Raw genomic sequence first — 57,671 nt, forward strand, 5'->3', positions numbered from 1 at the left:
TGAACCCCACAAACGTCCCCGGCGTCGCCATCACCGTCACACCACCCGCAAGCGCAAGCGAGCAGTCGCCCTGGCGCAGTGCCTGCGCGGCCAGGTGCAGGGCGACAAGCGACGACGAGCACGCCGTATCCACCGTCACCGCGGGGCCTTCGAGGCCGAAGGTGTAGGAGACGCGTCCCGACGCGATGCTGCCGGTGCCGCCCGAGCCGACGGAGCCTTCGACGTGGTCGCGGGTGTTCTCCAGCAGCGCGGCGTAGTCGTGGTACATGACGCCAGCGAAGACGCCGGTGCGGCTTCCGCGCACGGTCTCGGGGTCGATCCCGGCGCGTTCGAACGCCTCCCACGACGCTTCGAGCAGCAGCCGCTGCTGAGGGTCGATCGCCATGGCCTCGCGGGGCGAGATCCCAAAGAACGCCGGGTCGAACTCCCCCGCGTCATGCAGGAATCCGCCCTCGCGCGTGTAGCTGGTGCCCGGGTGGTCGGGGTCGGGGTGATACAGCCGCTCAACGTCCCAGCCGCGGTCGGCCGGGAACTCGGAGATGGCGTCGCCTCCGTCGGTGAGGAGCCGCCATAGGTCCTCGGGGGACCGGACGCCGCCGGGGAAGCGGCAGGCCATGCCGACGATGGCGATGGGCTCGTCCGTGGGCGCGGTCGCGGTGGTGGCGGGGAGCGCGGGGGCGTCGGTGCCGGTGAGCTCGTCGCGGAGGTGGCGGGCCAGCGCGGTGGGCGTGGGGTAGTCGAAGACGAGCGTGGCAGGCAGCCGGATTCCCGCGGCGGCCGAGACGCGGTTGCGGAGCTCGACGGCGGTGAGCGAGTCGAAGCCGAGGTCGCCGAAGGCGCGGCCAGGCTCCACGTCGTCGGGTGAGGCGTAGGCCAGCACGGCGGCGACCTGGGCGCGGACGAGGGCGATGAGCTCCTTGAGCTGGTCGGCCGGGGAGAGCCCGGCGAGCCCCGAGACGCCGACGGCGCCGGTGACATCGGTGACGACGCGGCGGACGCGGGTGCGGACCAGGCCGCGGAACAGCGGCGAGAGCGGGGCGCCTGAGGCGGCCTCGGCGCGGAGCCTGGCCAGGTCGAGGGCCATGGGGACGAGGACGGCGTCGTCCCTGCCCAGGGCGGTGTCGAGGAGGGCAAGGCCCTCGGCCTGGGTGAGCGCGCCGACGCCCGAGCGGGTGATGCGGCCGAGGTCGCCGCCGTCAAGGGCGTCGGACATCCCGGCCCCGCCCCACAGCCCCCACGCCAACGACTGGGCAGGCAGGCCGAGTTCGCGGCGGTGGCGGGCGAACGCGTCGAGGAAGGCGTTGGCGGCCGTGTAGTTGGCCTGGCCCGCGTTGCCGAAGATGCCCGCGGCCGAGGAGAAGACGACGAACGCGGACAGGTCGCGGTCGAGGGTCAGCTCGTGGAGGTTCCAGACGGCGTCGGCCTTGGGGCGCAGGACGGCGCTGACGCGTTCGGGTGTCAACGACGCCACCACGCCGTCGTCCAGGACGCCAGCAGTGTGGACGATGGCGTCCACGGGGTGGGCGTCGAGCAGGGTGGCGACGGCGTCGCGGTCGGCCAGATCGCAGGCGGCGACGGTGACGCGTTGGGCGCCGAGCGCGGCCAGCTCGTCCTTGAGTCCTTCGGCGACGGTGCCGCGCCTGCTGACCAGCAGCAGGTCGGTGACGCCGTGGGCGGTGACCAGGTGGCGGGCCACGAGGCCGCCGAGAGCGCCCGAGGCGCCGGTGACCAGGACGGTACCGGTGAACGTAGTCCGGTTGAACGTAGTCCGGTTGACCGCAGTCCGGTTGAACGCAGTCCGGTTGACCGCGGCCCGGTTGACCGCGGTCCCGGTGGACGACGTGCCGTTCGGGTCGGCCGTGTCGCGGGCGCGGATCAGGCGGGGGGCGAGGATCTGGCCGTCGCGGAGGACGACATGGGGCTCGCCCGAGGCCAGGACCGCGGCGAGCAGCGCGGGCGTCGCCTCGTCCGCGGTGCCCTCGATCACGGTGAAGCGGCCCGGCTCCTCGGCCTGGGCGGCGCGGACGAGGCCAGAGACGGCGGCGCCCGTGAGGTCGCCGGGGGCGACGAGGAAGACCAGGCGGGTGGCGTTGAACCGTTCGGACGTCAGGAGGCCCAGGGCGCGGGCGGTCTCGGCGTGGGCGCCCGAGACGGGCGCGTCATGTGGGGGGACGGGGATCAGGATCGCGTCGGCGGCGTCCGCCGCCTCGGCGGGCTCGGCCGCGCCGGGCGCGAGGGTGTGCCAGGTGCCGGGGGTGCCGGAGGCATCGTAGGCAGTTGGCTGGACGGGGACGGGGACGGGGACGAGGTCGAGGGCGAACAGGGCGTCGGTGCCCTGGAGTTGCCCCGTCTGGTCCGTCAGGGGGCGCAGGACGAGCGCGTCGACCGTGGCCAGCGGGGCGCCGGTGGCGTCGGCGAGGGTCAGGGCGACGGCGCCGTTCCTGGCCGGGGCGAGGCGGACGCGGGCGGCGGTGGCGCCGGTGGCGGCCAGGGAGACGCCGGACCACGAGAACGGCAGGTGGGCGCCGTCGCCGAGGAACGCGCCGAGGCCGATGCCGTGCAGCGCGGAGTCAAGCAGCGCGGGGTGCAGGCCGAAGCCCGCGGTGGGGAGGTCGATGGCGATGTCGGCGAACACCTCGTCGCCGCGCCGCCAGGCCGCGCGCAGGCCGCGGAAGGAGGGGCCGTAGCCGAACCCGCCGTCGGCGAGGGCGTCGTAGTGGCCTTCGATGTCGATGGCCTCGGCGCCGGGGGGCGGCCACTCGGTGAGGTGGTCGCCGGTGGGCGCGCCGGTGGCCAGGGTGCCCGAGGCATGCCGGGTCCAGGCGCCGTCGGTGCCCTCGGGACGTGAGTGCAGGGTCAGCGGGCGGCGCCCGGCCGGGTCGGGCGGGCCGACCGCGACCTGCACGACGACCGCGCCCGACGCGGGCAGCGCCAGGGGCGTTTCGAGGGTGAGCTCTTCGACGAGGTCGCAGCCGACCTGGTCGCCCGCGCGGATGGCCAGCTCCACCATGGCGGCGCCGGGCAGCAGGGCGGTGCCGCCGATGGTGTGGTCGGCGAGCCAGGGGTGGGTCAGCAGCGAGAGGCGGCCCGTGAGGAGGGAGCCCTCGGCGTCGGCGAGCGCGACGGTGGCGCCGAGCAGCGGGTGGTCGGCGGCGGTCAGGCCAGCGGCGCCGATGTCGCCGACCCAGGTGGCGGGCGGTTCGAGCCAGTAGCGCGTGCGCTGGAACGGGTAGAGCGGCAGGTCGACGCGCTCGGGCGGGTGGGCGGCCGTGCCGAGGAACGCGGGCCAGTCGACGGGCGCGCCCTCGGCGTGGACGCGAGCGAGGGCGGCCACGGGCGAGCGGTCGTCGCGCAGGGCGGCGGTGAACCTGCCCTCGGTGACGCACTCCTGGCCCAGGGCGGAGAGCACGCCGCCCGGGCCGAGTTCGAGGTAGGAGGTGACGCCGCGCTCCTCAAGCCAGCGCAGGCCGTCGAGGAAGCGGACGGCCTCGCGGACGTGGCGCACCCAGTAGTCGGCGTCGGCGGTGACGGGCTGTCCGGTGACGTTGGAGATCACCGGGATGCGCGGGGCGGCGTAGGTGAGGCTTTCGGCGACCCCGCGGAACTCCTCGAGCATGGGGTCCATCAGGTGCGAGTGGAACGCGTGGCTCACCCGCAGCCGCTTGTGCTCCCAGCGCTGCGCCAGGGCCAGCACGGCCTGTTCGTCGCCGGAGAGGACGAGGGACCTGGGGCCGTTGACGGAGGCGATGTCCACCCCGTCGGTCAGCAGCGGCAGCACCTCGGCCTCGCTGGCCGTGACGGCCACCATCGCGCCGCCATCGGGCAGGGCGCCCATCAGGCGGCCGCGCGCGGCGACCAGCGTGCACGCGTCGTCGAGCGAGAGCACCCCGGCGACGTGGGCCGCGGCGACCTCGCCGACCGAGTGGCCCGTGACGAAGTGAGGGCGCACTCCCCAGGAGGCGAAGAGGCGGTAGAGCGCCACCTCGACGGCGAAGAGGGCGGGCTGGGCGTACTCGGTGCGTTCGAGCAGCGCGGCGTCGGTGCCGAACACGACGTCGCGCACGGGGAGTTCGAACCGCTCGCACACCGCGTCGAACGCCTCGGCGTAGACGGGGTGGGCGTCGTACAGGTCGCGGCCCATGCCGAGGCGTTGGCTGCCCTGGCCCGTGAAGAGGAACGCCAGCTTGCCGCCGGTGACGGCGGTGTCGAGCGCGTCGAGTCCCGCGGTGAGGTCGGCGAGGGTGCGGCCCGAGAGCACCGCGCGGTGTTCGAGGGCCGCGCGGGTGGTGGCGAGGGCGTGGGCGAGGTCGACGGGGTCGATGCCGGGGTGGTCGGCGACGAACGAGCGCAGCTGGTCGGCCTTGGCGCGCAGGGCGGCGGCGTCCCGCGCGGACAGGGGCCACACCACCTCGTCGGGGCGGTGGCCCGAAGCGCCCCGGGTCGCGTCGGCGTCCTCCACGGGGGCTGGCTCGGGGGCCTGCTCCAGGATGGTGTGCACATTGGTGCCGCTGATCCCGAACGAGGAGACGGCGGCGAGGCGGGGTCTGCCGGTCACGGGCCAGGGGCGTTCCCGGTCGAGCAGCTTGACGTTGCCCGCGGACCAGTCGATGTGCGGGGACGGGTCGTCGCTGTGGAGGGTGCGGGGCATGATGCCGTGGCGCATGGCCATGACCATCTTGATGACGCCGCCGACGCCGGCCGCGGCCTGCGTGTGGCCGACGTTGGACTTGAACGAGCCGAGCCACAGCGGCTCGTCGCGGTCCTGGCCATAGGTGGCGAGCAGCGCCTGGGCCTCGATGGGGTCGCCGAGGGTCGTTCCCGTGCCATGGGCCTCGACGATGTCGATCTGGCCCGTGGTGAGGCGGGCGGCCTCGAGGGCCTGGCGGATGACGCGCTGCTGCGAGGGGCCGTTGGGGGCGGTGAGGCCGTTGGACGCGCCGTCCTGGTTGACGGCCGAGCCGCGGACGACGGCGAGGACGCGGTGGCCGTTCGCCCGGGCGTCGGAAAGGCGCTCCACCAGCAGCATCCCCGCGCCCTCGCCCCAGCCGACGCCGTCAGCCTCGGCGGAGAACGACTTGCAGCGGCCGTCGCGCGCCAGGCCGCGCTGCTGGCCGAAGTCGAGGAACGGGCCCGGCGTGGCCATGACGGTGACGCCGCCCGCGAGGGCGAGGTCGCACTCGCGCTTGCGGAGCGCCGCCGCGGCCAGGTGCAGGGCGACGAGCGACGACGAGCAGGCCGTGTCGATCGTGACGGCGGGGCCTTCGAGGCCCATGGTGTAGGCGACGCGCCCCGAGGCGACGCTGTAGGCGTTGCCGTTGCCGAGGTGCTGCCCGACGCCCTCGGGGACGTCGACCAGGCGGGCCAGGTAGTCGTGGTACATGACGCCAGCGAAGACGCCGGTGCGGCTGCCGCGCGCGGTGGTGGGGTCGATCCCTGCCTGCTCGAACGCCTCCCAGGAGACCTCCAGGAGGAGCCGCTGCTGCGGGTCCATCGCCAGGGCCTCGCGCGGGGAGATCCCGAAGAACGCCGGGTCGAAGTCGGCGGCGTCGTAGAGGAATCCGCCCTCGCCGGTGTAGCCCTCGTCGGTGAGCGCCCTGGTGTCCCAGCCGCGGTCGGTCGGGAACGCGGACACGCCGTCGCCCCCGGCCGACACCAGCTCCCACAGGTCATCCGGGGTGCGGATGCCGCCGGGGTAGCGGCAACTCATCCCGACGATCGCGATGGGCTCGTTGTCCCTGGCGTCGGCTTCCTCGAGGCGCCGGCGCGCCTGCCGCAGATCAGCCGTGACCCGCTTGAGGTAGTCGAGCAACTTGCCCTCGTCCGCCACCAACCCACTCCTCAACCACAGTTCTGGCCCGTCGCCGGGTCAGGAAAGTCCCAGTTCTTTGTCGATCAGGTCGAACAGCTCGTCCGCGTCGGCGGACTCCACCTCGACGTCGGTGTGCTCCCTGGCCTGGGCGGCGTTCCACCGGCCGAGGAAGTCCCGCAGCCTGGCGTCGATGGCGGAGCGGGCCTCGTCGTCGAGGGTCGCTCCCGCCAGGGCCGCCTCCAGGCGGTCCAGCTCGGACAGCCCCGGCACCACCTTCGGCACGCCGTCGAGCAGGATCTCGCCGCGCAGATGGGTGGCGAGGGCCCGGGGCGTGGGGTAGTCGAAGACGAGGGTGGCGGGCAGCCGCAGGCCCGTGCCCGCGCTGAGCTGGTTGCGGAGCTCGACCGCGGTGAGCGAGTCGAGCCCGAGGTCGGTGAACGGCTGCGCCTCGTCGATCGCGTCGGCCCCGCCGTGCCCGAGGATCCCGGCGGCGCACGCGCACACCAGGTCGAGCAGGGCCTGTTCGCGCTCGGACTCGGGCAGCCCGGCGATGCGCTGCTTGAGCGAGTCGGCGGCGCCCGCGTCGGCCTCGCGGGCCCTGCGCGCCCGTGGCTTGACCAGGCCGCGCAGCAGGGGCGCGACATGGCCGTGGGCGCGCAGCGCGGCGAGGTCGAGCCGCATCGGCATCAGCACGGGGGCGCCGTCGGCCAGTGCGACGTCGAACAGCGCGAGGCCCTCGTCGGGCGACAGGGCCGCGACCCCGGCGCGCGTCATGCGGTCGAGGTCGGCGCTGTCGAGTCCGCTGCCCATGCCGCCGCCCGCCCACAGGCCCCAGGCGAGGGAGAGCGCGGGCAGCCCGTCGGCGCGGCGCCGCGAGGCTAGGGCGTCGAGGTGGGCGTTGGCCGCGGCGTAGCTGCCCTGGCCCGCGCCGCCGAACGTTCCGGCGACGGAGGAGAACACGACGAACGCCGTGAGGTCCAGGTGCGCGGTCAGCTCGTGCAGGTGGGTGACCGCGTCGGCCTTGGGGCGCAGGACGGTGTCGAGCCGCTCGGGGGTGAGGGCGGTGATGACGCCGTCGTCGAGCACGCCCGCGGTGTGCAGGACCGCGGTGGGCGGCAGCTCGGCGATGAGGGCCGCGGTGGCGTCCCGGTCGGCGACGTCGCAGGCGCGCACGGTCACGGTGGCGCCCGACGCGGCCAGCTCGTCGGCGAGTTGGGCCATGCCGGGGGCCTCGGGGCCGCGGCGGCTGACCAGCACGAGGTCGCGGGCGCCGTGCCGGGTGACCAGGTGGCGGGCCAGCAGGCCGCCGAGTGAGCCCGAGGCGCCGGTGACCAGGACGCGCCCGCCGAAGTCGGGGGTGTGGTCGGCGTGGTCGTCCCCCGCCTCGGCGACGCGGGCGAAGCGCGGCGCGTGGGCGGTGCCGTCGCGCAGCGCGAGCTGGGGCTCGGCGGCGGTCAGCGGCAGGGCGGCGCGCAGCGCGGTCGCCGCGTCCTCGTCGCCGATGTCGACCAGGGCGATGCGGCCCGGGTGCTCGGACTGGGCGCTGCGCACCAGGCCCCAGGCGGCGGCCTGGGCGAGGTCGGTCGGGCCACCGTCGCGCGGCTCGACCGCGCCTCGGGTGACGATGACGAGGCGGCGGTCGGCGAAGCGCTCGTCGGCCAGCCACTCCTGAACGACGGCCAGGGCGCGGTGCGTTGCCTCGCGTGGGGTGCCGCCGACGCAGGGGACGAGCACGGCCTCGGGCACGGTGGCCAGGGACGCCAGGTCGGGCGCGGTGGGGCCGAGGCCGAGCCCGTCTGAGCCCAGCCCTTCGGTGCCCAGCCCTTCGGTGCCGATGACGGCGCAGCCGACGGGGGCGGCAGCGGCGGGCGGCAGCGGCGTCCAGTCGAGGCGGAAAAGCGACTCGTGGTAGGAGGCGCGGGCGGCGCGCAGCGCCTCGGGCGCTACGGGCCGCATCACCAGGGAGTCGACGGAGGCGACGGGCTGCCCCGCGCCGTCGGTGACGGCCAGGCGCACGGTGTCGGGCCCGGCGGGCGAGAGCCTGACGCGCAGGGTGCGGGCGCCCGCGGTGTGCAGGGTGACGCCGCTCCAGGAGAACGGGAGCCTGCCCTGGCCTGTGTTCTCGAGCAGGGTGCCCAGGCTGAGGGCGTGCAGCGCGGCGTCGAGGAGCGCGGGGTGCAGGCCGAATCTGGCGGCGTCGCCCTGGGCGCGCTGCTCCAGGGCGACCTCGGCGAACACCTCGTCGTCGCGGCGCCATGCGGCGCGCAGCCCCTGGAAGACGGGGCCATAGCCGAAGCCCGCGGCGGCGAGCCCCGGATAGACCCCTTCGACGTCGACGGGCTCGGCGGCGGGCGGCGGCCAGGTCCCGGTGTCGGGGGCGGCGGCCGTGGCGCCCATGGCGCTCGTGGCGCTTGCGGTGAGGAAGCCGCTGGCGTTGCGGGTCCACTCCTCGTCGGCCCAACCGCCGCGGTCCGTCTGGGAGTAGAGCGCGATGGGGCGTCTGCCGTCCATGGGCGCGCCGACGGAGACCTGGAGGGCGACGCCGCCGCGCTCGGGCAGCACGAGCGGCGCCTCGAGGGTGAGCTCGTCGACCCGGTCGCAGCCGACGTGTTCCCCAGCGCGCAGGGCGAGTTCGAGCATGGCCGTGCCGGGCAGCAGGACCGTGTCGGAGACGGCGTGGTCGGCCAGCCAGGGGTGGGTGCGCAGCGAGAGGCGCCCGGTGAGGAGGCACCCGTCGTCGTCGGCCACGGGGACGGCGGCGCCGAGCAGCGGGTGGTCGGCCGGTTCGAGGCCCACGGTCGTCACGTCGCCGCCCGCCGCGGGGAGCGGCTGGGGCCAGTAGCGCTGGCGCTGGAACGGGTAGGTCGGCAGGTCGACGCGGCGGGCGCCCGGGGTGAGCGAGGCCCAGTCAACGGCGACGCCGCGGGTGTGGACGCGGGCGAGTCCGGCCAGTAGGGCGCGGGCCTCGGGCCTGCCGGAGCGCAGGGTGGGCACGAAGTCCTCGCCCATGGCGGTCAGGGCCGCGTCGGGGCCGAGTTCCAGGAAGTCGGTGGCGCCCAGGTCGCGCAGGGACTCGACGGCGTCGTGGAAGCGGACGGCGTCGCGCACGTGCCGCACCCAGTAGGCGGCGTCCACGGTCTCGGGCGCTCCCGCGACGGGGATGCGGGCGCGGTGGTAGGTCAGGGCCTCGGCGACCTTGCGGAAGTCTTCGAGCATGGGGTCCATGCGGTGGGAGTGGAACGCGTGGCTCACCGTGAGCCGCTTGTGCTTCCACAGCGTGGCCAGGGTCAGCACGGCCTCCTCGTCGCCCGAGAGCACCACGGACTCGGGGCCGTTGACCGCCGCCACGTCAACCCCGTCGGCCAGCAGGGGCAGCACCTCCGACTCGGCCGCGCGGACGGCGACCATCGCCCCGCCCGGCGGCAGGGCCTGCATCAGGCGGCCGCGCGCGGCGACCAGCGTGCAGGCGTCGTCGAGGGAGAGCACCCCGGCGATGTGCGAGGCGGCGATCTCGCCAATCGAGTGACCGGCCAGGAACTCCGGTGTGACGCCCCAGGATTCGACCAGCCGGAAGAGCGCCACCTCGACCGCGAACAGCGCGGCCTGCGTGTACTCGGTGCGGTCGAGTGTCGCGGCGTCCTCGCCGAACACCACGTCGCGCAGGGGTAGTTCGAAGCGGCCGCACACCGCGTCGAACGCCTCCGCGTACGCCGGGAACGCGTCGTACAACTCACGTCCCATGCCCAGGCGTTGGCTGCCCTGCCCCGAGAACAGCAGGGCGAGCCGCGCCTCCTGCCCGGCCTCGCCGCTGATCACACCGGGCGCGCCGGGCGCACCATCGGCCAACGCCCGCAGCCCGTCGAGGAGTTCGGATCGGTCGGCGCCGAGCACGACGGCGCGGTGCGCCATGCGCCCGCGGGTGGTCACCAGCGAGGAGGCGATGTCGGCGGGGTCGTGCTCGCCCGCGTGCTCGGCCAGCAGCCGCGCCTGGTCGGCGAGCGCCCTGGGCGAGCGGGCGGAGAGGACCCAGGGCAGCACGGGAGGCGCGGCGGGCCGCGGCGCGCCGTGCGCCGCGGTCGCCTCATCAGGCACATCCTCGGGGACGTACTCGATGATGGTGTGCGCGTTGGTGCCACTGACGCCGAACGACGACACGCCCGCGCGGCGCGGCCCCTCGCCCCATGGCCTGGCCTCGGTCAGGAGCCTGACCGCGCCCGCCGACCAGTCCACGTGCGGGGACGGCTCGTCGACGTGCAGGGTGGGCGGCAGGACGCCATGGCGCATGGCCATGACCATCTTGATGACGCCAGCGACGCCAGCGGCGGCCTGGGTGTGACCGATGTTGGACTTCACCGAGCCCAGCCACAGCGGGTTCTCGGGGTCGCGGCCCTGGCCGTAGGTGGCGAGGAGGGCTTGGGCCTCGATGGGGTCGCCGAGCGTCGTTCCCGTGCCATGGGCCTCGACCGCGGCCACATCGGCGGCGGCGAGGCCCGCGTTGGCCAGCGCCTGGCGGATGACGCGCTGCTGGGACGGGCCATGGGGGGCGGTCAGGCCGTTGGACGCGCCGTCCTGGTTGACGGCCGAGCCGCGCAGGATCGCGAGGACCGGGTGGCCGTTGCGGCGCGCGTCGGAGAGGCGTTCGAGCAGCACGACGCCCGCGCCCTCGCCCCAGCCCGTGCCGTCGGCGGCCGCGGCGAACGCCTTGCAGCGGCCGTCGGGCGCGAGGCCGCGCTGGTGGCTGAACTCGACGAACGCGCCGGGCGTCGACATCACGGTGACGCCGCCGGCGACGGCCAGCGTGCACTCGCCCTGGCGGAGCGCGTGGGCGGCCCAGTGCATGGCCACGAGCGACGAGGAGCACGCGGTGTCGACGGTGACCGCGGGCCCTTCGAGGCCGAAGGTGTAGGCGACGCGGCCCGAGAGCACGGCGGCGGCGTTGCCGGTGCCGAGGTAGCCCTCGATGCCCTCGGTGGGCGAGCTCCACAGCAGCGGGGCGTAGTGCTGCCCGTTGGTCCCCGCGAAGACGCCGGTGCGGCTGCCGCGCAGGGTCTCGGGGTCGATCCCGGCGCGTTCGAACGCCTCCCACGTGGTCTCCAGCAGCAGTCGCTGCTGGGGGTCGGTGGCCAGCGCCTCGCGCGGGGAGATCCCGAAGAACGCGGGGTCGAACTCCGTGGCGTCGTAGAGGAATCCACCGGCTCGCACATAGCTGGTGCCCGCCCGTTCGGCGTCCGGGTCGTAGAGGGAGTCGATGTCCCAGGCGCGGTCGTCGGGGAAGTCGCCGACCGCGTCCTTGCCCGCGGCCAGCAGGTCCCAGAAGTCCTCGGGGTCGTGGACGCCACCGGGGAAGCGGCAGCTCATGGCCACGATCGCGATCGGGTCGTCGTCCACGGGCGCGACGGCGGCGGCCCCACGGCCGTGCTCGCGGTCCGGGTGGTCGTCCGCGCCCATGATCCGCGTGCGCAGGTACTCGGCGAGGGCGACCGGCGTCGGGTGGTCGTAGATCAGGGTGGCGGGCAGCCGAAGGCCCGTGGCGGCGGTGATCTGGTTGCGCAGCTCGACGGCGGTCAGCGAGTCGAACCCGAGGTCGCTGAACGCCCGGCGCGGGGAGACCGCGTCGGGGCCCGCGTAGGAGAGGACCCCGGCGACGCGGGTGCGGACCAGGTCGACGAGCACGCGGTCGGCCTCGGCGGGCGAGAGCCCGTCGAGCGCCAGCCCGGAGGAGCGGTCGGCGGCGACGCGGCGTGCGGTGCCGGTGACGAGGGTGCGCAGCAGCGGGGCGACGGATCCCGCGGTGAGGCGGTGGGTGTCGAGGCGCATGGGCAGCAGCACGGGGGCGTCGACGCCGATGGCCGCGTCGAACAGCGCAAGGCCATCGGCGACCGGCAGGGCGTCGACCCCGGCGCGGGCCATGCGGGCGATGTCGGTCTCGTCGAGGCCGCTGGCCATGCCGCCCCGCTCCCACAGGCCCCAGGCCAGCGACTGCCCTGGCAGGCCGAGTTGACGGCGGTGGGTCATGAGCGCGTCGAGGAAGGAGTTGGCGGCGGCATAGCCTGCCTGGCCCGCGCCGCCGAAGACGCCCGCGGCCGATGAGAACACGACGAACGCCGACAGGTCGAGGTCCGCGGTCAGCTCGTGCAGGTGCCAGGCGGCGTCCACCTTGGGGCGCAGCACGGCGCTGACGCGCTCGGGCGTCAACGACGCGACCACGCCGTCGTCGAGGACGCCCGCGACATGCGCGACGGCGTCGACGCGGACCTCGGCGAGCAGCCTGGCGAGCGCGGCGCGGTCGGCGACGTCGCACGCGGCGGCGTGGACGGTGACGCCGAGCTCGGCCAGCTCCGTTTCGAGCCCTTCGGGGAGGGTGCCGCGGCGGCTGGCGAGGACGAGCGCGCGGGTGCCGTGGTGGCGGGCGAGGTGCGCGGCGAGCAGGCCGCCGAGCCGCCCCGAGGCGCCGGTGAGCAGGACGGTGCCGTCGAGCGCGGGCGGCCGCGGGGCGGCGGCGGGGACGCGGGTGAGCCGGGGGACCTCGACGCGGCCTTCGCGCAGGGCGAGGTGGGGCTCGCCGCTGGCCAGCGCCCCGGCGGGCAGCGCCGCGCCTGGCTCGGCCTCGACCAGGACATGGCGGCCCGGGTCCTCGGTCTGGGCGGAGCGGACCAGGCCCGCGACGGCCGCCCCCGCGAGGTCGCCGGGGGTGAGGCGGAAGACGACGCGGTCGGCGTCCTGGTCCTTCAGCACGGCCAGCGCGCGGGCCACCTCGGCGTGGACATGGGCCACCACATCGGCGCCCGTGCCACCGGGGGGCGCGGGGGCGACCTCCACGACCGTGGCCGCGGCGTCGTCGGCGGCGTCGGCGTTCACCGCGGCGTCGCGTGGCAGGGCGAGGGGCGCCCACTCGACCCGGAACAGCGAGGGGTGGTGGCCGGTCGGCAGGGCCGTGGCGTCGAGGTGGCGGAGGGTCAGCCGCTCGACGGAGGCGACGGGCGCGCCCTCGGCGTCGGCGACGGCCAGCGCCACGGCGTTGTCGGCGAGCGCGGTGACGCGGACGCGAACCGAGGTGGCGCCCGTGGCGAAGACGGAGGCGCCCGACCACGACCAGGCGGCGCGCTCGTCGCGGAGCGCGGCGGGCAGCAGCGCCGGGTGCAGCAGGAAGTCGTCGGCGGCGTGCCCGTCGGGCAGCTCGGCCTCGGCGTAGGCGTGGACGCCGTCGCGCCAACGCCCTGGCCCGTCGGGGCGGGCGCCGGGCGGGGGCCATGCGGTGAGGGCCACGGGCTCGCCCGCGGCGGGGGCCAGGGTGCCGGTGGCGTTGCGGGTCCACTCGTCGCCGCTGTTCTCGCGGCGTGAGTGGATGCTCAGCGGGCGGGTGCCCGCCTCGCCCGGGGCGCCGACGGTGACCTGGAGGGCGACGCCGCCGCCCTCGGGGAGGACGAGGGGCGCGGTGAGGGTGAGGTCGTCGACGCGGGCGCAGCCGACCTCGTCCCCGGCGCGGACGGCGAGTTCGACGAAGGCGCTGCCCGGCAGCACGGCGTGGTCACCGGCGCGGTGCCCCGCGGCCCAGGGCAGGTTCTCGGCGGCCAGGCGCCCGGTGAAGAGGTAGCCGTCGGCGTCCGGCAGCTCGACGGCGGCGCCGAGCAGCGGGTGGTTGGGGTGGGTGAGGCCGATGGCGGCGGGGTCTCCGGGCGGCAGCGCGTCGGCGCTCAGCCAGTAGTGCTCGTGCTGGAACGCGTAGGTCGGCAGGTCCGCGGGGCGGGCCCCGGTCCCGGCGAGGACGGCGCGCCAGTCGGGGGCGAAGCCGAGGGTGGCCAGGGCACCGACGCCGAGGAGCGCGGTGGTGACCTCGTGGTGGCCCGAGCGCAGCAGGGGGGTGCCGTCGGCGAGGGTGGCGAGGGCGGAGTCGGGGCCGATCTCCAGGAACGCGGTGGCGCCCTCGGCGCGCAGCCAGGTGAGGGAGTCGTGGAAGCGGACGGCGTCGCGGACGTGTCCGACCCAGTGCGCGGCGTCGACCCGTTCGGGCAGCCCGGCGACGGGAATCAGGGCCCTGTGGTAGGTCAACGACTCGGCGACCGCGCGGAACTCGTCGAGCATCGGGTCCATCAGGCGCGAGTGGAACGCGTGGCTGACGCGCAGCCGCTTGTGCTTCCACCGCTGGGCGAGGGCGAGGACGGCCGCCTCGTCGCCCGAGATGACGACCGAGGCGGGGCCGTTGACCGCGGCGATGTCGACGTCGCCCGCGCCTTCGGCGAGCAGCTGCGCGACCTCGGACTCGGGAGCGCGCACGGCGACCATCGCGCCGCCCGGCGGCAGCTCGCCCATGAGCCGGCCGCGCGCGGCGACCAGGGCGCAGGCGTCGTCGAGGGAGAGCACCCCGGCCACGTGGGCCGCGGCGATCTCGCCGATGGAGTGCCCGGCGAGCAGGTCGGGGCGCAGGCCCCAGGACTCCACGAGCCGGAACAGCGCGACCTCGACGGCGAACAGGGCGGGCTGGGCGTACTCGGTCCGGTCGAGCAGGGCGTCGTCGGCGCCGAACACGGCCTCGCGCACGGGCAGTCCGAAGCGGGCGCACACGGCGTCGAACGCCTCGGCGTAGGCGGGGAACGCGGCGCACAGCGCGCGGCCCATCCCGAGGCGCTGGCTGCCCTGGCCGGAGAAGAGGAACGCCAGCCGCCCGGGCTCCGCGGTGCCGACGGCCAGGGCCGCGGGGGCGCCGCCCTCGGGCGCCGCGAGGCCGGTGGTGTCGGCGAGGCCGGTGGTGTCGGCGAGGCCGGTGGTGTCGGCGAGGTCGTGGACGGTGAGCCCGGTGCCGCCTTCGGGCGCGGGGTGGTCGGCGAGGTGGCGCAGCGCGGCAAGCAGGGCGGCGCGGTCGGGGACGACGGCGACGGCGCGGTGTTCGAGCGCGGCCCTGGCGGTGGTGCTGGCCAACGCCACGTCGACGAGCGGGAGTTCGGGGTGGGCGGTGAGGTGGTCGAGCAGGCGGGTGGCCTGGTCGGCCAGGGCGCGCTCGGTGCGGCCCGAGAGCGCCACCGGCACGGCGGGCAGGGCGGCGGCCCGCCCTGGCGCCTCGCGCTCGGGGGCGGCGGGCGCCTCCTCGATGATGGTGTGGGCGTTGGTGCCGCTCACGCCGAAGGAGGAGATCCCGGCCCTGCGGGGGCGTTCGGGGTCGGCGGGCCAGGGCTCGGCCTCGGCGAGCAGGGCGACCCGGCCCGCGGCCCAGTCGACCTTGGGGGTCGGCTCGTCCAGGTGCAGCGTCCTGGGCAGCAGCTCGTTCCGCAGGGCCATGACCATCTTGATGACGCCCGCGACCCCCGCGGCGGCCTGGGTGTGGGTGAGGTTGGACTTGGCCGAGCCAAGGCGCAGGGGCCGCTCGCGGTTCTGCCCGTAGGCGGCGATGACGGCCTGGGCCTCGATGGGGTCGCCGAGCACGGTGCCGGTGCCGTGCGCCTCGACGGCGTCGATGTCGCCTGGGGACAGCCTGGCCTGGGCGAGCGCTTGGTGGATCACCCGCTGCTGGGCGGGCCCGTTGGGAGCGGTGAGGCCGTTGGACGCGCCGTCGGAGTTGATGGCGGAGCCGCGCACCACGGCCAGGACCGGGTGGCCGAGGCGGTGGGCGTCGGAGAGGCGTTCCACCAGCAGGACGCCCACGCCCTCGCCCCACGCGGTGCCGTCGGCCGCGGCAGCGAACGACTTGCAGCGGCCGTCGGGCGCGAGACCGCGCTGGCGGCTGAACCCGGTGAACGCACCCGGCGTGACCATCACGGTGACGCCGCCGGCGAGCGCGAGGGAGCACTCCCCCTGGCGGAGCGCCTGGCACGCCATGTGCAGGGCGACGAGCGACGACGAGCACGCGGTGTCCACGGTGGCGGTGGGGCCTTCGAGGCCGAGGGCGTAAGCGACGCGGCCCGCGATCACCGAGACCGCGCTGCCCGTCATGGCGTACTCCTCGACGCCCGCGGGGGCGTTGAACACCCCGGCGCCATAGCCGGAGGGCGAGGCGCCGGCGAAGACGCCGGTCTGGCTGCCGCGCAGCGACGCCGGGTCGATCCCCGCGCGTTCGACGGCCTCCCACGCGGTCTCAAGCAGCAGCCGCTGCTGCGGGTCCATGGCCAGCGCCTCGCGCGGTGAGATCCCGAAGAAGCCGGGGTCGAACGCCCCCGCGGCGTCGAGGAAGCCGCCCTCGCGGACATAGGTGGTCTCGGGAACGTCGGGGTCGGGGTTGTACAGGCCCTCCACGTCCCAGCCGCGGTCGGCGGGAAAGGGCGAGACGGCGTCGCCGCCGCGGGCAAGCAGCTCCCACAGGGCCTCGGGCGAGTCCACGCCACCGGGGTAGCGGCAGCCCATGCCGACGATCGCGATCGGTTCCGTCGCGCGGCTCTCCGCCTCACGCAGCCGTTGCCGCGTCTGCGCCAGGTCGGTGGTGACCCACTTCAGGTAGTCCCTGAGCTTCGCCTCGTCCGCCACGCCAATGCCGCCTTCGCGTCCTGTGTGCCGGCCTCTCACCAGCCGGAACGGCCGGTCCAAGCCACGATTACCGCGTCAGTCTCCGATCGCGCCGACGAGCGCAACAACCCCCTACGCACCCCTGCGGGGGGCGTCGGAACAGGGGGCGCGGGCGTCTCAAACCCTTGGACTCATACCCTTGGACACGGGCGAGTCCTCGCGGAGTCGGACCTCAGGGCGGCGGGGAGAGTAGCCGACCTCCTTCGCCGGTGGAACCCCTACGACCCACTGTCCTTGTGGCCGGCGGTGCGGGGGGAGCCCTGGCGCGGGCATTAGGGGCTTTCGCCCGGCGCGGGCGCCCACGTAGCTTCGCGTATGGCTCAGCGTTCCACGCGGCACGGCGCAGGCCGTGTCCCTCCCCCGTCACGGCGAAGGCGCGTACGCCCCGTTCGCTTCCACGGGGGTCGAGGCAGGGCAAGGGCAGAACCAGTATGAAGGCACTCGTACTCGCAGGCGGTACCGGCAGCAGGCTGCGGCCGATCACGCACACCGCCGCCAAGCAACTCGTCCCGGTGGCCAACAAGCCGGTGCTGTTCTACGGCATCGAGTCGCTGGTCGACGCGGGCATCACGGACATCGGCATCATCGTCGGGGACACCGCCGCCGAGATCCGCGCGGCCGTCGGCGACGGCGGCGACTTCGGCGCCAAGGTCACCTACATCCCGCAGGACCGCCCGCTCGGCCTCGCGCACGCGGTGCTCGTGGCGCGCGAGTACCTGGCCGACGACGACTTCGTGATGTACCTGGGGGACAACTTCATCGTCGGCGGCATCAACGACCTGGTGCGCAAGTTCCACGAGCGCCGCCCCGACGCCGACATCCTGCTCACCCACGTCGACGACCCGCGGGTCTTCGGGGTGGCGGAGCTGGACGACGGCGGCCGCGTTAAGCGCCTCGAGGAGAAGCCGGAGAAGCCCGCGAGCGACCTGGCGCTCGTCGGGGTCTATCTGTTCACCCCGGCCGTGCACGACGCGGTCAGGGCCATCTCCCCCTCGGCGCGCGGGGAGCTGGAGATCGTGGACGCGATCCAGTGGCTCATCGACCAGGGCCTCACGGTGCGTTCGACCACGATCACCGGCTACTGGAAGGACACGGGCAACGTCACCGACATGCTCGAGGTCAACCGCTCGGTCCTCGAGACGGTGGAGCCGTGCATGCGGGGCACCGTGGACGCCGAGACGGAGATCATCGGGCGGGTGCGCATCGAGCCGGGCGCCGTGGTCTCCCAGTCGCGGATCGTGGGCCCCGCGGTGATCGGCGCGGGCACCACGGTGACCGGCTCCTACATCGGCCCCTCCACGTCGGTCGCCGACAACTGCGTGATCGACGGCAGCGAGATCGAGTTCTCCATCGTGCTTGAGGGCGCGTCGATCGAGGGGGTGGGGCGCATCGAGGCGTCGCTGATCGGCAGGATGGTGCAGCTCACGCGCGCGGGCCGCACGCCGAGGGCGCACCGCTTCATCCTCGGAGACCACAGTAAGGTGCAGATCACCCCATGAGAGTCCTCGTCACCGGCGGCGCCGGCTTCATCGGGTCGTGCTTCGTGCGCATGGCCCTGGGGGCGGACGACCCCCTGTCGGCCACCGCCGTCACCGTGCTCGACTCGCTCACCTACGCGGGGAACCGGGAGAATCTGGCGCCCGTCGAGGGCGAGGGGCGCCTGACGTTCGTGCACGGCGACATACGCGACGCGGCCCTCGTCGACGCGCTGACGCCCGGGCACGACGCGGTGGTGCACTTCGCGGCCGAGTCGCACGTGGACCGTTCCATCGCGGGGGCGGCGGCGTTCGTCAGCACCAACGTGGGCGGCACGCAGACGCTGCTCGACGCCGCGCTCAGACACGGCACGGGGACGTTTCTGCACGTCTCGACGGACGAGGTATACGGGTCGCTCGCCGAGGGGTCGTGGACCGAGGACCACCCCCTGCTGCCCAACTCCCCCTATTCCGCGTCCAAGGCGTCGTCCGACCTGATCGCGCTCGCCTACCACCGCACCCACGGACTTGATGTGCGGGTCACCCGCTGCTCGAATAACTACGGCCCCTACCAGTTCCCCGAGAAGGTCATCCCGCTGTTCACCACCAGGCTGCTGACCGGCGGCGACGTGCCGCTGTACGGCGACGGGCGGAACGTCCGGGACTGGCTGCACGTGGAGGACCACTGCCGGGCGCTGTTCGCGGTGCTGCGCGACGGGCGTCCCGGGGAGGTCTACAACGTCGGCGGCGGCACCGAGCTGACCAACAGGCAGCTCACCGAGCGCCTGCTCGAGGCGTGCGGCGCGCGGTGGGACCGGGTGCGCTTCGTCGCCGACCGCAAGGGCCACGACCTGCGGTACTCGGTGGACTCGGCCAAGGTGCGCGGCGAGCTGGGGTGGCGGCCCCTGCACACCTTCGAGACGGGTCTCGCGCACACCGTCGCCTGGTACCGGGAGAACCGGTCGTGGTGGGAGCCGCTGCGCGAACGGGCCGCGGCCGTGGCGCACTGAGCCCGGCCCGGGCGACCGGGTGGGCCGTCATCGCCTGGCGATGACGGCCCACCCGTGTGTTCAGGGGTTCAGGGGGCGTCCTTGCCGAGGGCGAGCGCGGCGTTGAGGCACGCGAGCAACGTCCTGGCCTCGACGTTGACATAGTGCCCGTACTGGACGAGCGAGGTGAGCTGGGCCGGGGTCACCCAGCGGTACTCGGAGTCGGGCGGCGGGTCGCCGCCCTCGTCGGCGTGGACGAGGAGGTAGCGGCTCTCGGCGTTGAGGAAGCGGCCGCCCTCCTCCGAGTGGACGGCCTCGTACCAGACGCGGTCAGGGCCTGCGGCCAGCACCTCGTCGAGGAAGGGCGGCCGGTCCTTCGGCGGGTGGTGGGCGTGGTTGGACGGCGTCGACTGGACGGTGGGACTGAACTCGGCGGGGCTCTGGAGGCCCGCCTCCGCCCTGGCGTGGGTGAGGACGTGCAGCACGCCGTCGACGCGCCGGGTCAGGAACGCCGTGATGCCCAGGCCGTGCGGCTCGAGCAGCGGCTGGGACCAGCCGGTCACCTCGCGGTTGCCCGCCTCGACGGACACGCCCACGACGCTGAAGTAGCGGCCCTCGTCGTGGTCGATCGAGCGCTCACCGCGCTTCCAGCCGTCGACGTGGTCGAGCGGCAGCAGCTCGGAGCGCACCTCACGGCGGCTGCGGGCCTCGGTGATCCACGACCGCAGCTCCGCGTCCGCGTGCAGCGCGGCGCCGTCGGCGTCCGGCAGCGGCGCGCAGGCGAGCACGGTGCGGGAGTCCATGTTGATGACGTTGTCCCGGTGCAGCAGCTGGGCTATCTGGCCGAGCGTCAGCCAGCGGTAGTCGTCGTCGGCGGGGACGTCGCCGATCGCCTCGACGATGATGTTGCGGTTGCTCTTGCGGTAGAACCACGAGCCGTGCTCGGACTGCATCGAGTCCACCAGGACGCGGGCGCGCCCCGGATCGGTGAAGAAGTCGAGATACTTCACGCTCGCGCCCTTGTGGACCCGCCGGTAGTTGCTCCTGGTGGCCTGCACGGTCGGGGAGAGCTGGAGGAGATTGACGTTCCCCGGCTCCATCTTGGCCTGCATCAGGCAGTGCAGGACGCCGTCGAACTCCTTGACCAGGATGCCAAGGATCCCCACCTCGGGCTGGCAGATGATGGGCTGCTGCCACTCCCGGTACAGCCCGGTGTCCTTGCTGACGCGGACGCCCTCCACGGAGAAGAAGCCGCCGCTGCGGTGCCTGAGGTTGCCCGTGCCCGCCTCAAAGGACCAGCCGTCGAGCTCGGCGAACGGGACGCGGTCGACGCGGAAACGGTGGGCGCGCGCCCGTTCGGCCAGCCAGCCCGCGACGTCATCGGTGCGCAGGTCCGCGCCCTCGGCGGCGGCGGCCGACGCGGCGAAGCGCGCGGCGATGGCGGGGTCCAGGCGCGGCCTGAGGGCGGATCCGCCGGCTCGGGCCGTGGCCAGTGGAGGGGACATGTCACAGCTTCCTGTCGGCGTGCGGGCGGGCCCTGCTCTTGGCGGGTGCAATGCCGGTCGGCGGTGAATTCGGCGCGGTTTCTTTCCGTGGCCCACCGCATTCGAGGCGCTTCATGCATGGCGGAGATGAATGGCTTTCCCTGCGCATTCGGCCCCCGAATGACCCGGGAATACAGGCATGGAATGCCAGCCAGCTTAGCGAGCGCGGCGGCCGCCACGGCACCCCCTAGTACCCCCTAGTGGGGCCTGCATACAGGGGGCGGAACCCATGCTCCAGCGCCAGGCGGCGGCAGCGCGCGAGTGGCCGTCACCGTTATTCGTCCAACCACTGGCGGTCATTGTCGGAGGTTGGGCCTCCGCATCGGGTCGAGGGCGGGGGCAACGAGGGCTGCCGTGCGGTGGCGGGCCGTTCCTCGCACACCGGACATTCGCCCAGATACCAAGCATCCGCAGCTCAGGGGTTCGCCCCGTTCGATCGACCCACCCCCGGAATGTCGGTTTCGCCATGCCGAATTCGCCGTGCGGCGAATTGGTTCAGACCCATGGGGCGCGGCGCCGCCATTAGCACGGCGGACACCCCTAGACAACCCAGTAGGGGTGCCCGCGCAGCGCGAGTAAGGGTTTACAGGGGGATCGGGCGCGGCTAGTGTGACAATTAAGCGCGGCCAAGGGAAATCCCGTCCGATCAATCACATGAACGTGACCATCATGTGATCAGGACGTCGGCCGGCCATCGTACGGCGCAATGCGGAATATCATCCTTCGGCGCTGTTCATGGTGGGATGCTGAAAAACGGGGAAAGGCGTCGTCGGTGGCGTTGGTAGAACGTGACTATGAGTTGAAACTGCTGAACGAACTGTTCACGGAGACCCATCGGGGACACGGCAGGATCGCCCTCATCAGCGGGGCGGTGGCAAGCGGGAAGACGGAGCTGCTGCACGCGTTCTCGGACGCGTGCGGCGACGGCGGGGGCCGCGTGCTGCGCGCCACCGCGACCAGCGCCGACACGGGAGTTCCGTTCGGCGTGCTGAGGCAGCTGGTCGAGCCGCTCGACCTGCCGGCCGACCTCGTCGATGGCCTCGCGGCCCCGCCGGTCGGCCCGAAGGCGCTCCAGGCGCTCACCGCGCGCGTGCTCGAACTGTCCGAGCGCGAGCCCCTGTTGCTGTGCGTCGACGACGTCCACCACGCCGACGAGTCCTCGATGGATTCCCTGCTGCGCCTGGTGAAGCGCATGCGGTCGGCCCGCGTGATGCTGGTCCTCACCGAGGCCGCGTGCGCGTGGTCCGTGCACCCGGCGTTCCGGATCGAGCTGGTGCGGCAGACGCAGTTCCGGCGATTCCGGCTGACGCCGCTGAGCGTCGACGGCGTGGCCGAGATGCTGGCCCAGCACCTGGGCCAGCCCGCCGCCTGGACCCTGGCGAGGGAGACGCACCTCGCGACCGGCGGCAACCAACTGCTGGTCAGGGCGCTCATCGAGGACTACACCGACTCCGTGGGGCTGCCGGGCCAGGTCGACGGCTACGCCATGGGCGAGAGCTTCGGCCAGGCCGTCCTCACGTGTCTGCACCGCAGCTCCCCCGAGACGCTCGACGTGGCCAGGGCGATGGCGGTGCTCGACACCACCGGGTCGGCCGACCGGGTCGCCGAGCTGCTCGACCGCGAGCCCAAGTCGGTGGCCCGCGCGCTCCAGGCGCTGCGCTCGGTGGGCCTGGTGGAGGGCGGGCGCTTCCGGCACCCGCAGATCCGCTCCGCCATCTACGACGCCCTCGACCAGCACCAGCTGACGCGCCTGCACACGCGCGCGGCCCGGCTGCTGCACGACGGCGCGGGCAGCGTCACCGACGTCGCCGACCACCTCGTGGCCGCGCGGCAGGTGGAGGCCGACTGGGCGATCACCGAGCTCCAGCGGGCGGCCGAGAGGGCGCTCGCCGATGACGACGAGCAAGCGGCGCTGCGCTACGCCGAGTTCGCGCTGTCGATGTGCGCGGTCGCCAGGCAGCGGGCCGCGCTGCGGATGCTGCTCACCCGCATCGAGTGGCGCAGCAACCCCGAGGCGGCGGCGCGGCACCTGCCGCCGCTGTTCGAGGCGCAGCGCGAGGGCCACCTCGACACGGTGCAGACCGCGGCGCTGCTGCGCTCGGTGATGTGGCACGGCCGCACACAGGACGCCACCGAGCTGATCGAGCGGCTGCCGCACCTGAGGGCGGGTGAGACGGGGCAGCCCAGCGAGCCGCTCGCCTCCACCCGGCACTGGCTCAGGCACGACTGCCCCCAGCTGCTGCCGCCCGAGACCGAGACCGCCGCGCAGCCCGCGACGGGCGGGGCCGCGGCTCATGGCCGGGCCGCCGCGTCGCCTCCCGGGCAGCAGGCGCAGGCCGCGGCCGTGCTGCGCGCGGTCCTCGGCCAGGGCAGGGACGAGGACGGCCGGCTGACCAGGGTCGCCGAGCAGATCCTCCAGACCACGGCGCTCTCGGACCACACGCTCGAGGCGGTCTGTTCGGCGCTCCAGACGCTGATCTACACCGAGCAGCTGCCGATGGCGGCGCGCTGGTGCGACTCCCTGCTCGACGAGGCCGACGCCCGCAAGGTGACCTGGTGGCAGGCGATCCTGTCGTGCTGCCGCGCCGAGATATCGGTGCGCCACGGCGAGCTGGCCGAGGCCGAGCGGCAGGCGCTGCGGGCGCTGCGGCTGATCGGCGTCCGGGGCTGGGGCGTGGCCGTCGGGGCGCCGGTCGGCATCCTGCTCGAAGTGGCCACGTCCATGGGCGACTTCGACAGCGCCCGCAAGTACCTCAGGGAGCCGGTGCCCGAGGTGATGTTCCAGACGCGCTACGGGCTCTCGTATCTGCGGGCCAGGGGCCGCTACTACCTGGCGACCGACCAGTTGCAGGCGGCGCTCGCCAACTTCCGCTACTGCGGCGACCTGATGACCGCGTGGGGCATCGACGCGCCCGCGTTCGTGCCGTGGCGCAGCGACCTGGCCGAGGCGTATCTGCGGCTCGGGGAGCAGGAGCGGGCCCAGCAGCTCGCCAAGGACCAGATCGCCAGGTCTGGCTCGCGCACGTCGCGCACCTACGGGTACTCGCTGCGCGTGCTCGCGGCCACGGCCAACCACTTGGCGCGGCTGCGGATGCTGAAGGAGTCCGTCGAGGTCCTTCAGGCGCGCGGCGACCGGATGACGCTGGCGCAGGCACTCGCCGACCTCAGCCGGGTGCACCACTCGCTCGGGGACTTCGGCAAGGCGCGGATGATCTCGCGGCGGGCCAGGCGGCTGACGAAGGAGTGCCAGGCGCAGCCTGCGAGGGCCGACGAGGCGGCGGCGCGGCCCGAGAAGCCGCTGGTCGTGGTCGCTGACGACGCCGAGGCGTGGACGCCCCCTGCCGAGCCTGGACCGCAGACGCGGCCGCCCGCGCGGCCCGAGCCCGCCACGGGTGGGGGCGGCGGCGAGGTGCTGACCCTGTCCGAGCGCAGGGTGGCGGCGCTGGCGTCGTTGGGCTACACCAATCGCGAGATCTCGGGGAAGCTGCACATCACGGTGAGCACCGTGGAGCAGCATCTGACCAAGGTCTTCAGGAAGTTGCGGGTGAAGCGGCGCACTGACCTCCCCGTCGACCTGGAGCTGCGCGCGGAACGCTCGGCCTGCTGAGCGCCGCCGCGGCGCGATCACCGGGCGGGGAGTGGTCGGTTCCACGGGTGGTGTCGGTGCCGGGGGTCAGAACGTCCTGGCACGCGGTACCGGCCCGCCCCGAGGAGAGACCATGAGCTTCGCCCCGCCCCTCGGCGTGGCGACCGGGGCCCCCGCCGCCCATGTCCGCGCGCGCGACCTCTCCGTCGAGCGCCTTGAGCAGACCTATGTCCGCGCCGCCGACGAGGGCGACACGAGCGACGGGGGCGACGACACGACGCGGTACGACTACCACGCCCCGGCGTTCGACTTCGCCTGCCGCCTGGTCTACGCCTCCTCGGGCCTGGTCCTCTCCTACCCCGGCATCGCCACGCGCGCCGCGTGAACTCCCGCCGCCCGCACGGGCGTCAGGGGGTGAGCGCGCGGCGGTGGGCGGCGACCCAGGCGTGCGCCTCGCGAATCCTGGCGGTCACGCCCCTGAACCTGGGCGCGCCGGGCCAGCGGTGCCGCTCGAAGAGGCCAAGCGGCCCCCGCACGAACGCCGCCCGCTCAGGGGCCGGGCGGCGCACCGTCGCGCCGACCCCGACCACCTCGTTGACGAACCCCCCGGGCAGTGCCGTCCCGTCCATGCCGCGAGGCTACGTCAGCCCGCTCGGCTCCCGCGCACGGCGTCCGCCCGCGAACGGTGCACGGCGATCCCGGCCGGGGCCTCGATGTCGACCGTGCCGTCGGCCCTGACGGCGAGCGACAGCGGGGCGCCCCCCACCGCGAGGCCGGTCAGGCGCAGGGGCGCCAGGTCGTGGCCGATACGGGCGGCGACGGTCAGGGTGCCGCCGGGGGCGTCGGCCTCAAGGCCGAGCAGCGACCGCAGCACGTGCACGGACGACGCGGCGGCCCACGCCTGGGGGTGGCACGAGGCGGGGTAGGGCGCGGGGTGGCGGCTCTCGTCGGCGCCATAGCCCGCGAACAGCTCGGGCAGCCGGGCGCCGAAGGAGTCGGAGGCGCGGATCAGCCCGGCGGCAAGCGACGCCGCGGCGTCGGGGAAGCCCGCCCTGGCCAGGCCGTGCACCGCGATGGCCGTGTCGTGCGGCCAGATCGAACCGGTGTGGTAGCCGAGGGGGTTGAAGCCGCCGGACGTGGCGCTCAGGGTGCGAAGGCCGAAACCCGCGTCCAGGTCGGGGCCCGCGAGGCGGCGGGCCAGCAGGGCGCTCTCCTCCGGGTCGAGCAGCCCGGTGCCGAGCAGGTGCCCGAAGCCCGAGGTGACCGAGTCGACCGGCCGCTTCTCGGCATCCAGCGCGACCGCGGGATAGGGGCCGTGCGTGTCCTGGACCCAGAAGCGTTCCCTGAAGCGGGACTTGAGGCGTTGGGCCCACTCCTCCCAGCGGTCGGCGCCGGGTCTGTCGAACGCCCGCAGCAGCGCGGCCGCGCCCTGGGCCGCCTCGTAGGCGTATGCCTGCACCTCGCACAGGGCGATCGGCGCCTCGGCCTGGCGGCCGTCGCGGAAGCGGATGCTGTCGCCCGAGTCCTTCCAGCCCTGGTTCGCCAGGCCGCGGCCCGTCGTGTCGATGTACTCGATGAAGCCGTCGCCGTCCGCGTCGGCGTGGTCCCGCATCCAGCCGAGGGCAGCCTCGGCGTGCGGCAGCAGCGCCTCGACCTCGTCGGCGGGAAGGCCCCAGCGCCAGGCGTCGTGCAGCAGGCACACCCACAGCGGGGTGGCGTCGACCGTGCCGAAGTACCGCGGCGGGAGCGAGAGTCCCGGGCCCCGCCGGTCGCCCTGGGCGTGGCGCACCTCGTGCAGGATCTTGCCAGGCTGCTCCTGCGTCTCGGCTTCGTGGCTCGTGCCCTGGCGGCGGGCGAGGGTGCGCAGGGTGCCCGCCGCGAGCGACGTGCCGAGCGGCAGCAGCATGCGGGCGGCCCACAGCGCGTCGCGGCCGAAGAGCGTGGCGAACCAGGGGGCCCCCGCGGCCACGAAGAGGTCGGCCGGGCGCTCGGGGTCGGCCAGCAGGAGCCGTTCGATGTCGTCGTGGGACTGGTCCACCCAGCGGTCGAAACGGCGGTCGGCGCTCACCAGCCGGGGGCGTCGCCATGGGGTGCTGCCAGGGGCGGCGGGCGGGAACAGCGGGGGCGTGGACTCCTCGGCCGCGCACAGGAGTTCGGCGCTCCAGCGCTCGCCCGGCGCGAGCGCGATCCGCCAGCGCAGCGGGGCGGCCGGGGTGGGCGCGTCGGGCGCGGGCGTCGCGGTCAGCCGCACGGCGAGGTCGGGGCCTGACCAGGCGAGGGCGCCGAGCGCGACCTCCCCGAGCACGGGGCGCAAGACCGCGCCGGACTTGACGCGCTCCATGGGCGCCAAGTCGGTCTCGGCCGCGACGATCAGCGTGACCTCGGCGGGCAGCGCCCCCGAGTTGACCACGTCGAGGCGCTCGGTCAGGCGCCCGGGGGCGATGGCGCGGGCCCGTATCAGGGTGACGGCCGGGTCGGGCGTGGCCTCGGCGACCCCGCGCAGCACCGATCGGAAGACGGCGCGGTCGGCGCCCTGGACCCCGCCGCCCACCGACGCCAACGCGACGCCCTCGACGGCCACTTCGAGCCGCGACAGGGCGCGCCGGTCGCCGTGGTAGAAGCCGTCGGCGCCCCCGCTCAGCTGCCCGTCAGGGCGGGAGACGGCGAAGCTCGGCGCGTACAGCGTGACGCAGGCGTCGTGCAGAAACGGCTGGAGGCCCGCGGTGGGCTCCGCGCCGCTCTCCACCGGTCGACTTCCGTCCGGGGACTTGACACTCATGAGCGGGGACACCAATCTTCTGAGCCATTGGAGCGTTCCAAAGAATGTAGATGCACTTCAGCCTGCTGGCAACGCCATTTGAACGCTCCAATCAGCAAGCGAAAGTTCGGCATCTCGACACCTGGAGAGACCCCATGGGCACAGCGCAAGGGCGCCCGCAGGAGAGGGGGAGCGGTGTGACGCTCGCCATGGTCGCGCGCCGGGCGGGCGTCTCCCCGCAGACGGTGTCCAACGCGATCAACGCGCCCGAGCTGCTGCGCCCCGAGACCCTGGCGCGGGTGCGCCAGGCCATCGACACCATGGGGTACCGGCCACACCGGGCCGCCCAGACGCTGCGCACCAAGTCGAGCCGCCTGATCGGCTATGGCATCCAGCCGGTCGATGTGGACCGTTCGACGCCGGTCATGGACCGCTTCCTGCACGCGCTGTCCCAGACCGCCCAGGAGGCGGGGCACCGCATCCTGCTGTTCGCGTCTCCCCCGCCGAACGCCCCCGAGCCGATGGACGCCTATCGCGAGCTGCTCGACACCTACAGCGTCGACGGCTTCGTTCTCAGCGACACCCACAGGGGCGACCCCCGTCAGGCGTGGCTGGAAAAGCATGGTGTGCCCTTTGCGGCGTTCGGCCGGCCGTGGTCAGGGCGTCAGATAGGGGACTGGGTCGACGTCGACGGCGCGCGGGGCACGGCCGCCGCGGTGGACCACCTCGTCGAACTCGGCCACGACCGCATCGGGTTCCTCGGCTGGCCGCGCGGCTCGGGCGCGGGCGACGACCGGGCGGGCGGCTGGCGTGACGCCATGCGTCGGCACGGGCTGACCGTGCGCGGGCGGCGGGCCGAGAGCGAGGACGAGGTGACCCCGGCGGCGGCCGCCGTGGGCCCGTTGCTCGACTCGGGCGTGACCGCCGTGGTGGCCGCGAGCGACACCCTGGCCATGGGCTGCTATCGCGCGCTGCGCGAGCGCGGCCAGAGTCCTGGCGAGGACGTGTCGGTCGTCGGGTTCGACGACTCCCCCGCCGCGGCCCTGGTCTCCCCCAGCCTCACCAGCGTCGACCAGCCGATGGCGGCCGTCGGGCGCGAGTGCGTCCGGCTGCTGCTCGCCCGCATCGCCGATCCCTCACGAGCCGCCGAGAACCTGCTGCTCGCCCCCTCGCTCGTCCCCCGCGACAGCACGGCGCCCCCACGCGCCACAGCCCCACGGACCGCGGCCCCCCGCGGTCCCGACAGCCGGGCAACCGATGAGTCGCACAGCCCGCGTTGACACGCCTTCCTTGGAGGAACGACATCCCATGCACACCAGGAGAACGCTGAGCGCCACCGCGTGTGGCATAGCCATGCTGGCCGCCACGGCCTGCTCCTCCAGCTTCGGTGAGGACGAGGACACCGCGCAGGAGGACACCGAGGGCAGTCAGAGCCTCACCGTCCTGATCGCCACCTCGGGCGAGGCCGAGACGGGCGCCGTCGAGGCCGCCGCCGCGGCCTACGAGGAGGAGTCGGGCAACACGGTCACCGTCGAGGTGGCCCAGGACATGAACCAGCAGCTCGGCCAGGCGCTCGCGGGCGGCAACCCGCCCGACGTCTTCTACGTGGACTCGAGCCAGTTCGCCAACTACGCCCAGGGCGGCTCGCTCCACCCCTATGGCGAGCGGATATCCGACGTGGAGGACTTCTCGCCGACGCTTCGCCAGTCGTTCACGCACGAAGGGGAGCTGGTGTGCGTGCCGAAGGACACCTCGTCGCTCGCCCTCGTCATCAACACGGCGCTGTGGCAGGAGGCCGGGCTCACCGACGCGGACTACCCCACCACATGGGAGCAGCTGTCATCCGTCGCGGCCGAGCTGACCCAGGGCGATGTCACGGGCCTGGTGACCAGCAACGAATACCAGCGGCTCGGGGCGTTCATGAAGCAGGCGGGCGGCTGGGTCACCAACGCGGACCAGACCGAGGTGACGGCCGACTCCGACGAGAACGCCGAGGCCCTGGACTTCGTGCGGGGCATGCTCAACGACGGCTCGCTCACGTACGCCTCCGACGTGGACGCGGGCTGGGCCGGTGAGGCGTTCGGCGAGGGCCGGGCCGCCATGACGATCGAGGGCAGCTGGCTGGCGGGCGGCATGGAGGCCGACTACCCGGACGTCGAGTACGCGGTCGTGCCGCTGCCCGAGGGGCCCGCGGGCCCCGGCACCCTGGCGTTCACCAACTGCTGGGGCGTCGCCCAGGAGAGCCCGCGGCGCGACACGGCCGTGGAGCTCGTGGAGTTCCTGACGCGGGCGGAGCAGCAGATCGCGATGGGTGACGCGTTCGGCGCGATCCCGTCCCGGCAGAGCGCGGCCGACGAGTACCTCGCCGACCACCCCGAGGACGAGGCGTGGGGCGCCAGCGGCGAGTGGGTCCAAGGGCCCGTCACGCTGCGGGGCTTCGACCGGGTGCTCGCGCAGTTCAACACGGACCTCGAGTCCCTGCGCACCGCCGACCCGCGCGACATGCTGTCCGACCTCCAGCGCTACGGCGAGGCCGCGCTCGAGGAGAACCAGTGATCCCGACGGCGGCTCTCCGCCGGTCCCCGCGCGGCGCCGTGCCGCGCGGGGACCGGCGGGCCCTGTGGGGCTGGCTCTTCGTCAGCCCCGCCACCCTGGTGCTCGGGCTGTTCCTGCTGCTGCCGATCCTGATGGCGCTGTGGGTCAGCCTGCTCGAGTGGGACGGCCAGTCGAACCCGTTCACCGGGGGCCGGGCCGACTTCGTCGGCCTGGACAACTACCGGGAGCTGTTCACCGAGGACGGCCTCGACCGGACGCTGTTCGCCACGTCGCTGCGCAACAACGCCTACTTCGTGCTGATCTACGTCCCGGTGGCGACCGCGCTGTCCCTCGGCCTCGCGCTCATCGTCAACCAGCGCCTGATACGCGGCCGTGGGCTGCTGCGCACCACGTTCTACTTCCCGTCGGTGACCAGCGCGATCGCCGTCTCGACGGTGTTCCTCTTCCTCTTCCAGGGCAGCGGCGCCGTCAACAGCCTGCTGTCGTGGGTCGGGGTCGAGGGGCCCAACTGGTTCGCCGACGCCCGCGGGGTGGTGTGGGTCGTCCTCGGGGCGCTCGGCGTGGTCGATCCGGACCGGCCGAGCGGGTTCCTGGCGGAGCAGGGCTTTCTCGGGCTGACGTGGTTCGAGTGGCTCTCCGGCCCCTCGGTGGCGATGTGCACGCTGCTGTTCCTGCTGATCTGGACCAGCTCCGGAACGTTCATGCTGATCTTCCTGGCCGCGCTCCAGAACGTGCCGCAGGAGCTGGAGGAGGCCGCGGCGCTCGACGGCGTGAGCCGCCGCGAGCTGCTGTGGCACGTCATCCTGCCCGCGCTGCGCCCGGTGCTCTTCCTGGTGCTCACCCTGGCGCTGATCGGCAGCTGGCAGGTGTTCGACATGGTCTACATCATGGGTCAGGGCGCCCCTGGCAACACGACGCTCACGCCCGCGTACCTCTCCTATCAGTCCGGCTTCGGGGAGGCCGACTACGGCCAGGGCGCGGCGATCGCTTTTGTGCTGTTCGGGATCATCCTGGTCTGCACCGGGGTGCAGCGCTGGCTGCTGCGCGAGCGGAACGCGCGCTTCGGGAGGACGCGATGACGACGACCGCCCCCACCCGGCGCGAGTCGCGCGCCCAGGAGCGCGCCCGGCGCGGCTCCCCCGCGGTCGGCCGCTTCCCCGCGCCGTGGCGCCTGCTCGGGTACACGCTCGTGGGCTGCCTCGCGCTGCTGTACATCCTGCCGTTCGTGCTCCAGGCCGTGACCAGCTTCAAGACGGACCCGGACGCGGCGGCGAACCCGCTGAGCCTGTGGCCTTCGCCGCCGAGCACGGCCGCCTACGAGCGGCTGTTCGGGCTGAGCGAGTCGGGCGACAGCGTGCCGTTCATGCGCTGGCTCGGGAACTCGGCCCTGGTCACCGTGCTGGTCACCACGGGCCGCGTGGTGTTCGACTCGCTGGCGGGCTACGCGCTCGCGCGGCTGCCGTTCCGCGGACGACGAGCGCTCTTCGTGCTGCTGCTCGCCATCATGGCGGTGCCCAACGTGGTGCTGCTGATCCCGAGGTTTCTGGTGCTCAACACCTTCGGGATGTTCGACACCTACGCGGGGATGGTGATACCGCTGCTGGTGGACGCGGCGGGGATCTTCATCATGAAGCAGTTCTTCGAGTCGATCCCGCGGGAGGTCGAGGAGGCCGCCAGGATCGACGGGGCCGGGGTCCTGCGAACCTACTGGTCGGTGGTGCTGCCGATGGCACGGCCCGCGTTGATCACCCTGACGATCATGTCGTTCCAGGGGTCGTGGAACGAGTTCACGCACTTCCTCGTGTCCACGCAGTCGAGCCAGTACGAGACGCTGACCACCGGTCTCGCGCGGTTCGTCGCCGGTGGTCTTGGCAGCGGTACGCAGTATCCGCTCAAGCTGGCCGCCGCGGCGCTCGCCACCATCCCGGTCGCCGTGCTGTTCTTCGTCTTCCAGCGGCACTTCGTGCGCGGGGCAAACGCGGGGTCCGTCAAGGAGTGAGGGATCGCGCCGTCGCCCTCAGGTCGCCCTCAGGTCGCCCTCAGGTCGCCCTCAGGCGGCGGCGCCCCCTGACTCGATCAGGCGCAGCAGCTCGCCGGCCGCGCGCTCGACATCCTCGGGGTGTCCCGGGCCGGGGCGCAGAAAGCGCCCCGAGCGGTCGCCCCACCGGGGCGACACGTTGTACCTGGTGCCGTCGATCCGCAGGGCGAGCGTCTTGCCGCCCGTGAACCGCACCCTCGACGCCTCGACCCGGCTCAGGGGCGCGCCGGCGATCCGCCGGCGGTCCGAGCCCCGCAGGGTCACATGGCCGTGGGCCACGGTCACATAGCCGTGCTGCGCGATGGGGCGGACGCCCTTGCCGATGTGCACCTCGTCGAAGATCCGCTCGCGCGTCGCCGTCTCCCGTTCCATGGTGTCCATGCCTCGCTCCTCGGCTCGCTCGTGGGTGTCCTTGCGTCGGTCTGGCGTCGGTCTGGCGTCGGTCTGGCGTCGATCTGGCGTCGATCTGGTCGTCGATCCGTCTTCCGCGATGCGGATCTGACGGGTACCCAGATGTGCCGAGTGAAACCAAGGGCCGGGAGAGACCCGGGAGATATCGATTACCCGGACGTTCATTGGTCTGGACATGACTTTTCACGGGCAGTACCGTCGCATTTGGTCTAGACCGCAGCGGCAACGGAGCGCTATCCCCCACAACCTTCCGGAGAGAAGCATGCGCACAAGGATCTCAGCCGCCCTCATAGGCGCGGGACTGATGGCCGTCACGGTGCTCGGCACCAGTGGGACGGCCAACGCCCACGGATACACCACGACGGCCCAGAGCCGTCAGAGCCACTGTGCCGAGGGCACGGTCACCGACTGCGGCGGCATCCAGTGGGAGCCGCAGAGCGTCGAGGGGCCCAAGGGCTTCCCCGCCGCCGGACCCGCCGACGGCTCGATCTGCGCCGGCGGCAACTCGCGGTTCTCCCCGCTGGACGACCCGCGCGGCGGCGCCTGGCCCGCCACACAGCTCAGCGGCGGCCAGCAGTACACCTTCACCTGGAACATCACGGCCCGCCACAGCACCACGGACTTCCGCTACTACATCACCAACGACAGCTACGACCCGAACGAACCCCTGCGGCGCTCGCACCTGGAGTCGCAGCCGTTCCTGACCGTGTCGAAGAACGGCGCGCAGCCGGACGCCACCGAGAGCCACACGGGCACCATCCCCAGCGGCAAGTCGGGCAAGCACCTGATCCTGGCCGTATGGGACGTCGCCGACACGGGCAACGCGTTCTACGCCTGCTCGGACGTGCAGTTCTGACGGCCCGGCAGCCCGTGCGCGCCTGACGCACGACACGACACCCCGCGAGGACGCGGGCGGCATTGAGAGCGGGTGCGCGGGGAGGCCATCACCCACCCCCCGCGCACCCGCGGTCATGCGGTGCCCCGGATCACCGGAGCCAGGGGAAGCGGCGCACCAGCGGCAGCCGTTCCCAGGCGCGGCCCAGGCCCCAGACGCGCCCGGCCGAGCAGGCCGCCGCGACGATCATGGCGACGGCGTAGACGACGTGGTGGTCCACCACGGGGTTGGCCGACATCGTGGGCGTGCCGTCCGACAGGTGCTTGGCGGGCGGGAACTCCCCGGCCCACAGGAACACCATCATCAGCGTCCCCGCCACGGCCGTCACCCGTAGGCCGATGCCCGCGACCAGGGCCAGGCCGAGGCCCAGCATCCCCGCCATGTACATCCAGTCCACCCACACGTCCCCGGCCCACGCGTTGTACGTGGACTCCATCGGGCCACCGGCGACGCTGCCGAGGTAACCCGCCGCGGGCTGGCCGCCGTTGATCCAGGCGTTCTCCGATGACGTGGCGTAGCCGAAGCCGAACGCCTTGTCGAGGAAGGCCCACAGGAAGACGATCCCCGTGGCGATGCGCAGCGCGGCGAGCGCCCTGTCCGCCGGGGTGGGCCCCGACCCCGTGACCGAGCCGGCCTTCGGGGTGCCGGGACGCGCTCCGGCCGTCAGCGAAGATTCCTGAGCGGTCATGACTGCGCTCCCTCCGAGGTGGCGATCGGGTTGTCGGCGACGGCCCCGGGCTCGGTGCCCCAGATGAGCGCGCCGTTGTCGTACAGGGTGATGTGATCGGCGTCGGCGAGCGCGTCGCCGATGCCCTGGTGGGACCAGTCGTTCGCCGGGTCCCAGCCCGCGCCGCCGTCCAGGCGGAACTGCACCTCCGCGCGGTGCTGGGACTGGCCGCCCGGGTCGATGAGCCGTCCCGAGCAGTCGAGCTCGGCGTAGTAGAGGTCGCCGGACGCCTGGTGCACGCCCGCGGTCGCCTCGGGGCACTCGGTGTAGTGGGTGGTCACCTCGATCGAGGACGGGTCGACGCCCGGGTCGAGGGTGAACCAGTAGCGTAGGGTCGCCCCGTCCAGCGCCCGCGCCGGCCACGCGGAGCGGTTGCGGATGATCGACCTGATCTCGGTGAAGGTGGCGCCCGTCGCGTTGCGCGCGCCCTCGACGGACATCTCCGCGCCGTCCGGCTCCTCCTCGGGCGGGAAGTCGGCGAGCGGCGTTCCGCCGCGGCGGGCCGTCAGATGGGCCAGCGCGCCGGAGAACGCGGCGTTGTAGTCGGTGGCCACCTCGTTGGCCACATAGTCCTGGCGGCTGTCGGTGTACTGGTCGTTCGCCGAGCCGGGGCCGCCGACGAGCGCGCCGTAGAGCACGTGCCGGGTCTCGACCGGCTCGGTGAGCTGGTCGGTCCATGAGCCGTGCGCGGTGCGGTGGTGGGGGTTCTGCGGGGGGTTCTCGCCGAAGCCGACCACGTAGCTGGACGAGCGGGGGTTGTCGCCGAGGGCGTAGTCGATCTGCCGCTCGCCGAACTCCCGGTAGCGCCGCGCCGCTTCCGGGTCGGTCGCCTCGAGCCAGTCCGCGTAGACCAGGGCGACGAACGACGTGTTGGCCGCGTAGCGCAGCGAGCCCCACGTGTCCAGGACCGCCTGGCCGCCGGGCGAGTAGGGCACACGCTGGCCGTCCACGCCCGTGGTCCAGTAGTCGAGCCAGCGGGCCGCGTCGGCCATGTAGACGGGGTCGCCGGTCTCCATCGCGAGCAGCGCGTAGGCGCCGTACTGCTTGTTGTCCCACGCGATCGTCCAGCGGTAGCTGCGCGTGCTGGTCCCCGGCTCGGTGCCGAGGAGCTGGTATTCGGCCTCGGCCTTCTCCAGGTAGGCGGCGTCGCCCGTGGCCTTGTAGAGCCAGTAGGCGCCCCAGACCAGCTCGTCCTGGTGACCCGACCACGAGCGGTAGAAGTCGCCCGCCGGGACGCAGTCCGAGTAGTCGCCGCGGTGGGTGTCGGCGAACGCGTACAGCTCCTCCGCGTGCCGCACCAGCGTGGCCGCGTAGTCCGGGTCGTCCTCGGCGAACAGCAGCGAGGAGGACGCCATGGCGGCGGCCGTCTCGCCCGCGACATCGGACCCGGGGCAGTCGGCGTCCACGCGGTGGGCGGGGCGCTCCATCCGCATGACCTCGGCCGGGCCCCACCAGCGGTGGTCCTCGTGGCCGTCGCCGACCTGCGCGTAGAGGACGTCGGGCTCGGGGTGGGCGCGGATGAAGTAGTCGTTCACCCAGCGGAGGTTGTCCCTCAGGTGCTCCCACTGACCCGCGCGCTCATAGCCCTCGCGGGCGGCGAGGCCGCCCCAGGCGAGCATCGTCGCGGAGGCGGCCATCGGCAGGCCGAACTTCACGTGGTCGCCCGCGTCGTACCAGCCCCCGGTGAGGTCGAGGCCGACATCCGCGCCGTCGTCGAGGGCGGAGTCGCCGCGCCAGGAGACGCGGTTGTCGTCGGGCAGGGCGCCTGAGCGCTGCGCCTCGTAGAAGAACATCGACTTCTGGAGCGCCTCGGCGTAGTTGAACGCGGGCTCCCGGACCGGTTCCCGCGCCGGTGCCTGTGCCAAAGACTGTGCCGGTGCCTGTGCCTGTGCCTGTGTCGATGCCTGTGCTTGCGTCGGTGCGGCGGCGTGCGCGCCGCTGACCGTGAGGGGGACCAGTAACGCGCCCGTGACCGCGGCCGTGGCGAGCCCCGACACGAGGACCCGCGGCCGACGGCGAGGACGCGTTCGTCTGCCTGTTCTCGGCGGTGGTGGTTGTGCGGTGGGTGACATTCGAGAGGCCCTTCTCGATGGGTGTCGACCACGTGGAAACCGCCGCCGGGTGGTGACTGTCGGGGGCCACCCCGGATGGGTGGTCGACAGTCGAACTGGGAGCGCTCCCACCCGGCGGCGGCAGCCTACATGGTCCGGACTTGCCATGCCCTCGTCAATACCCGAACGCTTCCCACCTCAAAGGCGGACCATTCGAAAACGCCACACCCGCCCCGGATGACTTCACGACCCGTCGGCACGGTCATCCGGGGCGGGGTCCGCTTCACCCCTGTTCGTCCCTTACAGCGGCGTCGCGGGCGGCACCCGCTCACCCACCGGACACCCCCTCCCGCAGGGGGTCCGGAGCGGCTCGCACCATCGGCGGGCGGCGGGGGTCGCGTTCGTTCGACGAGTCCTGGCGACCAGGTCCTGTCCCGGCGGTCTTCGAAGACCGCCAGGGCAGGACCTGACGGCGAGCGCCGTCAGGTCACAGACCCGTTCCCCGGCTGCGCCGGTTGAACGCGCTGAGGTCGTTGACTTCCTGAATCCACTCGCGGAGCAGCGGACGGCGATCCTCGCCGCGCCGATCGGCCGGCCCGGCCGTCGACTCTGTCGGCTCCTGCTCGTCCGGCCCCGCCCGGCCGTCACATCCGGGCGACAGCCCACCGCGCCAGGCGACCTGGCACGCGGTGGTCAACACGTGGGGGGGTGGCATCTTCGCGGCCCTTCTCGATCCTTGTCGTCGGTACGAGAACCACCGCCGGGCGGAAGCGTCGCCCCGCGCGACCAATGGGAGCGCTCCCACCCGACGGTAATGACCCTCATAGTGGAAGGGCGTCACCGTCCCGTCAACACCCGGCGCATTCCTTTTTCAAACGGGGAAACCCCCGCGTGCCTCCCCAACGCCCCACCGGGCGCAGGGAAGTGAACGGGAACGGCGCCATCGGTGCCGGTCAACGCCCCTCCCGGCTTCGTTGGTTGAACTCCGGGCTCGCCTAAGGACGCGGACGCCCGCGCCGGGCGCCGCCGGCGGCGTTGCGGAGCCTGATCCCCGCCTCGCGACGGGGGCCCCGGCGGATCGCCGACGGGTCGTGCGGGCACGGGCGGGCCCGACGGATAAACGTTTTCCATGGCGATGACGGCATGCGGCCTGAACTCGTCGCTGTCCTGGCCCTCCGGCAGGCGCGGCACCCCTCCCGGTCGTGGACGCATGCCGCCGTGGCCACCGGACGGCGCTCCCCACCCTTCCCCGAAACGCTCGGCCACGCATCACTTTTCGGACACGCGTGCGTCCGCGGGGCAGGGGGCGCGATGACCGGCCGCGGGGCAGGTCAGAAGGGTTGCGAGAGATGACGCGTTCTGTTCGGATGGGGGGAAAACCCGTTGAAATTCGGCATGGACGACCCCGACTCTTGGCAGGTTGTCCGCCTTCTCCCGCACTGACTCTGGGATGTCATGCAGATTCGCGACCTTCCGTATCCCGACCCCGGCGACCCCGACGTACGGTCCGGATTCCGCTTCCTCCTCTGGCTCTTCCGCCAGCAGCTCGGTGGCCAGCTCAAGGCCATGGGCTGGGGCACCCTGCACATGGCGGCCATCGCGGGGCTGCCGGTCACCATGGGCCTGGCCATCCAGGCCGCCGTGGACGGCTCGGGCGGCCGTCTCGCCCTGACGGGGCTGTTCATGCTGATCATCACGGTCGTCATGGCCTTCGCCGACACGATGCTGCACCGCGTCGCGGTGACCAACTGGATCACCGCGGCCGCCCGCGTCCAGCAGCTCCTCGCCCGCCGCACGGCCGAGCTCGGCGGGGTGCTGACCCGCCAGGTGGCCGCGGGCGAGGTCGTCAAGGTCTCGACCGGGGACGTGGAGAAGATCGGCTGGTTCGTCGAGACGTTCTCCCGTTTCGCCGCGGGGGTGATCGTGGCGCTCGCCGTCTGCACGGGCCTGATCGTCTTCGAACCCGGGCTCGGGCTCCTGGTGCTCGGCGGCGTGGCCGCCGTGGTGCTGAGCGTCTGGCCCCTGCTACCCGCCGCCACCCGGCGCGCCGACCGCGAGCGCGCGAGGTCGGGGCGGGCCACCGAGCTGGCGTCCGACACGGTGGCCGGGCTGCGGGTGCTGCGGGGCATCGGCGGCGAGGAGCTGTTCCTCGACCGCTACCGGCGCGCCTCGCAGGAGGTGCGCGCGGCCTCCGTGCACAACGCCCGCATGTGGTCGCTGATCGACGCGCTCCAGGTGGTGATGCCGGGGCTGCTGATGATCGCGATCGTCTGGCAGGGCACCCGGCTGGCGCTCGACGGGAACATCACCGCGGGCGAGTTGGTCACCGTGTACGGCGCGGTGACCTTTCTGCTGTTCCCGCTGCGGCTCTTCCAGGAGACGGCCATGGCGTTCACCTTCTCTCGGCCCTCGGCCAAGCGGGCGGTGCGGGTGCTCGGGCTGCGCAGGGAGTGGCCCGGCGGGGCGGTGACGGCGCTCGACGCGCCGTTGACCGGCGACCTGCGCGACCCGGCCACGGGGCTGCACGCGGTCAGGGGGCTGCTGACCGCGGTGGTGTGCGGCGACCCGAACCTCGCCGAGCGGCTGGCCGAGCGCCTTGGCGGCCACCCGCCGAGCGGGGAGGGGCAGCCTTCGGCCCAGCTCGGCGGTGTTCCGCTGAACGAGGTGCCGCTGGCCGCCGCCAGGACGGCCGTTCTGGTGCAGGACAAGGACCCGGTGCTGCTCTCGGGGACGTTGGATGAGCTGCTGGCCGTTCCGTCCACCGGGCGGGTGTCGCCGGGCGAGGCGCTGCGCACGGCGCAGTGTCATGACGTGCTCACGGCGCTGGCGCAGGCGTCGACGGACGGCAGCGGCGACCCGATGCGGACCCGGATCACCGAGCGGGGGCGTTCGCTCTCCGGTGGGCAGCGGCAACGGCTCGCGCTGGCCAGGTCCCTGATCACCGACCCCGAGGTGCTGGTGCTCGACGAGCCGACATCGGCCGTGGACTCGCACACCGAGGCCCGGATCGCCGCGGGCCTCGGCGCGCTGCGGGCCGGGCGGACCACGGTGGTGTTCACCTCGAGCCCGCTGCTGCTCGACATGGCGGACCAGGTGGCCTTCGTGCAGGAGGGCACCGTGGTCGCCACCGCTCCCCATCGGGAGCTGCTGCGCACCGTCCCCGGCTACCGGGCCGTCATCACCCGGGAGCCCGAACCCGCCTATCTGGCCGAGGAGACCGCATGATCGGCGTCAGGCCGCCGGAGTACGACCCGGCGTCCACGGAGCACGCGACCACCCTGCCGGTGGCCGGGCGTGAGACCGTGCGCACCTATGCGCGGGAGCTGCTGAGGCGGCACCGGCGCGGCTTCACGACGCTCATGGTGATCAACGCCGTGGCGGTGGGCGCCTCGATGGTGGGCCCCTATCTGCTGGGCGGCGTGGTCCAGGACCTCGCCGACGGGGAGCGGGATCTGGACATCGGCCGCACGATAGCCCTGTTCGCCGCGGCGCTCGTGGTGCAGGCGTTCTTCGTGCGGATGGTGCGGCTGCGCGGGGCCGTGCTCGGCGAGCGGATGCTGGCCGATCTGCGGGAGGACTTCCTGGTCCGCTCGGTGGGCCTGCCGCCCGGCGTGCTGGAACGGGCCGGGACGGGCGACCTGCTGGCCCGGGTCAACACGGATGTGGACCGGCTGGCCAAGGCGATGCGCGAGGCCGTGCCGCAGATGTCCATCGCCGTGGTGTGGGCGGGGCTGCTGCTCGGCGGGATCGTGGTGACGGCGCCCGCGCTCGGCCTCGCCGTGCTGATCGCCATGCCGCCGATGTACGTCGTCTGCCGCTGGTACTTCAAGCGGGCGGGTGCCGGATACCGGTCGGAGGCGGCGGGCTACGCGGCGGTGGCCGCGGCGCTCGCGGAGACGGTGGACGCCGGGCGGACGATCGAGGCGCACCGGCTCGAGGGGCAGCGGGTCAGGCTCTCGGACCGGCGGGTGAAGGAGTGGACGGCCTGGGAGCGGTACACACTGTGGCTGCGGTCGGTCCTGATCCCGGCCATCAACGTCTACCACGCGGTCATCCTCAGCGGCGTGCTGCTGATCGGCGGCTCGTTCGTCCTCCAGGGGTGGATGACGGTGGGCCAGCTGACCACGGGGGCGCTGCTGTCCCAGATGCTGGTCGAGCCGGTCGGGATGATCCTGCGGTGGCTGGACGAGCTCCAGGTGGCCCAGGTGTCGCTGGCGCGTCTTGTGGGCGTGCGGGAGGTCGAGGACGACGCGGGGGACGCGTCGCTGTCGCCCGATGGCCGCGAGCTGACGGCCGAGCAGGTGTGCTTCGGCTACATGGCGGGCAGGGACGTGCTGCACGAGGTCTCCCTCGATGTGGCGCCCGGCACGCGGATGGCGTTGGTCGGGCCCTCGGGCGCGGGCAAGTCGACCCTGGGGCGGCTGCTTGCGGGGATCTACGCCCCGCGCACCGGCGAGGTGACGCTGGGCGGGGCGCGGCTCGCGGGGATGACGGCGGAGCGGGTCAGGGAGCAGGTGGCGCTGGTGAACCAGGAGCATCACGTGTTCGTCGGGCCGCTGCGCGACAACCTCCTGCTGGCCTCGCCGGGTGCCACCGACGCTGAGCTGTGGGCGGCGCTCGCGGCGGTCGACGCGGACGAGTGGGCGCGTGATCTGCCGGACGGTCTCGACAGCGAGGTGGGCTCAGGGGCGCTGAGCGTGTCCCCGGCGCAGGCCCAGCAGATCGCGCTGGCCCGGCTCGTGCTCGCCGATCCCCACACGCTGGTGCTCGACGAGGCGACATCGCTGCTCGACCCGCGGGCGGCCCGTCACCTGGAGCGCTCCCTGGCGCGGGTGCTCGAGGGCAGGACGGTGATCGCCATTGCCCACCGGCTGCACACGGCGCACGACGCGGATGTGATCGCGGTGGTCGAGGACGGGCGCATCAGCGAGCTGGGCAGCCATGACGAGCTGGTGGCGGCAGACGGCGCCTACGCGGCGCTGTGGCGCTCCTGGCACGGCTGACGCCGCCGCCCGCCACCGGCTCGGCCGGGCGGCGTGGTCAGGCCGCGAGGACGACGGCCCCCACGCCGCTGGCCGCGCCTATCAGCATGAAGGCGGGCATCAGCACCCTGCTCTCCACCCAGGCCCCGGCGCGGAAGCGCATGAACCGGGGCGGCCCGGCCGGGTACCAGCGGCGGCCCGCTATCGAGAGGGGCCAGAACATCGGGCAGCCGGAGACCGTGATGGAGTCGCCGAGCGTGTGGACGATCGACCCCAGCACGATGGGCAGCCCGATCCACAGATAGGGCTCGCCGTCGAACAGCCAGTCCGAGCCGTTCCCGGGCTGGTCAAGAACCTCGGCCAGCAGCCAGGCGCTGGTGGCGCCGAGCATCCACACCAGGACGTCGCTCGAGACCCTAGCCATGCGCCACAGCAGGCCCTCCACGGCGAGCACCATGTGGATGAACAGCGTCACCAGGACCGCCCAACGGCCCCAGGCGACCGCGGCGAAGGAGAACCCCGCGCCCAGCAGGACGGCCCATATCCAGGTGTGGGTCAGGGTGCGGTGCCCGCCGGTGCGGCGCCGGTCCCGCCGCCCGCGGGTGGCGTTGTAGACCGTCTCGGAGAGCTTGTCGATGACCCCGGCCAGCATCTTCGAGATCGGCCCGAACGCCCGGGAGATCGTGGCCGACTTGTGATCAAGATCCGGGGCGAGCGCCGCCCCGGCGCAGATCAGCGCGCCCGCGAGGAGCACCTGCCACGGCATGGGGCGATCCAGCGCGGCGGCGGCCGCCCCCACACCCAACCAGGCCATCGCTCCGGACAGTGAGTGCGCCGGTCCCATCATGGCTCCGCCCCGTTCTCGCAACGCTGTTGAGTCTCCGTCGGCCGCACAGCGTAGCCTCAAGCGATCTTCGGATGTCGGGGTGGTTCCCGTGGAGGAGGTGGTAGCGGGCAGTATGGAGCGGTGACCCTCATCGATCAGATGCCGACGGACAGCGACCCCGATGCCCTTTTCGACGCCTTCGCGTCGTGGGCGGCCGAGCGGGGGATCTCCCTGTATCCCGCTCAGGAGGAGGCGCTGATCGAGGTGGTCTCGGGCGCGAACGTCATCCTGTCCACGCCCACGGGCTCGGGCAAGTCGCTGGTGGCGGCGGGCGCGCACTTCGCCGCGCTGGCCCGGGACGAGGTGACGTTCTACACGGCGCCGATCAAGGCCCTGGTCTCCGAGAAGTTCTTCGATCTGTGCAAGCTGTTCGGCACGGAGAACGTCGGGATGCTCACCGGTGACGCGTCCGTCAACGCGGACGCCCCCGTGATCTGCTGCACGGCCGAGGTGCTGGCGTCGATCGCGCTGCGAGACGGCGCGCAGGCGGACATCGGCCAGGTGGTGATGGATGAGTTCCACTTCTATGCGGAGCCGGACCGGGGCTGGGCGTGGCAGATCCCGCTGCTCGAGCTGCCGCAGGCGCAGTTCGTCCTCATGTCCGCGACGCTGGGCGATGTGACGCGCTTCGAGGAGGATCTGACGCGTCGCACGGGGCGGCCGACGACGGTGGTGCGCTCCGCCACCCGCCCGGTGCCGCTGAGCTACGAGTACCGTGCGACGGCGCTGACGGAGACGCTGACGGAGCTGCTGGAGACCCATCAATCGCCGGTGTATATCGTGCACTTCACGCAGGCGCAGGCGGTCGAGCGGGCGCAGGCGCTGATGAGCATCAACATGTGCACGCGGCAGGAGAAGGACGAGATCGCCGCTCTCATCGGGAACTTCCGCTTCACCACGCGCTTCGGCCGGAACCTCAGCCGCTATGTCAGGCATGGCATCGGGGTGCACCACGCGGGGATGCTCCCGAAATACCGGCGGCTGGTGGAGAAGCTGGCGCAGGCCGGGCTGCTGAAGGTGATCTGCGGCACCGACACCCTGGGCGTGGGCGTCAACGTGCCCATCAGGACCGTGCTGTTCACCGCGCTCACCAAGTATGACGGGAGCCGGGTGCGGGTGCTGCGCGCTCGGGAGTTCCACCAGATCGCGGGGCGGGCGGGACGGGCGGGCTTCGACACGTCGGGGTTTGTCGTGGCACAGGCGCCTGACCATGTGGTGGAGAACGAGAAGGCGCTGGCGAAGGCCGGTGACGATCCGAAGAAGCGGCGGAAGGTGGTGCGCAAGAAACCTCCTGAGGGCTTTGTCAACTGGGGCGAGGAGACCTTCCAGCGGCTCATCGCCGCCGAGCCCGAGCAGCTGACGTCGCGCTTCCGCGTGACGCACACGATGCTGCTGTCCATCATCGCCCGCCCGGGCAACGCCTTCGACGCGATGCGGCGGCTGCTTGAGGACAACCACGAGCCACGCAGGCAGCAGCTGCGCCACATCAGGCGGGCCATCGCCATCTACCGCTCGCTGCTGGACGGCGGCATCGTCGAGCGCCTCGACGAGCCGGACGGCCAGGGCCGCATCGTGCGGCTGACGGTCGACCTCCAGGCGGACTTCGCCCTCAACCAGCCGCTTTCGACGTTCGCCCTCGCGGCGTTCGAGCTGCTCGACCCCGCCTCCCCTTCCTATGCGCTCGACATGGTCTCGGTGGTGGAGTCCACGCTCGACGACCCGCGGCAGATCCTGGCCGCCCAGCAGAACAAGGCGCGTGGCGAGGCCGTCGCCGCGATGAAGGCGGAGGGCGTGGAGTACGAGGAGCGGATGGAGCGGCTGATGGACATCAGCCACCCCCGTCCGCTGGACGAGCTGCTGTTCCATGCGTTCGGCGTCTACCGCAAGAGCCATCCCTGGGTGGGTGATCATCCTCTCTCCCCCAAGTCGGTGGTCCGTGACATGTACGAGCGGGCGATGACGTTCTCGGAGTTCGTCTCGTACTACGAACTGGCGCGTACCGAGGGCATCGTGCTGCGCTATCTGGCGGGCGCCTACAAGGCGTTGGAGCACACGGTGCCGGAGGATCTCAAGTCGGAGGACTTCCAGGACATCACCGCCTGGCTGGGGGAGCTGGTCCGCCAGGTGGACTCCAGCCTGCTCGACGAGTGGGAGCAGCTGGCGAACCCGGAGACGGAGGACGCCACCGAGGCACAGGACCGCGCCGATCAGGTGCGGCCGGTGACGGCCAACGCGCGCGCCTTCAGGGTGCTGGTGCGCAATGCGCTCTTCCGCCGGGTGGAGCTGGCCGCCCTCGACCGGGTCGACGAGCTGGGCGAGCTCGACGGCGAGTCCGGCTGGGACGCCGACGCCTGGGCGGAGGCGATGGATGCCTACTGGCAGGAGTACGACGAGCTGGGCACGGGGCCCGACGCGCGCGGCCCGCGGCTCCTCACGATCGAGGAGCGCCCGGAGGACGGCCTGTGGCGGGTGCGGCAGACCTTCGCCGATCCCGCGGGCGACCACGACTGGGGCATCTCGGCCGAGGTCGACCTGACCGCGTCCGACGCGGAGGGCCGGGCGGTGCTCAAGGTCGTCGACGTCGGTCAGCTGTGAGGCTGGGCGCTCGCTCCTGGCGCGCCTCGGCCAGGGCGGCGCGCAGCCGCGTGCGATAGGGGCGGGCCTCCTCGGGGTCGCTCGCGGTGAGCAGCGCGCCGACGACATCGGCGTGCTCGGCGGCCAGCGGCGGGTCGATCAGTGGTGGGCGGAGGCGGCATAGCAGGGCGCGCTCGCCGGGGTCGGGGACGTCGAACGCCAGGGTGGGTGGCTCAAGGACGGCGGCGAAGGCGGCCGCCCGCTGCCAGGCCGTCGTGGCCTGCCGAACGAGCTGTGCGGTGCGGCGGTGCCGCCAGCGGCGTGGGCGGGCGTCCCTCCCGGCCGCCAGGGCGCGGCGCATCTCCTCGGGGACGGGCCCGCTGAGCAGCGCGGGGGACTCCCGGGCGAAGGTCTTCAACTCGGCCGCCACATACCGCCAGACGATCACCCGGTGGTGATTCAGCCGGACGTCGACCGGGCTGAAGCAGCCGCACCGGGCCAGCCGGGCGAGGCGGCCCGGCGCGATGCCCATCAGGCGGGCGCCCGCCGTCGCGTTCACCAGGAGGGAGCGCTCCCTGAGGGCGGCGGGGAAGCCGTCGTCGGAGCGGAGCCTGTCGAGCTCGGAGCGCGGCACCTGGCGGCGCCAGGGAATGCGAGAGCCCACCGTGGCCACCTGGCCGAGCCGGACGGCGGCGTCCAGCTCGGCGGGGCGCAGGCCCAGCTCCTGGGCCGCCCGGCGGACGGCGACGGACCCGCCCTCACGCCGGGCGGTCGCGGTCACGGTCGCCGTGGCCAAAGTCGCGGTCCTCGTCGCGGTCCTCGTCGCGGTCCTCGTCGCGGTCCTCGTCGCGGTCATGGTGTGCGATGCGTGCGATGCGTGCGATGCGGACATGGGATCCTCCCGAAGCAGCTCCGATCACTGTCAGTAACCAGAGTGCCACGAGAGCCCACCCACGGCAACCCTCCGTAGCCAACTTTCACGGAGAGTGCTCGCGAGGGGCGGTCAGGGGAGGTCCCTGGCCGCCAGTCCCATGTGCTCGCCCACCTTGTTCACCAGGAGGGTCATCTCATAGCCGACCTGGCCGATGTCCGCGTCGGCGCCGGCCAGCACGCACAGACAGCTGCCGTCCCCCGCGGCCGTGACAAAGAGGACGCCGTCGTCGAACTCGATCATGGTCTGCCGGACGTCCCCGGCCTTGAAGTGCTCCCCGACCCCCTTGGCAAGGCTGTGCAGCCCCGAGGCGACAGCGGCCAGGTGCTCGGCGCTGCTGCGCTTGAGCCCTCGACTCACCGACGTGACCAATCCGTCGCTCGACAGCAGCAGAACGTGCCGCACACGCGGCAGCCGTTGCGCCAGATCGTCCAGCAGCCAGTCAAGCGTGGTGCTCAGTGCCATCCCCAGCTCCCCCTTCTCGTAAGGCGACTGCTGTGTCAGCCTTCCCCAGGAAGAGGCTGTGGGCAACCACCTGTGCGGTACCGCTATCCGGAAGGGACCGTACCGTTTCATCCGGTGAGCTCAGCCACCGGGTCGAGCATGAGGGCGCGGGGCCCTGAGGGAAGTCAGCGGCCGAGCTCCTTGCGCCCGACCCGTCGCAGCCGCCTTCGCTGGGCGGGGTCGAGCAGGAGATAGGCCGCCGCCGGGACGCCGAGCATCACCAGGGCCGCGATCCAGAAGCTCGTCAGGATCCACAGCACCAGGCCAACGGCCACCCCGCCGACGGCGATCTTCGCACCACGGGACATTGTCGACACCTCCTCCGGAAGGGCGGCAGGGGCGCCGCCCGATGAGTGAACGTCCTCCCCCGCGATTCCGTTCCGTGGTGAATCGTCCCGGCGGATCCCCGCCACGGACCGCCGGCCCGGCCCCCTGTTCACTCCCGACGCCGCCCCGACGACGCCCCGACGACGCCCCCCCCCGCCGCGCGCCTCAGTCCTACCGCAGCGGCTCGCCCACGTCGTGCATGTGGCGCAGCGCCTGGCGGTAGGAGTCGATGAGCCCGGTCTCGGCGTAGGACAGGCCGTTCTCCTGGCAGTAGCGCTGGACGGTGGGCCGGGCCAGCCGCAGGTTCGGGCGCGGCATGTTGGGGAAGAGGTGGTGCTCGATCTGGTAGTTGAGCCCGCCCATCATCCAGTCGGTGACGAGGCCGCCGCGGACGTTGCGCGACGTGAGGACCTGGCGCCGCAGGTGGCCCCAGCGCTGCTCGGCGTCCGGGTCGGGCATCTCCATGCCCTTGTGGTTGGGCGCGAAGACGCAGCCGAGGTGCAGCCCGAAGAGCATGTGGTGGATCAGCGCGAACAGCACGGCCTTGCCGGGCGACATGGCGACGGCGAGCAGCGTGATGTACGCGACGAGGTTCACGGCGAGCAGCGTGATCTCCGTGGCGCGGGCGCGACCCTGGCGCTCCCAGCCCTCGCGGGAGAAGACCATGCGGAAGCTGGCGACCTTCAGCGCGAAGCCCTCCAGGAGCAGCAGCGGGAAGAACAGCCACGCCTGGTTGCGGGTGAGCCAGCGGTTGATGCCCTCGCGCTTCTCGGCCTGCATCTGCGTCCAGACCAGGACGCCCTCGCCGACGTCGGGGTCCTTGTCGACGTGGTTGGGGTTGGCGTGGTGCCGGTTGTGCTTGTCGTTCCACCAGGCGGAACTCATGCCGAGCAGAAGATTGCCGTGCCACAGGCCGAGCAGGCGGTTCGTGCGCCGCGTCGAGGCGATCTGGGAGTGGCCTGCGTCGTGGCCGAAGAACGCGGTGCGCGTCGAGAACAGCGCCAGCGGAACAGCCAGCAGGAGGTTCCACCACGAGTCGCCGACCAGCAGGATCCCGACCACGAGCGCGGCGAGCACCACGGAGTTGAGCGCGATACCCGCCGTGTACCAGCCAAAGCGCCGGTGAAGGAGGGATTGCCCCTTTATCTCCCGCAGAAGCGGGGAGAATTCGTCCAAGGGCTTGTCCCGTTGACGCGGCGGAGCGGTAACGGCGACATCGGCTGAAGCCTGGGGCATTTTCTCTCCGGGTGGGTCGGTGGATCCGTCCCTTGAAACCTAGACAGCGCGCCCCTGGCGGCGCCATGGCCGCAGCACCCGACTTGGGGGTGTACTCAGCCCCCCTAAAAATATGCCCTTTGGCCCCACTTCCTCACCATCATTTCCGGAACGCCCCCCTCCTGAGGTAGCCTCGGGCGCCGCCCCGGCTAGTCAAGTTTGAGGAGTGCGTCAGAGCCGTGCCCACGAGCCCGAACGCCCCCGCCCGCCTCGCCGCCCTCACCGGCTGCGCCGCGGTCTTCCTCCCGGCCGACCCGCCACGCGCCTCCCGCGTCGCCTTCTGGCGGCCCGACGGCGCACCGCCCGTGCCGGGCGAGGAGCCCAACGAGGAGCTCACCGTCGCGCTCCCCGACCCCGGTGCCCCGGACAGCCCTGGCACCCCGGACGACCCCGACGGCCATCGCGCCCCCGCCCGCCCCGTCGTCACGCGGACCGTGCCCGCCGTCGCCCTCCCCGTGGCCGAGGCGCTGCCCATGCTGACGCGCGCCCGCGCCTCGGGCGCCGACGCCGCCTCGGCCCACTGGGGCGCCGCCGCCGTGCTCGCCCTCCAACTCGCCGCGCGCGGACGGCTCCTGCCGGGGCTCAGCGCGGACGACCACGACGCATGGCGGCTCGGCCCCCTGGACGCCGCCGACGCCGAGCGGCTGCGCGCCCTCGCGGACGCCATGCCCCCGCACGCCAGGGCCGTTCCCCTGCCCGAGCCTGGCGAGGACGGCGGGCCGCTGCTTCCGGCCGCCGAGGCGCTGCTGCGCGCGTTCCTCGACGCCGTCGCCGACGGGCTGCCGCGCTCCCCGGCCGCCGCGCTCGCCGCCGGCGGCCCCGCGTTCGCCGCGAGGGCGCCGCGGCGGCTGCCGCACCAGCGGCCCTGGGCCGAGGCGGTGGCCGCGGGGCACGACGCGGGGGTCAGGGTCTCGCTGCGCGTCGAGGTCGGAGGGCTCGGCGGCCCCGCCCCGGCGTTCCGCGCGGTGGTCCAGCTGCACAGCCTCGGCGACCCCGCCGTCATCGCCGACGCCGCCGACGTGTGGTCGGGCGGCTCGCCAGCGGCGGACGCCTTCGGGCCGCGCGCCCGCGGCGACGCGCTGCTGGCGCTGCGCCGCGCGGCGGCGGCGTGGGAGCCGCTGACGCCCCTGCTCTCCGCCGCCGTCCCCGGCGCGGTCGAGCTGGCCGACGAGGAGATCGGCGAGCTGCTCGGAGCCCGGGCCTCCGGTGCGCTCGACGCGGCGGGCGTCGCGGTGCACTGGCCCAAGGAGCTGGTTCGCGGCCTGAGCGCGCGTGCCGAGGTCGGCGGCGACGAACGGCGGGCGGAACGGCCGGGGTCCGCGCTGCCCCCGCTGCTCTCCCCCGGCGCGCTGCTCGCCTTCAACTGGCGCTTCGCGCTCGGCGGCGCCGAGCTGAGCCGCGCGGACCTCGACCGGATCGCCGAGGCCGGGCGGCCCGTCGTCAGGCTGCGCGACCAGTGGGTCCTGGTGGCGCCCGAGGAGGTGCGCCGCGCCCTCGACCGGCAGGACGGCAAGCTGACGGCGCTCGACGCGCTCGGGGCCGCCCTCACCGGCGCCGCCGAGGTCGGGGGCGAGCGCGTCGAGGTCACCACGACGGGCTGGCTGCGCGCGCTGCGGGACCGGCTGGCCGACCCCGAGGCGCCCGAGCCCGAACCGGTCGCCCAGCCAGCCGCGTTGAACGCCACGCTGCGCGACTACCAGCTGCGCGGCCTCACCTGGCTGCACCGCATGGCCTCCCTTGGCCTCGGCGGCTGCCTCGCGGACGACATGGGCCTGGGCAAGACCATCACCCTGATCGCGCTCCACCTGCACCGGCAGGCCACGCCCGCCACCGCGGGGCCGACGCTCGTGGTCTGCCCCGCCTCGCTGCTCGGCAACTGGCAGCGCGAGATCGGGGCGTTCGCGCCCGGCGCCCCCGTGCGCCGCCACCACGGCGCGGCGCGGGACCTGGCCGGTCTCGCCGATGGCGAGTTCGTGCTGACCACCTACGGAACGATGCGCCGCGACGCCGCCCTGCTGGCCTCGGCGGCCGACTGGGGCCTGGTGGTCGCCGACGAGGCGCAGCACGTGAAGAATCCGTTCTCCGCCACCGCGAGGCAGCTGCGGACCATCCCCGGCAGGGCGCGCGTGGCGCTCACGGGCACCCCCGTCGAGAACAACCTCTCGGAGCTGTGGTCCGTCCTGGACTGGACCACGCCAGGGCTGCTCGGCCGCCTTCCCGACTTCCGCGCGCGCTGGGCCGACGCCGTCGAGGGCGGCACCGACCCCGCGGCGGCCGAGCGGCTGTCCCGGCTGATCCGCCCGTTCCTGCTGCGCCGCCGCAAGTCCGACCCCGGCATCGCGCCCGAGCTGCCGCCCAAGACCGAGACGGACCGGGCGGTCGCGCTCACCGTGGAGCAGGCGGGGCTCTACGAGGCCGTGGTGCGCGAGGGCCTGGCCGCCGTCGCCGAGGCGGACGGGGTCGCGCGCCGCGGGCTGGTGCTCGGGCTCCTCACGTCGCTCAAGCAGGTCTGCAACCACCCGGCGCAGTACCTCAAGGAGGAGCACCCGGCGCCGGGGAAGCGGGGCGTGGAGGGCAAGGGGCCGCGGCTGGGCGGCCGTTCGGGCAAGCTCGAGCTGTTCGACGAGCTGCTCGACGCGATCCTGGCGGAGGGCGCGAGCGTGCTGGTGTTCACGCAGTATGTGCGGATGGCGCGGCTGCTCGAGACGCACCTGGCCGACCGCGGCGTCGCCACGCTGCTGCTGCACGGCGGGACGCCGGTGGCGCGGCGCGACAAGATGGTCAGGGCGTTCTCGGCCGGGGAGGTGCCGGTGTTCCTGCTGTCGCTCAAGGCGGCGGGCACCGGGCTCAACCTCACCCGCGCCGAGCATGTGATCCACTTCGACCGCTGGTGGAACCCCGCGGTCGAGGCCCAGGCGACCGACCGCGCGTATCGCATCGGTCAGGACCGGCCCGTTCAGGTCCATCGGCTAATCGCCGAGGGCACGATCGAGGACCGGATCGCAACGCTTCTTGAGAAGAAGCGTGCCCTCGCCGACGCCGTGCTGGGCTCGGGCGAGTCCGCCTTCACCGAGCTGTCCGACGCCGAGCTGGCCGATCTCGTGACGCTGCGCGGGGCCGAGCGCCTGGGGAGCGAGCGATGAGCGCGACGACCGGCGGGAACGCCCCGGACGAGCTGGTCTTCGAGGCCCTGCCGCCCGCGCGCGGGCGTGGGTTCGCCACCACATGGTGGGGGAGGAGCTGGCTCAAGGCCCTCGAGGACAGCGCGCTCGACGGCGAACGGCTCAGACAGGGCCGCAGGCACGCGAGGGCGGGCGCGGTGGGCGCCGTCTCGGTGCGCCCCGGGCGGCTGACCGCCGTGGTGCGGCACGCGGACGGCACCCGGCTGCGCGCGGATGTGCTGCTGCGGCGCCTTGCGGCCGCCGAGTGGGACCGGCTGCTCGACGGTGCGAGCGCGGAGGCCGGGCACATCGCCGCGCTGCTCGACCGGGAGATGCCGCCGCGGCTCGTGGAGGACGCGGAGCTCGCGGGCGTCGACCTGCTGCCCGGGGTGGGCGACCTCGACCCCGAGTGCGAGTGCGGCGAGTGGGACCACTGCGCGCACACGGCGGCCGTGTGCTACCACGTGGCACGGCTGCTCGACGCCGACCCGTTTCTGCTGCTGCTCCTGCGGGGACGCGGGGAGCGGGAGTTGACCGAGGAGTTGCAACGGCGCAGCGCGGCGCGCGCGGAAGAGGCCCACGCGCCCGCTCGCACACCCGCCCACGCGCCCGCTCGCACGCCCGCGCAGGCACCGGCTGGCGAGCCGGCGGCCGAGGTGTACGGGCGGCGCGCGGCGCCGCCGTTGCCGCCTCCCCCGCCGCTGGTCGCCGAGCCGGGCGCCGGGCCCGCGCTGCGCGGCGGCATCCCGCCCGCGCCCGGACTCGACGTCGAGGCGCTCGAGTTCCTGGTGGCGGACGCCGCGCGGCGGGCCGCGCGGATGCTGGCCGAGGCGCTGGCCCCGCGCCATGCGAGCACGCCGCCGCCCGCGCCGCTGACCGAGGCCGATGACGCGGTCAGGATGGTGGCGACGGGGCGGCCACCGGACGGGATCGCGGCGCGCCTGGCGCGCGCCCGGGGGCGCGGGGCACGGGAGTTCGCGACGGCGGTGCGCGCGTGGGAGGTGGGCGGCAGGGCGGGGCTCGCCGCGCTCGACGAGGAGGCAGCGCCCGCGTCGGCGCGCGCCCTGGCGCAGCTGACCGGCGCCTGGGCGGCCGCCGACGCGCGCCCGGCCCTGCGGGCCAGGGGCAACCGCTGGACGGTCGTGGGCGAGGGGGTGCAGCTGCGCTGCGGGGCGGAAGGGCTGTGGTGGCCGTTCACCAGGGACGGCGGGCGCTGGTGGCCCGCGGGTCCCGGGGAGGCGGACCCCGCCGCGGCCCTGGCCGCGGCGCGGGCGGCAGGGCCGACGGCGGGCCCATCTGATGTTCAGGAGCCGCCGGACTGACGCGAGGTCAGGCCAGTGACTCCATCACCGCGTAGTAACCGCCCGACTGCCCGGCGGCGTTGGGGTGGTACGAGTCGACGACCGGCAGCGTCGTGCTGTTGAGCCACTCGTCGCCCGAGCAGATCTCGTGCCCGGTGAACGCGGGCCGCACGTCGCCGTACGCGAAGCCGTGACCGGCCGCCGCCGCGCTGGTGACCTCGTGCAGCGCGTCCGCGGCGCTGTTGATGGCGGCCCGCGACTCCTCGCTGATGCCGAACGCGCAGTCGCCGTCCAGCTGGTAGATGCGCGGGTAACCGAGCACGACCACCTGGGCGTTGGGGGCGCCGCCGCTGATCGCGCCGTACACGGCGTCGAGCCGTCCCGGCAGGTCGGCGTTGATGAACGACGTGGCGGTGCCCACCGCGGACAGGCACGCGTCGGTGCCCTGGAGGACACAGGTCGTCATCACGTCGGCGAACCCGGCGTCGTTGCCGCCGATGCTGATGCTGACGAGGGTGGTCGCCGCGTCGAGCGACCCGAGCTGGCTGTCGAGGACGTCGGCGGTGGTCGCGCCGGAGCAGGCGGGAAAGGCGAACGACGTGGGGGCGTTCGCGGCGGCCCACAGCTCCGGGTAGGCGACGGTGCTGCGGCGGCAGTCGCCGCTGGCCTCGTCGTAGCTTCCGGCACCGACGCCGGAGGAGTAGGAGTCGCCCAGGGCCACATACTCGACGGCGGCGGCCTCCTGGGCCGTTGCCGACGCGGGGCCGAGGGCTGACACGCCGATGGCGAAGGCCGCGGTGGCGGCCAACGCCAGGGAGCGGCGCAGCTTCATGGAATCTCCCGTTGGGGTTGGGGGGACTGGTGGTGCAAGGGCGCCTTACCCCAGGCAAGTTATGTCCATGCCAAGGACGTTACGGATTCATGAACGAGAACGACGGGGCGCGGGCGAGGTATCGGCCTCCCCGGTCGCGCCCTCGGCTTTCAGAAGGGGTTGTCCGAAGCCGCGGACCGATCTAGCGTGATCAAACAACGGGGCACAGATATCAACATCACGGAAGCCCCCGCTCGCTCCCGCACGCCAGAGGAGATCCATGGACACCCGGCCCGAGGACGCCCGGCTCCCCTACTACGAGGACCCGTCCCCCGGCAGCGGGACGCTGCCCGCCCGCGCCTGGTACGCCACTTCCGACGCCGCACGGCTCTCCCTCGGCGGCCCCTGGGCCTTCCGCCTGTCCGCCACCGCCGAGGGCGCCGACACCGCCTTCGTCCAGGACGAGGCCGACACCGCGGACTGGCAGGAGGTCACCGTCCCTGGCCACTGGGTCCTCCAGGGGCACGGCGCCCCCGCCTACACCAACGTCCGCTACCCCTTCCCCATCGACCCGCCCCGCGTCCCCGCCGAGAACCCCACGGGCGACCACCGCCACGTCTTCGACCTGCCCGAGCGCTGGCCCACCGACGGCGAGGCGGTCCTGCGCTTCGACGGCGTGGAGTCCTGCGCCCGCGTCTGGCTCAACGGCCGCGAGCTCGGCACGTTCCAAGGCAGCCGCCTGCCCCACGAGTTCGCCGTCGGCGACCTGCTGCGCCGCGAGGGCAACGTCCTGGCCGTCCGCGTCCACCAGTGGTCCGCGGGCAGCTACCTCGAGGACCAGGACATGTGGTGGCTGCCCGGCATCTTCCGCGACGTCACCCTCCTGCACCGCCCCGAGCACTCCCCCGCCGACTTCACCGTCCACGCCGGATACGACCACACCACGGGCCAGGGCACCCTGCGCGTGGACTGCGTGCCGGGCGGCCGGATCACCGTCCCCGAGCTCGGCCTCGACCTGCCCACCGGCGAGGAACGCACCCTGCCCGTCGAGCCCTGGACGGCCGAAACCCCCCGCCTCTACCAGGCCGAGCTGGCCACCGAGGGCGAACGCATCCCCCTGCGCGTCGGCTTCCGCACCCTCACCCTCGAGGACGGCCTGTTCAAGGCCAACGGCCGCCGCATCCTCTTTCGCGGCGTCAACCGCCACGAGTTCCACCCCGAGACCGGCCGCGCCCTGGACCTGGACACCATGCGGCGCGACATCCTCCTGATGAAGCAGCACAACATCAACGCCGTCCGCACCAGCCACTACCCCCCGCACCCCGCCTTCCTCGACCTGTGCGACGAGCTGGGCCTGTGGGTCATCGACGAGTGCGACCTGGAGACCCACGGCTTCTGCGAGCTGGAGGACTGGCGCGGCAACCCCGTGGCCGACGACCGCTTCACCCCCGCCCTGCTCGACCGCGCCCGGCGTATGGTCGAACGCGACAAGAACCACCCCTCGGTCGTCATCTGGTCCCTGGGCAACGAGTGCGGCTCAGGCCCTGGCCTCTCCGCCATGGCGCGCTGGATCCGCGAACGCGACCCCTCGCGCGCCGTGCACTACGAGAACGACCGCGCGTGCCCCGACAGCGACTTCTACTCGCGCATGTACGCCTCGCACGAGGAGGTCGAGCTGATCGGGCGGCGCGCCGAGGACCCGCTGCCCGACCCCGAGGCGGACGCGCGCCGGCGCGCGCTCCCGTTCATCCTGTGCGAGTACGCCCACGCCATGGGCAACGGACCCGGCGGACTGAGCGAGTACCAGCGGCTGTTCGAGACCCATGAACGCCTCCAGGGGGGCTTCGTGTGGGAGTGGATCGACCATGGCCTGCCCAAGCGCACCGAGGACGGGCGGCCCTACTTCGCCTACGGCGGCGACTTCGGAGAAGAGCTGCACGACGGCAACTTCGTGTGCGACGGCCTCCTCTTCCCCGATCGCACGCCCTCCCCCGGACTCGTCGAGTACAAGAAGGTCATCGAGCCGGTGCACATCACCGGCGACCCGGAGCTCGGCACCGTCGCCCTCACCAACGGACACGACTTCGCCGATCTCTCCCACCTCGCGTTCACCTGGACCTATGAGATCGACGGCGAACGCGTCGCCGAGGGGGAGTTGAAGGTGCCGGCGCTCGCGCCCGGCGCGTCCGCCGAGCTCGCGCTCCCCGAGCGCCCCGCGAGCGACCTGCCGGGGGAGGCGGTGTGGACCGTGCGCGCGACGCTGGCCCGCACCCTGCCCTGGGCCGCCGAGGGCCACCTCGTCGCCTGGGGACAGCTCCAGGTCCCCGGCACGGCGACGCCGCCCGAGCGCCGGCGCGGCACGGGGGCGCTCGTCGCTCCCGCGCGCGCCGACGAGGGCATCGCGCTCGGCCCCGGCGTCTTCGACCCCTCGACCGGCGCCCTCACCCGGCTCGGCGGCCTGGCCATCGACGCGCCGCCGCGCCTCGACGTGTGGCGCGCGCCGACCGACAACGACCTGGGCGCGTCCTGGCAGTCCGACGCGCGGCACGGCCTGCGCTGGCAGGAGATCGGCCTGCACCGGATGCGCCACCGCGTCGACGCCGTGGACGCCGAAGGCGACGCGCTCACCGTGCGCACCAGGGTCGCCCCGGCCGCGACCGATCTGGGGCTGCTCACCGACTACCGGTGGACGGCGGCCGAGGACGAGCTGCGGCTGACCGTCACCGTCACCCCCCAGGGCGACTGGCCCTGCCCACTGCCACGCCTGGGCCTGCTGCTCGGGCTGCCCGCCGCCCACAGGCTCGCCCGCTGGTTCGGCGGCGGCCCTGGCGAGGCTTACCCCGACACCCGCGCGGCCGCCGCGCTCGGCCGCTACGAGCTGCCCGTCGACGCCATGCAGACGCCCTATGTCCGGCCGCAGGAGAACGGCGCCCGCGCGGACGTCCGCTGGGCCGAGCTGCGCACCGACGACGGCCACGGCCTGCGGGTGACGGCGGATCCCGAGCCGTTCTGGCTCACCGCGCGCCGCTGGACGAGCGCGGAGCTGCACGCCGCCGAGCACACGCCCGACCTGGTGCCGGGCGACACGGTGTGGCTCACCCTCGACCACGCCCAGCACGGCATCGGCAGCCAGTCTTGCGGCCCCGGCCCGCTGCCCCAGTACCACCTGATCGCCGCCCCGGCCCGCTTCTCGCTTGCGTTCTCCGAGGTGACGGGAGGGGCGGGGGCCTGAGGGACGCCGTTCGGGCGGCCCCCCGGCCGCCCGAACGGCGAGCGTTCCTCAGCGCTTGACGCCAACCGCGCAGTAGAAGCCGAGGCCGCGCAGCATCGGGTCGTCGGGCACCGGCGCCTCGGGCGCCCAGAACGGCGGCTGCACCAGCCCCGGCGGGTCGATCAGGTCGAAGCCGTCGAAGAACGACAGGATCTCCGCCCTGCTCCGCAGCGCCAGCGTCGAGGTGGAGCCGCGGTAGACCTCGCCGACGGCGGCAAGCCGCTCGGGCGGGTGCAGGTCACGGGTGCCATGGCTGAGCACGAGGCAACTGCCGGGCGCCAGCGGCTCGGTGAGCGCCTTGACCAGGCCCTTGGGGTCGGCGGAGTCATCGATGAAGTGCAGGATCGCGACCAGCAGGAGGGCCGTGGGCTGCTCGAAGTCGATCAGGTCGGCGATCGCCGGGTGCTCGATGACGGCCTTGGGGTCGCGCAGGTCGGCGAGGGCGAACGCGGCGCTCCCGTCGTTGACGAGCTTGGCGCCCGCGTAGGTGCTGACGATCGGGTCGTTGTCGACATAGGCGACGCGCACGTCGGGGTCGACGGCGCGGGCGATCTCATGGGTGTTCGGCGACGTGGGTATGCCCGTGCCGACGTCGATGATCTGGCGTATCCCGCGCCGGGTGATGGCCTGGGTCGCCCGGTGCATGAAGCTTCGGTTCTCCCGGGCGGCGAGCCTGATGTCGGGGAGCAGCTCGATGACGCGCTCGGCCGCCACCCGGTCCACCTCGTAGTTGTCCTGACCGCCGAGGTAGTAGTCGTACATCCGCGCCGGGTGCGCCCTGCTCGTGTCGATCTGCTCGGCCGAGAAGCCCTCTTCACTCACACCCTGCTCCGTCTCTGTGCCCGTGACCTACCGGCACGGTGTCCGTCCCCCCGTGGACGGGCACCGTGCCGGTCCCCCCTGACCTGGCGAGAAGGAAGTCCGCCTCGCCCGACTTGACCCCCTGGATGAAGTGCTGGATCTCGTGGACCGTGCAGATCAACGCGGGCCCGTCGGGGTCCGTCGACTGGCGGAGCGCCACCCTGCCGTCGTGCAGCCGCATCGCCTCGATGCAGCTGCCGCCGTTCCCCCCGCTCCAGGGCTTCCGCCAGCCCTCCACGCCCAACTGCGTAGCGGGCATGCCGTTGTAGACGCGATCCATGGCTCAGATCTCCTTACGAATCCCACTGAGGATTGCCTCGGTGCGGTGTACGGGCGCGGCCTGCGCGCACATGCGGTCCAGTGCCTCCCTGAAGGCCGACACGTCGTCACGCTGGTCGAAGTAGGCGGCGCCGACGAGGTTCTCCGCGCAAACGACGTCGGAGAGCTCGGCGAGCGGGAAGCGGAAGAGGTGGAACGGCCCGTACATCGCCGGGTGCAGCCCGGCGGAGAACGGCATGATCTGGAGTCTGACGTGCGGCGCCGACGCCACGGAGTCGATCAGGTGGGTGATCTGCGCGCGCATCACGCCGGGGCGGCCGATGGGCCTGCGGAGCACGGTCTCGTCGAGCACGACCCAGAGCAGCGGCGGCTGCTTGCGGGCCAGCAGCTCCTGGCGGGCGAGGCGCAGCGCCACGAGCCTGTCGATCTCGTTCGCGTGCGCGTGCGGCATCCCGGCGCGCAGGACGCTGGCGGCGTATGCCTCGGTCTGGAGGAGCCCGGGGACGTAGTGCGGCTCGTACGCGCGGATCTGGTCGGCCTCGGCCTCAAGGCTGACGAACGCGGAGAACCACTCGGGCAGGACGTCGCGGTAACGGTGCCACCAGCCGGGCCTGTTGGCCTCGCGGACGAGGTCGAGGAAGGCGTCGACCTCCTGCGGGTCGGTGACCCCGTAGACGCGGAGAAGCTTCTCCACATAGGGCACCTTGAGCCCGACTTGGGCCTTCTCCATCCGCCGGATCGTGGCATGTGTCACATCGAGGGCCCTGCCGGCCTCCTCGAAGGAGATCCCGGCGGCGTCCCTCAGGTCCTGGAGACGCCGCCCCAGGACGAGCCGCAGGACGGTGGCCGCGCCGCTCACCTGTCCTCCTGCCACCGTCACCCCCTCGACCGCCGCTTTTTCCAAGGAGTCTGTCATGCCGTCAGCGGCCGCGACAGACTGCATCGGTGATTCTGCAATTTGCAGGTTGGCTCTTGCCGGATGAGACGGCCACCCAGCACAGTGGTGTCGTGGCTTCCTCCTCGCACGCTCAGCCCATGACGCGGCCCGCGTCCGCCGTGCTGACGCACGGGCATCTGCGGTTCAGGCTGCCCGCCGTGGACACATCGGCCGCGGAGGCGCGTCGCCTCACGCGTCGGCAGCTGAGGCAGTGGCGCGCGCCCGTCGAAGCGTGTGACAA

At 73.4% G+C, this 57,671-nt stretch carries 34 protein-coding genes and 1 pseudogene (1 of these 35 running past the window's edge); 16 read left to right on the top strand and 19 right to left on the bottom strand.

Translation table 11 applies throughout. The annotated features are described in order from the left end of the window. Window positions 1-5,827 (bottom strand): type I polyketide synthase (locus DEH69_RS16370; RefSeq protein WP_113687727.1); only part of this gene is annotated, 5,827 nt, incomplete at its 3' end. 39 nt (window positions 5,828-5,866) lie between these two features. Further along, window positions 5,867-16,261: a type I polyketide synthase gene (locus tag DEH69_RS16375; RefSeq protein ID WP_113687728.1), complete on the bottom strand. Its 10,395-nt coding sequence runs from the start codon at window positions 16,259-16,261 to the stop codon at window positions 5,867-5,869. 470 nt (window positions 16,262-16,731) lie between these two features. On the opposite strand from DEH69_RS16375, the gene DEH69_RS16380 reads away from it, so the two are divergent. Both DEH69_RS16380 and rfbB read left to right on the top strand, forming a co-directional pair. Further along, entirely contained in the window at window positions 16,732-17,799 is a 1,068-nt protein-coding gene (locus DEH69_RS16380; RefSeq protein ID WP_113687729.1) for a glucose-1-phosphate thymidylyltransferase, read from the top strand. Beyond that, on the top strand, window positions 17,796-18,785 hold the full coding sequence (rfbB, locus tag DEH69_RS16385) for a dTDP-glucose 4,6-dehydratase (protein ID WP_113687730.1): 990 nt from the start codon (window positions 17,796-17,798) through the stop codon (window positions 18,783-18,785). Before DEH69_RS16380 ends, rfbB begins: the two co-directional genes overlap by 4 nt. A 68-nt stretch (window positions 18,786-18,853) precedes the next feature. Here rfbB and DEH69_RS16390 read toward each other — a convergent pair whose 3' ends face one another. Next, complete coding sequence (locus DEH69_RS16390; RefSeq protein ID WP_113687731.1) at window positions 18,854-20,269, bottom strand: NDP-hexose 2,3-dehydratase family protein; 1,416 nt, start codon at window positions 20,267-20,269, stop codon at window positions 18,854-18,856. A gap of 811 nt (window positions 20,270-21,080) precedes the next feature. On the opposite strand from DEH69_RS16390, the gene DEH69_RS16395 reads away from it, so the two are divergent. Both DEH69_RS16395 and DEH69_RS16400 read left to right on the top strand, forming a co-directional pair. Then, complete coding sequence (locus tag DEH69_RS16395; protein ID WP_181727459.1) at window positions 21,081-23,915, top strand: LuxR family transcriptional regulator; 2,835 nt, start codon at window positions 21,081-21,083, stop codon at window positions 23,913-23,915. Between the two features lie 112 nt (window positions 23,916-24,027). Next, a complete protein-coding gene (locus DEH69_RS16400; RefSeq protein ID WP_113687733.1) occupies window positions 24,028-24,279 on the top strand; it encodes a putative glycolipid-binding domain-containing protein in 252 nt (83 codons plus the stop codon). 22 nt (window positions 24,280-24,301) lie between these two features. On the opposite strand, the gene DEH69_RS16405 is transcribed toward DEH69_RS16400, so the two are convergent. Further along, entirely contained in the window at window positions 24,302-24,523 is a 222-nt protein-coding gene (locus DEH69_RS16405) for a hypothetical protein (RefSeq protein ID WP_113687734.1), read from the bottom strand. 14 nt (window positions 24,524-24,537) lie between these two features. Continuing rightward, the gene (locus tag DEH69_RS16410) at window positions 24,538-26,673 is read right to left on the bottom strand and encodes a glycogen debranching N-terminal domain-containing protein (RefSeq protein WP_113687735.1); all 2,136 of its coding nucleotides are present in this window, start codon (window positions 26,671-26,673) and stop codon (window positions 24,538-24,540) included. 176 nt (window positions 26,674-26,849) lie between these two features. Here DEH69_RS16410 and DEH69_RS16415 point away from each other — a divergent pair, with 176 nt between their 5' ends. From DEH69_RS16415 to DEH69_RS16430, 4 genes are read left to right on the top strand one after another with little or no spacing between them, the layout of a single operon-like run. After that, entirely contained in the window at window positions 26,850-27,932 is a 1,083-nt protein-coding gene (locus DEH69_RS16415; RefSeq protein ID WP_309302824.1) for a LacI family DNA-binding transcriptional regulator, read from the top strand. Between the two features lie 28 nt (window positions 27,933-27,960). Then, a complete protein-coding gene (locus DEH69_RS16420) occupies window positions 27,961-29,208 on the top strand; it encodes an extracellular solute-binding protein (protein ID WP_113687737.1) in 1,248 nt (415 codons plus the stop codon). After that, window positions 29,205-30,287: a carbohydrate ABC transporter permease gene (locus DEH69_RS16425; RefSeq protein WP_258534713.1), complete on the top strand. Its 1,083-nt coding sequence runs from the start codon at window positions 29,205-29,207 to the stop codon at window positions 30,285-30,287. The genes DEH69_RS16420 and DEH69_RS16425 overlap by 4 nt, the downstream gene beginning before the upstream one ends. Further along, the gene (locus DEH69_RS16430; protein ID WP_113687738.1) at window positions 30,284-31,207 is read left to right on the top strand and encodes a carbohydrate ABC transporter permease; all 924 of its coding nucleotides are present in this window, start codon (window positions 30,284-30,286) and stop codon (window positions 31,205-31,207) included. The genes DEH69_RS16425 and DEH69_RS16430 overlap by 4 nt, the downstream gene beginning before the upstream one ends. A 51-nt stretch (window positions 31,208-31,258) precedes the next feature. Here DEH69_RS16430 and DEH69_RS16435 read toward each other — a convergent pair whose 3' ends face one another. Further along, window positions 31,259-31,627 carry a hypothetical protein gene (locus tag DEH69_RS16435; protein WP_113687739.1) on the bottom strand — a complete coding sequence of 123 codons (369 nt, stop codon included), beginning with the start codon at window positions 31,625-31,627 and terminating at the stop codon, window positions 31,259-31,261. A gap of 292 nt (window positions 31,628-31,919) precedes the next feature. Here DEH69_RS16435 and DEH69_RS16440 point away from each other — a divergent pair, with 292 nt between their 5' ends. Further along, window positions 31,920-32,513 carry a lytic polysaccharide monooxygenase gene (locus tag DEH69_RS16440; protein ID WP_113687740.1) on the top strand — a complete coding sequence of 198 codons (594 nt, stop codon included), beginning with the start codon at window positions 31,920-31,922 and terminating at the stop codon, window positions 32,511-32,513. A 130-nt stretch (window positions 32,514-32,643) separates the two neighbouring features. Here DEH69_RS16440 and DEH69_RS16445 read toward each other — a convergent pair whose 3' ends face one another. The 3 genes from DEH69_RS16445 to DEH69_RS32100 all read right to left on the bottom strand — a co-directional run bounded on the left by DEH69_RS16445 (window position 32,644) and on the right by DEH69_RS32100 (window position 36,030). Next, complete coding sequence (locus DEH69_RS16445) at window positions 32,644-33,240, bottom strand: DoxX family membrane protein (RefSeq protein ID WP_113687741.1); 597 nt, start codon at window positions 33,238-33,240, stop codon at window positions 32,644-32,646. Then, the gene (locus DEH69_RS16450) at window positions 33,237-35,144 is read right to left on the bottom strand and encodes a glycoside hydrolase family 9 protein (RefSeq protein WP_258534714.1); all 1,908 of its coding nucleotides are present in this window, start codon (window positions 35,142-35,144) and stop codon (window positions 33,237-33,239) included. The genes DEH69_RS16445 and DEH69_RS16450 overlap by 4 nt, the downstream gene beginning before the upstream one ends. A gap of 673 nt (window positions 35,145-35,817) precedes the next feature. Further along, entirely contained in the window at window positions 35,818-36,030 is a 213-nt protein-coding gene (locus tag DEH69_RS32100; RefSeq protein WP_113687743.1) for a hypothetical protein, read from the bottom strand. Between the two features lie 755 nt (window positions 36,031-36,785). Here DEH69_RS32100 and DEH69_RS16460 point away from each other — a divergent pair. Together DEH69_RS16460 and DEH69_RS16465 are read left to right on the top strand one after the other, a co-directional pair. Continuing rightward, window positions 36,786-38,555 (top strand): ABC transporter ATP-binding protein, encoded by a 1,770-nt coding sequence (locus tag DEH69_RS16460; protein ID WP_113687744.1) that lies wholly within the window; start codon window positions 36,786-36,788, stop codon window positions 38,553-38,555. Next, on the top strand, window positions 38,552-40,333 hold the full coding sequence (locus tag DEH69_RS16465; protein ID WP_113687745.1) for an ABC transporter ATP-binding protein: 1,782 nt from the start codon (window positions 38,552-38,554) through the stop codon (window positions 40,331-40,333). Before DEH69_RS16460 ends, DEH69_RS16465 begins: the two co-directional genes overlap by 4 nt. Window positions 40,334-40,370: 37 nt before the next feature. Here the strand turns inward: DEH69_RS16465 and DEH69_RS16470 are convergent, their stop codons facing one another. After that, window positions 40,371-41,159 (bottom strand): metal-dependent hydrolase, encoded by a 789-nt coding sequence (locus DEH69_RS16470; protein ID WP_113687746.1) that lies wholly within the window; start codon window positions 41,157-41,159, stop codon window positions 40,371-40,373. 120 nt (window positions 41,160-41,279) lie between these two features. On the opposite strand from DEH69_RS16470, the gene DEH69_RS16475 reads away from it, so the two are divergent. Then, window positions 41,280-43,793, top strand: coding sequence for an RNA helicase (locus tag DEH69_RS16475; RefSeq protein WP_113687747.1), 2,514 nt, complete (start codon window positions 41,280-41,282; stop codon window positions 43,791-43,793). Here the strand turns inward: DEH69_RS16475 and DEH69_RS16480 are convergent. From DEH69_RS16480 to DEH69_RS16495, 5 genes are all read right to left on the bottom strand, one after another. Beyond that, window positions 43,765-44,553, bottom strand: a complete 789-nt coding sequence (locus DEH69_RS16480) for a DUF6397 family protein (RefSeq protein WP_113687748.1) — start codon at window positions 44,551-44,553, stop codon at window positions 43,765-43,767. The two genes, DEH69_RS16475 and DEH69_RS16480, sit on opposite strands and share 29 nt — an antisense overlap. Continuing rightward, window positions 44,531-44,713, bottom strand: a complete 183-nt coding sequence (locus DEH69_RS31025; protein ID WP_147255627.1) for a hypothetical protein — start codon at window positions 44,711-44,713, stop codon at window positions 44,531-44,533. Before DEH69_RS31025 ends, DEH69_RS16480 begins: the two co-directional genes overlap by 23 nt. Window positions 44,714-44,775: 62 nt before the next feature. Then, entirely contained in the window at window positions 44,776-45,168 is a 393-nt protein-coding gene (locus tag DEH69_RS16485) for a roadblock/LC7 domain-containing protein (protein ID WP_113687749.1), read from the bottom strand. 164 nt (window positions 45,169-45,332) lie between these two features. Beyond that, on the bottom strand, window positions 45,333-45,515 hold the full coding sequence (locus DEH69_RS16490) for a hypothetical protein (RefSeq protein WP_113687750.1): 183 nt from the start codon (window positions 45,513-45,515) through the stop codon (window positions 45,333-45,335). Between the two features lie 190 nt (window positions 45,516-45,705). Further along, window positions 45,706-46,770, bottom strand: coding sequence for an acyl-CoA desaturase (locus DEH69_RS16495; protein WP_113687751.1), 1,065 nt, complete (start codon window positions 46,768-46,770; stop codon window positions 45,706-45,708). A gap of 218 nt (window positions 46,771-46,988) precedes the next feature. On the opposite strand from DEH69_RS16495, the gene DEH69_RS16500 reads away from it, so the two are divergent. Then, entirely contained in the window at window positions 46,989-49,952 is a 2,964-nt protein-coding gene (locus DEH69_RS16500) for a DEAD/DEAH box helicase (protein ID WP_113687752.1), read from the top strand. Beyond that, entirely contained in the window at window positions 49,949-51,292 is a 1,344-nt protein-coding gene (locus tag DEH69_RS16505) for an SWF or SNF family helicase (protein ID WP_113687753.1), read from the top strand. Before DEH69_RS16500 ends, DEH69_RS16505 begins: the two co-directional genes overlap by 4 nt. A 7-nt stretch (window positions 51,293-51,299) precedes the next feature. Here DEH69_RS16505 and DEH69_RS16510 read toward each other — a convergent pair whose 3' ends face one another. Next, window positions 51,300-52,103, bottom strand: coding sequence for an SGNH/GDSL hydrolase family protein (locus DEH69_RS16510; RefSeq protein ID WP_113687754.1), 804 nt, complete (start codon window positions 52,101-52,103; stop codon window positions 51,300-51,302). 259 nt (window positions 52,104-52,362) lie between these two features. Here DEH69_RS16510 and DEH69_RS16515 point away from each other — a divergent pair, with 259 nt between their 5' ends. Further along, the gene (locus tag DEH69_RS16515; protein ID WP_113687755.1) at window positions 52,363-55,314 is read left to right on the top strand and encodes a glycoside hydrolase family 2 TIM barrel-domain containing protein; all 2,952 of its coding nucleotides are present in this window, start codon (window positions 52,363-52,365) and stop codon (window positions 55,312-55,314) included. 48 nt (window positions 55,315-55,362) lie between these two features. Here DEH69_RS16515 and DEH69_RS16520 read toward each other — a convergent pair whose 3' ends face one another. From DEH69_RS16520 to DEH69_RS16530, 3 genes and pseudogenes are all read right to left on the bottom strand, one after another. Next, window positions 55,363-56,175 carry an SAM-dependent methyltransferase gene (locus tag DEH69_RS16520; protein ID WP_258534715.1) on the bottom strand — a complete coding sequence of 271 codons (813 nt, stop codon included), beginning with the start codon at window positions 56,173-56,175 and terminating at the stop codon, window positions 55,363-55,365. Between the two features lie 85 nt (window positions 56,176-56,260). After that, window positions 56,261-56,494, bottom strand: a pseudogene (locus tag DEH69_RS16525) (DUF397 domain-containing protein); the annotation flags it as partial. A 3-nt stretch (window positions 56,495-56,497) separates the two neighbouring features. Beyond that, window positions 56,498-57,352 (bottom strand): helix-turn-helix transcriptional regulator, encoded by an 855-nt coding sequence (locus tag DEH69_RS16530; protein ID WP_258534716.1) that lies wholly within the window; start codon window positions 57,350-57,352, stop codon window positions 56,498-56,500. A gap of 176 nt (window positions 57,353-57,528) precedes the next feature. Here DEH69_RS16530 and DEH69_RS16535 point away from each other — a divergent pair, with 176 nt between their 5' ends. Next, window positions 57,529-57,671, top strand: partial view of an ATP-binding protein gene (locus tag DEH69_RS16535; protein WP_113687757.1) — the 5' end (the start) only. It continues 286 nt past the right edge of the window; the window shows 143 of its 429 coding nt (coding positions 1-143); its start codon is at window positions 57,529-57,531; its stop codon lies off the right edge, out of view.

Source organism: Streptomyces sp. PT12, from assembly GCF_003311645.1.
In the GTDB taxonomy this organism is placed as follows: domain Bacteria; phylum Actinomycetota; class Actinomycetes; order Streptomycetales; family Streptomycetaceae; genus Streptomyces.

Bases quoted from the DNA above. Each gene is read 5' to 3' on its own strand.
- DEH69_RS16380 (WP_113687729.1), top strand. From the start codon at position 16,732: ATGAAGGCACTCGTACTCGCAGGCGGTACCGGCAGCAGGCTGCGGCCG.
- rfbB (WP_113687730.1), top strand. From the start codon at position 17,796: ATGAGAGTCCTCGTCACCGGCGGCGCCGGCTTCATCGGGTCGTGCTTC.
- DEH69_RS16390 (WP_113687731.1), bottom strand. From the start codon at position 20,269: ATGTCCCCTCCACTGGCCACGGCCCGAGCCGGCGGATCCGCCCTCAGG.
- DEH69_RS16400 (WP_113687733.1), top strand. From the start codon at position 24,028: ATGAGCTTCGCCCCGCCCCTCGGCGTGGCGACCGGGGCCCCCGCCGCC.
- DEH69_RS16405 (WP_113687734.1), bottom strand. From the start codon at position 24,523: ATGGACGGGACGGCACTGCCCGGGGGGTTCGTCAACGAGGTGGTCGGG.
- DEH69_RS16410 (WP_113687735.1), bottom strand. From the start codon at position 26,673: ATGAGTGTCAAGTCCCCGGACGGAAGTCGACCGGTGGAGAGCGGCGCG.
- DEH69_RS16420 (WP_113687737.1), top strand. From the start codon at position 27,961: ATGCACACCAGGAGAACGCTGAGCGCCACCGCGTGTGGCATAGCCATG.
- DEH69_RS16430 (WP_113687738.1), top strand. From the start codon at position 30,284: ATGACGACGACCGCCCCCACCCGGCGCGAGTCGCGCGCCCAGGAGCGC.
- DEH69_RS16435 (WP_113687739.1), bottom strand. From the start codon at position 31,627: ATGGACACCATGGAACGGGAGACGGCGACGCGCGAGCGGATCTTCGAC.
- DEH69_RS16440 (WP_113687740.1), top strand. From the start codon at position 31,920: ATGCGCACAAGGATCTCAGCCGCCCTCATAGGCGCGGGACTGATGGCC.
- DEH69_RS16445 (WP_113687741.1), bottom strand. From the start codon at position 33,240: ATGACCGCTCAGGAATCTTCGCTGACGGCCGGAGCGCGTCCCGGCACC.
- DEH69_RS16460 (WP_113687744.1), top strand. From the start codon at position 36,786: ATGCAGATTCGCGACCTTCCGTATCCCGACCCCGGCGACCCCGACGTA.
- DEH69_RS16465 (WP_113687745.1), top strand. From the start codon at position 38,552: ATGATCGGCGTCAGGCCGCCGGAGTACGACCCGGCGTCCACGGAGCAC.
- DEH69_RS16470 (WP_113687746.1), bottom strand. From the start codon at position 41,159: ATGATGGGACCGGCGCACTCACTGTCCGGAGCGATGGCCTGGTTGGGT.
- DEH69_RS16485 (WP_113687749.1), bottom strand. From the start codon at position 45,168: ATGGCACTGAGCACCACGCTTGACTGGCTGCTGGACGATCTGGCGCAA.
- DEH69_RS16490 (WP_113687750.1), bottom strand. From the start codon at position 45,515: ATGTCCCGTGGTGCGAAGATCGCCGTCGGCGGGGTGGCCGTTGGCCTG.
- DEH69_RS16495 (WP_113687751.1), bottom strand. From the start codon at position 46,770: ATGCCCCAGGCTTCAGCCGATGTCGCCGTTACCGCTCCGCCGCGTCAA.
- DEH69_RS16505 (WP_113687753.1), top strand. From the start codon at position 49,949: ATGAGCGCGACGACCGGCGGGAACGCCCCGGACGAGCTGGTCTTCGAG.
- DEH69_RS16510 (WP_113687754.1), bottom strand. From the start codon at position 52,103: ATGAAGCTGCGCCGCTCCCTGGCGTTGGCCGCCACCGCGGCCTTCGCC.
- DEH69_RS16515 (WP_113687755.1), top strand. From the start codon at position 52,363: ATGGACACCCGGCCCGAGGACGCCCGGCTCCCCTACTACGAGGACCCG.